The 57671-nt window shown below is 62.0% G+C and carries 49 protein-coding genes and 1 tRNA gene (2 of these 50 running past the window's edge); 22 read left to right on the top strand and 28 right to left on the bottom strand.

What is annotated here, in order from left to right; all coding sequences use genetic code 11:
* The 6 genes from NKI35_RS07045 to NKI35_RS07070 form a co-directional block, all read left to right on the top strand.
* Positions 1 to 453 carry the 3' portion of a GNAT family N-acetyltransferase gene (locus NKI35_RS07045; protein WP_023823375.1) on the top strand. The gene continues 84 nt to the left of window position 1, outside the view, so only the last 453 of its 537 coding nucleotides appear in the window; the start codon falls outside the window, past its left edge; the stop codon is at positions 451 to 453.
* A gap of 106 nt (positions 454 to 559) precedes the next feature.
* Entirely contained in the window at positions 560 to 1321 is a 762-nt protein-coding gene (locus NKI35_RS07050) for a 3-hydroxyacyl-CoA dehydrogenase (RefSeq protein ID WP_023734990.1), read from the top strand.
* Between the two features lie 6 nt (positions 1322 to 1327).
* Positions 1328 to 2494 carry a CaiB/BaiF CoA transferase family protein gene (locus NKI35_RS07055; protein WP_352739241.1) on the top strand — a complete coding sequence of 389 codons (1167 nt, stop codon included), beginning with the start codon at positions 1328 to 1330 and terminating at the stop codon, positions 2492 to 2494.
* Between the two features lie 35 nt (positions 2495 to 2529).
* On the top strand, positions 2530 to 3300 hold the full coding sequence (locus tag NKI35_RS07060; protein ID WP_023823373.1) for a HugZ family pyridoxamine 5'-phosphate oxidase: 771 nt from the start codon (positions 2530 to 2532) through the stop codon (positions 3298 to 3300).
* A 153-nt stretch (positions 3301 to 3453) separates the two neighbouring features.
* Complete coding sequence (locus NKI35_RS07065; protein WP_023669951.1) at positions 3454 to 3792, top strand: ArsR/SmtB family transcription factor; 339 nt, start codon at positions 3454 to 3456, stop codon at positions 3790 to 3792.
* 71 nt (positions 3793 to 3863) lie between these two features.
* Positions 3864 to 4658, top strand: coding sequence for a TrmH family RNA methyltransferase (locus NKI35_RS07070; protein ID WP_023683629.1), 795 nt, complete (start codon positions 3864 to 3866; stop codon positions 4656 to 4658).
* A 38-nt stretch (positions 4659 to 4696) separates the two neighbouring features.
* Here the strand turns inward: NKI35_RS07070 and NKI35_RS07075 are convergent, their stop codons facing one another.
* Together NKI35_RS07075 and NKI35_RS07080 are read right to left on the bottom strand one after the other, a co-directional pair.
* Complete coding sequence (locus NKI35_RS07075) at positions 4697 to 5857, bottom strand: coiled-coil domain-containing protein (protein ID WP_352510442.1); 1161 nt, start codon at positions 5855 to 5857, stop codon at positions 4697 to 4699.
* A 155-nt stretch (positions 5858 to 6012) separates the two neighbouring features.
* Positions 6013 to 6549 carry a DUF1134 domain-containing protein gene (locus NKI35_RS07080; protein WP_245259859.1) on the bottom strand — a complete coding sequence of 179 codons (537 nt, stop codon included), beginning with the start codon at positions 6547 to 6549 and terminating at the stop codon, positions 6013 to 6015.
* Positions 6550 to 6940: 391 nt separating this feature from the next.
* Between NKI35_RS07080 and chpT the strand changes: the two genes are divergently transcribed.
* Complete coding sequence (gene chpT, locus NKI35_RS07085) at positions 6941 to 7570, top strand: histidine phosphotransferase ChpT (RefSeq protein ID WP_023669947.1); 630 nt, start codon at positions 6941 to 6943, stop codon at positions 7568 to 7570.
* A gap of 244 nt (positions 7571 to 7814) precedes the next feature.
* Positions 7815 to 8183: a response regulator transcription factor gene (locus NKI35_RS07090; RefSeq protein ID WP_023669946.1), complete on the top strand. Its 369-nt coding sequence runs from the start codon at positions 7815 to 7817 to the stop codon at positions 8181 to 8183.
* 85 nt (positions 8184 to 8268) lie between these two features.
* On the opposite strand, the gene ctrA is transcribed toward NKI35_RS07090, so the two are convergent.
* Positions 8269 to 8964: a response regulator transcription factor CtrA gene (gene ctrA / locus NKI35_RS07095; protein WP_006203583.1), complete on the bottom strand. Its 696-nt coding sequence runs from the start codon at positions 8962 to 8964 to the stop codon at positions 8269 to 8271.
* 449 nt (positions 8965 to 9413) lie between these two features.
* Here ctrA and NKI35_RS07100 point away from each other — a divergent pair, with 449 nt between their 5' ends.
* Positions 9414 to 9791 (top strand): flagellar export protein FliJ, encoded by a 378-nt coding sequence (locus NKI35_RS07100; protein WP_023669945.1) that lies wholly within the window; start codon positions 9414 to 9416, stop codon positions 9789 to 9791.
* A 119-nt stretch (positions 9792 to 9910) separates the two neighbouring features.
* On the opposite strand, the gene NKI35_RS07105 is transcribed toward NKI35_RS07100, so the two are convergent.
* Complete coding sequence (locus NKI35_RS07105) at positions 9911 to 10300, bottom strand: winged helix-turn-helix transcriptional regulator (RefSeq protein WP_023683627.1); 390 nt, start codon at positions 10298 to 10300, stop codon at positions 9911 to 9913.
* A gap of 92 nt (positions 10301 to 10392) precedes the next feature.
* Between NKI35_RS07105 and NKI35_RS07110 the strand changes: the two genes are divergently transcribed.
* A complete protein-coding gene (locus NKI35_RS07110; RefSeq protein WP_352739245.1) occupies positions 10393 to 11322 on the top strand; it encodes an NADP-dependent oxidoreductase in 930 nt (309 codons plus the stop codon).
* Positions 11323 to 11386: 64 nt separating this feature from the next.
* On the opposite strand, the gene sciP is transcribed toward NKI35_RS07110, so the two are convergent.
* Positions 11387 to 11662: a CtrA inhibitor SciP gene (gene sciP / locus NKI35_RS07115; protein ID WP_013529904.1), complete on the bottom strand. Its 276-nt coding sequence runs from the start codon at positions 11660 to 11662 to the stop codon at positions 11387 to 11389.
* A gap of 255 nt (positions 11663 to 11917) precedes the next feature.
* On the opposite strand from sciP, the gene mnmA reads away from it, so the two are divergent.
* Positions 11918 to 13108, top strand: coding sequence for a tRNA 2-thiouridine(34) synthase MnmA (gene mnmA, locus NKI35_RS07120; RefSeq protein ID WP_023683624.1), 1191 nt, complete (start codon positions 11918 to 11920; stop codon positions 13106 to 13108).
* Between the two features lie 64 nt (positions 13109 to 13172).
* On the opposite strand, the gene NKI35_RS07125 is transcribed toward mnmA, so the two are convergent.
* A complete protein-coding gene (locus NKI35_RS07125) occupies positions 13173 to 14132 on the bottom strand; it encodes a Gfo/Idh/MocA family protein (RefSeq protein WP_023683623.1) in 960 nt (319 codons plus the stop codon).
* Between the two features lie 235 nt (positions 14133 to 14367).
* Here NKI35_RS07125 and NKI35_RS07130 point away from each other — a divergent pair.
* Positions 14368 to 14444 (top strand) — tRNA-Met (locus NKI35_RS07130).
* Positions 14445 to 14756: 312 nt separating this feature from the next.
* Here NKI35_RS07130 and NKI35_RS07135 read toward each other — a convergent pair.
* The 3 genes from NKI35_RS07135 to NKI35_RS07145 form a co-directional block, all read right to left on the bottom strand.
* Positions 14757 to 15911 (bottom strand): GNAT family N-acetyltransferase, encoded by a 1155-nt coding sequence (locus NKI35_RS07135; protein ID WP_352739247.1) that lies wholly within the window; start codon positions 15909 to 15911, stop codon positions 14757 to 14759.
* Entirely contained in the window at positions 15908 to 16900 is a 993-nt protein-coding gene (locus NKI35_RS07140; RefSeq protein WP_023691685.1) for a sterol desaturase family protein, read from the bottom strand. Before NKI35_RS07140 ends, NKI35_RS07135 begins: the two co-directional genes overlap by 4 nt.
* Positions 16901 to 17103: 203 nt before the next feature.
* Positions 17104 to 19107 carry a heparinase II/III family protein gene (locus tag NKI35_RS07145; RefSeq protein ID WP_352739249.1) on the bottom strand — a complete coding sequence of 668 codons (2004 nt, stop codon included), beginning with the start codon at positions 19105 to 19107 and terminating at the stop codon, positions 17104 to 17106.
* A gap of 61 nt (positions 19108 to 19168) precedes the next feature.
* Here NKI35_RS07145 and NKI35_RS07150 point away from each other — a divergent pair, with 61 nt between their 5' ends.
* Together NKI35_RS07150 and asnB (NKI35_RS07155) are read left to right on the top strand one after the other, a co-directional pair.
* Positions 19169 to 20365, top strand: coding sequence for a glycoside hydrolase family 5 protein (locus NKI35_RS07150; RefSeq protein WP_352739251.1), 1197 nt, complete (start codon positions 19169 to 19171; stop codon positions 20363 to 20365).
* 214 nt (positions 20366 to 20579) lie between these two features.
* The gene (gene asnB, locus NKI35_RS07155; protein ID WP_352739253.1) at positions 20580 to 22469 is read left to right on the top strand and encodes an asparagine synthase (glutamine-hydrolyzing); all 1890 of its coding nucleotides are present in this window, start codon (positions 20580 to 20582) and stop codon (positions 22467 to 22469) included.
* Between the two features lie 18 nt (positions 22470 to 22487).
* Here asnB (NKI35_RS07155) and NKI35_RS07160 read toward each other — a convergent pair whose 3' ends face one another.
* On the bottom strand, positions 22488 to 23606 hold the full coding sequence (locus NKI35_RS07160) for a glycosyltransferase family 4 protein (protein WP_352739255.1): 1119 nt from the start codon (positions 23604 to 23606) through the stop codon (positions 22488 to 22490).
* A gap of 168 nt (positions 23607 to 23774) precedes the next feature.
* On the opposite strand from NKI35_RS07160, the gene NKI35_RS07165 reads away from it, so the two are divergent.
* Positions 23775 to 25214 carry a lipopolysaccharide biosynthesis protein gene (locus NKI35_RS07165; RefSeq protein WP_352739258.1) on the top strand — a complete coding sequence of 480 codons (1440 nt, stop codon included), beginning with the start codon at positions 23775 to 23777 and terminating at the stop codon, positions 25212 to 25214.
* Between the two features lie 40 nt (positions 25215 to 25254).
* Here NKI35_RS07165 and NKI35_RS07170 read toward each other — a convergent pair whose 3' ends face one another.
* The 3 genes from NKI35_RS07170 to wecB are packed head-to-tail and all read right to left on the bottom strand — an operon-like array spanning position 25255 to position 28539.
* Complete coding sequence (locus NKI35_RS07170; RefSeq protein WP_023725122.1) at positions 25255 to 26058, bottom strand: WecB/TagA/CpsF family glycosyltransferase; 804 nt, start codon at positions 26056 to 26058, stop codon at positions 25255 to 25257.
* Positions 26055 to 27392, bottom strand: coding sequence for a UDP-N-acetyl-D-mannosamine dehydrogenase (gene wecC, locus NKI35_RS07175; protein ID WP_023686301.1), 1338 nt, complete (start codon positions 27390 to 27392; stop codon positions 26055 to 26057). Before wecC ends, NKI35_RS07170 begins: the two co-directional genes overlap by 4 nt.
* On the bottom strand, positions 27385 to 28539 hold the full coding sequence (gene wecB, locus NKI35_RS07180) for a non-hydrolyzing UDP-N-acetylglucosamine 2-epimerase (protein ID WP_352544954.1): 1155 nt from the start codon (positions 28537 to 28539) through the stop codon (positions 27385 to 27387). Before wecB ends, wecC begins: the two co-directional genes overlap by 8 nt.
* Positions 28540 to 29148: 609 nt before the next feature.
* Here wecB and NKI35_RS07185 point away from each other — a divergent pair.
* On the top strand, positions 29149 to 30189 hold the full coding sequence (locus NKI35_RS07185) for a glucosamine inositolphosphorylceramide transferase family protein (protein WP_352739260.1): 1041 nt from the start codon (positions 29149 to 29151) through the stop codon (positions 30187 to 30189).
* A 42-nt stretch (positions 30190 to 30231) separates the two neighbouring features.
* On the opposite strand, the gene NKI35_RS07190 is transcribed toward NKI35_RS07185, so the two are convergent.
* Positions 30232 to 31335 carry an acyltransferase family protein gene (locus tag NKI35_RS07190; protein WP_352739262.1) on the bottom strand — a complete coding sequence of 368 codons (1104 nt, stop codon included), beginning with the start codon at positions 31333 to 31335 and terminating at the stop codon, positions 30232 to 30234.
* 379 nt (positions 31336 to 31714) lie between these two features.
* Between NKI35_RS07190 and NKI35_RS07195 the strand changes: the two genes are divergently transcribed.
* From NKI35_RS07195 to NKI35_RS07215, 5 genes are all read left to right on the top strand, one after another.
* The gene (locus NKI35_RS07195; RefSeq protein WP_352739264.1) at positions 31715 to 32974 is read left to right on the top strand and encodes a VpsF family polysaccharide biosynthesis protein; all 1260 of its coding nucleotides are present in this window, start codon (positions 31715 to 31717) and stop codon (positions 32972 to 32974) included.
* A gap of 437 nt (positions 32975 to 33411) precedes the next feature.
* Positions 33412 to 34791, top strand: a complete 1380-nt coding sequence (locus NKI35_RS07200) for a GumC family protein (protein WP_352739266.1) — start codon at positions 33412 to 33414, stop codon at positions 34789 to 34791.
* A gap of 1 nt (position 34792) precedes the next feature.
* On the top strand, positions 34793 to 35899 hold the full coding sequence (locus NKI35_RS07205; RefSeq protein WP_352739424.1) for a glycosyltransferase: 1107 nt from the start codon (positions 34793 to 34795) through the stop codon (positions 35897 to 35899).
* Positions 35900 to 36069: 170 nt separating this feature from the next.
* A complete protein-coding gene (locus NKI35_RS07210) occupies positions 36070 to 36798 on the top strand; it encodes a N5-glutamine methyltransferase family protein (RefSeq protein ID WP_502897126.1) in 729 nt (242 codons plus the stop codon).
* Positions 36795 to 37910 carry a hypothetical protein gene (locus NKI35_RS07215; RefSeq protein ID WP_352739270.1) on the top strand — a complete coding sequence of 372 codons (1116 nt, stop codon included), beginning with the start codon at positions 36795 to 36797 and terminating at the stop codon, positions 37908 to 37910. Before NKI35_RS07210 ends, NKI35_RS07215 begins: the two co-directional genes overlap by 4 nt.
* Before the next feature lie 170 nt (positions 37911 to 38080).
* Here the strand turns inward: NKI35_RS07215 and nadE are convergent, their stop codons facing one another.
* From nadE to asnB (NKI35_RS07235), 4 genes are read right to left on the bottom strand one after another with little or no spacing between them, the layout of a single operon-like run.
* Positions 38081 to 39085 (bottom strand): NAD(+) synthase, encoded by a 1005-nt coding sequence (gene nadE / locus NKI35_RS07220; protein WP_352739272.1) that lies wholly within the window; start codon positions 39083 to 39085, stop codon positions 38081 to 38083.
* Positions 39082 to 40629 (bottom strand): class I adenylate-forming enzyme family protein, encoded by a 1548-nt coding sequence (locus NKI35_RS07225; protein ID WP_352739274.1) that lies wholly within the window; start codon positions 40627 to 40629, stop codon positions 39082 to 39084. Before NKI35_RS07225 ends, nadE begins: the two co-directional genes overlap by 4 nt.
* 23 nt (positions 40630 to 40652) lie before the next feature.
* Positions 40653 to 40916 (bottom strand): acyl carrier protein, encoded by a 264-nt coding sequence (locus tag NKI35_RS07230; protein WP_352739276.1) that lies wholly within the window; start codon positions 40914 to 40916, stop codon positions 40653 to 40655.
* 22 nt (positions 40917 to 40938) lie between these two features.
* Positions 40939 to 42876: an asparagine synthase (glutamine-hydrolyzing) gene (gene asnB, locus NKI35_RS07235; protein ID WP_352739278.1), complete on the bottom strand. Its 1938-nt coding sequence runs from the start codon at positions 42874 to 42876 to the stop codon at positions 40939 to 40941.
* Positions 42877 to 43174: 298 nt separating this feature from the next.
* Between asnB (NKI35_RS07235) and NKI35_RS07240 the strand changes: the two genes are divergently transcribed.
* Positions 43175 to 44044 (top strand): hypothetical protein, encoded by an 870-nt coding sequence (locus NKI35_RS07240; RefSeq protein WP_352739280.1) that lies wholly within the window; start codon positions 43175 to 43177, stop codon positions 44042 to 44044.
* A 207-nt stretch (positions 44045 to 44251) separates the two neighbouring features.
* Here NKI35_RS07240 and amaB read toward each other — a convergent pair whose 3' ends face one another.
* The 10 genes from amaB to NKI35_RS07290 all read right to left on the bottom strand — a co-directional run.
* Positions 44252 to 45766 (bottom strand): L-piperidine-6-carboxylate dehydrogenase, encoded by a 1515-nt coding sequence (gene amaB, locus NKI35_RS07245; RefSeq protein ID WP_352739282.1) that lies wholly within the window; start codon positions 45764 to 45766, stop codon positions 44252 to 44254.
* Positions 45767 to 45941: 175 nt separating this feature from the next.
* A complete protein-coding gene (locus tag NKI35_RS07250) occupies positions 45942 to 47216 on the bottom strand; it encodes an RNA polymerase sigma factor (protein WP_023707663.1) in 1275 nt (424 codons plus the stop codon).
* On the bottom strand, positions 47213 to 47587 hold the full coding sequence (locus NKI35_RS07255) for a YciI family protein (protein ID WP_023671781.1): 375 nt from the start codon (positions 47585 to 47587) through the stop codon (positions 47213 to 47215). Before NKI35_RS07255 ends, NKI35_RS07250 begins: the two co-directional genes overlap by 4 nt.
* Before the next feature lie 82 nt (positions 47588 to 47669).
* Entirely contained in the window at positions 47670 to 48770 is a 1101-nt protein-coding gene (locus NKI35_RS07260; RefSeq protein WP_023683452.1) for a DNA topoisomerase IB, read from the bottom strand.
* A gap of 63 nt (positions 48771 to 48833) precedes the next feature.
* A complete protein-coding gene (locus tag NKI35_RS07265; RefSeq protein WP_023686315.1) occupies positions 48834 to 49595 on the bottom strand; it encodes a hypothetical protein in 762 nt (253 codons plus the stop codon).
* Positions 49592 to 50470: a glycosyltransferase family 2 protein gene (locus NKI35_RS07270; protein WP_023833549.1), complete on the bottom strand. Its 879-nt coding sequence runs from the start codon at positions 50468 to 50470 to the stop codon at positions 49592 to 49594. The genes NKI35_RS07265 and NKI35_RS07270 overlap by 4 nt, the downstream gene beginning before the upstream one ends.
* Positions 50463 to 51398 (bottom strand): glycosyltransferase family 2 protein, encoded by a 936-nt coding sequence (locus tag NKI35_RS07275; protein WP_023686317.1) that lies wholly within the window; start codon positions 51396 to 51398, stop codon positions 50463 to 50465. Before NKI35_RS07275 ends, NKI35_RS07270 begins: the two co-directional genes overlap by 8 nt.
* Before the next feature lie 101 nt (positions 51399 to 51499).
* The gene (locus tag NKI35_RS07280; protein ID WP_352739285.1) at positions 51500 to 52384 is read right to left on the bottom strand and encodes a transglutaminase family protein; all 885 of its coding nucleotides are present in this window, start codon (positions 52382 to 52384) and stop codon (positions 51500 to 51502) included.
* Between the two features lies 1 nt (position 52385).
* Positions 52386 to 54797 carry a circularly permuted type 2 ATP-grasp protein gene (locus tag NKI35_RS07285; RefSeq protein ID WP_023696879.1) on the bottom strand — a complete coding sequence of 804 codons (2412 nt, stop codon included), beginning with the start codon at positions 54795 to 54797 and terminating at the stop codon, positions 52386 to 52388.
* A gap of 6 nt (positions 54798 to 54803) precedes the next feature.
* Positions 54804 to 57671, bottom strand: partial view of a transglutaminase family protein gene (locus NKI35_RS07290; RefSeq protein WP_352739287.1) — the 3' portion only. 492 nt of this gene lie beyond the right edge of the window; 2868 of the gene's 3360 nt are visible here — the last part of the coding sequence; the start codon falls outside the window, past its right edge — the gene reads right to left on this strand; it ends in the stop codon at positions 54804 to 54806.

The following is a 57671-nucleotide window of genomic DNA, read 5'->3' on the forward strand; positions in this document are numbered from 1 at the left end:
CCCGGCCGTTTCGTGCTGGCCGCCTACAAGATTCGCGAGACCGGCGGCCACGAGCGCTCGCTATCCTTTGTCGCCATGAATGGCGACATCGTCGTTGCTTCGGTGCGCATGACCCGCATCGCCGCCGGCGCCGGACGCGCGCTGATGCTCGGGCCGCTTGCCGTGCGGCCCGCCTTCAAAAATCTCGGCATCGGCCGCCGGCTCGTGGCGATATCGCTGGAGGCGGCCGCCAAGGCCGGCGCGCCGGCGGTGATCCTTGTCGGCGACGAACCTTATTACGGCCCGCTCGGCTTCAGAAAGATCCCCCGCGGCCAGATCTCCATGCCGCGCCCGGTCGACCTCGACCGGCTGCTGTCGCACGAGATCGTGCCCGGTGCCGTGGCGCGGCTCTCCGGCGAGGTCGGCCATGCCAACCTGGCCAGGATCGCCGAGCAGGCACCAGTGATGGCCTGAGCTCCAGGATCGGTCGCGGCAGCGGCCGCGATGGATCCCCATTGGTCAGGTTGCACCATGGCGGCGACCTCCGTAGCATGACCCGGAGCAGCACGGAGCACGCAGCATGAACCCGAACGGCCAGATTGCGATCGTAACCGGCGGCGGCTCTGGCCTCGGCGAGGCAACCGCCCGCGCGCTGGCCGACAAGGGCGCGCGCGTCGCCATTTTCGATATCGGCATCGACCGGGCATCGAAGGTGGCGGGCGACATTGGCGGCGCCGCCATCCAGTGCGATGTGAGCAGCGCCGACAGCGGTGCGGCCGCGCTCGCCGAGGTGGAAAAGAGACTTGGGCCAGCGCGCATCCTGGTCAATTGCGCGGGCATTGCCATCGGCGTGAAGACGATCGGCAAGGATGGTCCACATCCGCTCGACCAGTACCGCAAGGTGATCGAGATCAATTTGATCGGCACCTTCAACATGATCCGCCTCGTCGCCGACCGTGCCGCCAAACTCGAACCGCTGCAGGGCGGCGAGCGCGGCGTCATCGTCAACACCGCGTCGGTGGCCGCTTATGATGGCCAGATCGGCCAGGCCGCCTATGCCGCATCCAAGGGCGGCGTCGTCGGCATGACGCTGCCGGTTGCCCGCGACCTGGCGCGCTCCGGCATTCGCGTCTGCACCATCGCGCCCGGCATCTTCAAGACGCCAATGATGGCCGGCATGCCGCAGGAGGTGCAGGATTCGCTCGGCGCGGCCGTGCCCTTCCCGTCCCGCCTCGGCGAGCCGTCCGAATATGCCGCGCTCGCCCTGCATATCGTCGAAAACCAGATGCTGAACGGCGAAACCATCCGCCTCGATGGGGCAATCCGCATGGCGCCGAAATAGACGGCCATGGCGGCCGGCGCAGTGAAGACCGGTCCGCTGGCCGGCCTGAAAGTCATCGAGATGGCTGGGCTCGGCCCGGTGCCTCTGGCCGGGCTGATGTTGTCGGAGATGGGCGCCGAGGTGCTGCGCATCGAGCGCACCGGTTCGGACCAACCCCTGCTGCCGCTCTCCGATGCGTACAATCTCGACCGTCACGGCCGCTCCATCCTGCACGTCGACCTCAAGCAGGCCAAAGGAACGGAACTGCTGCTGCGCCTTGCCGAAAAGGCCGATCTGTTTGTCGAAGGCTTTCGCCCCGGTGTGATGGAGAGGCTTGGTCTCGGCCCGGATGCTGCATTGGCGCGCAATCCGGCGCTGATTTACGGCCGCATGACCGGCTTCGGCCAGGACGGGCCGCTCGCAGGTCGCGCCGGCCACGACATCACCTACCTCGCCTATTCCGGTGTGTTGCATGCCATCGGTCGGGAGGAAGGCCGGCCGGTGCCGCCGCTGAATCTGATCGCCGACAATGGCGGCGGCGCCATGATGCTGATCGCCGGGGTGCTTGCAGCGCTGTTCGAGCGCTCGCGCTCCGGCAAAGGCCAGGTGATCGACGCGGCGATGGTCGAGGGCGCTTCGATGCTGGCGGCCCCCATACACGCCTTCATGTCGGCAGGTCTGTGGAGCGACCGGCGCGGCGCCAACCTGCTCGATTCCGGTGCGCCCTTCTACGACACCTATGAGACGGCGGACGCACGCCACGTTGCGGTCGGCTGCCTTGAGCCGCGCTTCTTCGCCGCATTCGCAAGGCTGCTGCCGCTCGGCGAGGATTTTGTCCGCGGCCAATACGACAAGGCGTTGTGGCCGGACATGCGCGCGGCCATTGCCGACCGGTTCCGGCAGAAGACACGCGACGGCTGGGACGCGCTGTTTGCCGCAAGCGATGCCTGCGTGGCGCCGGTTCTGTCGCTGGCCGAAGCCAGGGATCATCCGCACAACCGGGCGCGTCACGCATTTGTGAAAGCCGGTGCGCTCGAGCGGCCCGCACCCGCGCCACGCTTCTCGACCTCGCAGCCGGCGCTTGCCGGCATGCCTGAAGATGACGATCAGCGACCTCAGACCGTGCTGGCGCGCTTCGGCTTTTCGACAGCCGAGATCAAAGCGCTTGTCAAAGCCGGCATGATTGGCCAGTAACTGGATTTAGAAAATCAACTTACCTGGTGGGCATTTTGGACCAGCCGAAGAAGGACGTCATTCGCGCGACGGACGCCGAGGCGATCAGGCTGGCCGCAACGCTGATCCGCAGCGCCCGTTTCGGCGCCCTCGCGGTGATCGAGCCTTCGACCGGCGCACCGCTGGCCTCCAGGGTCGGAGTCGCCACCGACATCGATGGCACGCCTCTGATCCTTGTCTCGGCGCTGTCAGCCCATACCGGCGCCATCCTTGCCGAGCCGCGCTGCTCGCTGCTTGTCGGCGAACCCGGCAAGGGCGATCCACTGGCGCATCCCAGGATAACGCTGGTCTGCCGGGCGCAGCCGCTGGAACGCGGGTCGAGCGCGCATGCCCGCGCCGAGCGGCGCTATCTCAACCGCAATCCCAAGGCAAAGCTCTATGCCGGGCTCGGCGATTTCTCGATCTTTCGCCTCGAGCCGGAGCGCGCCAGCCTGAATGGCGGCTTCGGTAAGGCCTACCTGCTCGACCGTGCCGATCTCATCACCGAGGGGTTGATCGTCGACGAGCTGGCCGCCAGCGAACAATCCGCTCTCGACCACATGAATGCCGACCATCTCGACGCCATCGCCGTCTATGCCCATCATTTCGCCAGGGTTGAAGGTGATGGTTGGACCATGACCGGCTTCGATGCCGATGGCATCGACCTGGCATCGGGCGACACCGTTTGCAGGGTCTATTTTCCACAGCCATTGAAGACCGCGCGCGACCTGCGGCCGGTTCTGGTCGACATGGCCAAAGCCGGTCGTGCGCCAGCTACGCAAGGATAATCGTCATGAATCAAAAGCACGTCTTGAGATTTGGGCGAAATGATCTACGATTCAGGCGACGCTGAATCAGCAGCGTGATCCATAGCTGAATTATAGCAGCCAACGCTATTTGCCCCCATAGCGTTTGGATGAGCAGGAAAACATGGGGCATCGATGGTCTCGACCAAACTAATCGCCAATGCCGAATCGGCGGCGACATTTCTGACCCTTATGGGCAACGAAAAGCGGCTCTTGATCATGAGCTATCTGGCCGACGGTGAAATGTCGGTCGGCGCCATCGCCGAAAAGGTGATGCTCAGCCAGTCCGCTTTGTCGCAACATCTGGCCAAGCTCAGGGCGCTCGATCTTGTCGAGACCCGCCGCGACCGGCAGATGATCTACTATTCCTGCAAGTCCGAAGCCGTGCGCGAACTGTTGCGCATGCTGGACGGCATTTTCGGGATAGGCGACTTGTCCCAGATGGCAACGCGTCTGCGCCGCGCCGGGACTTGACCTGCAGGGCTTGACTGGCGGCTCCGATCGCTTCTTACCTCGCTGACGATTTTTCGCCGGCCGAGGTATTGATGGATCCGATCCAGATCGACGACGCGCGCGATCCGCGGGTCGCCGCCTATCTCGACATCCGCGAGCGCGATCTCACCGGCCGCCATGGCCGGTTCGTTGCCGAAGGCAAGGTGGTGCTGGACGTCCTGCTGTCAGCCGGACGCTTTGCTGCGGAGTCGGTCCTGGTCCTCGAAAACCGGCTGGCCGGGCTCGACGACATCCTGCGCAAGGCCCCTGCCGACCTGCCGGTCTACGTTGCGGCAAGCGCCGTCATGGACAGGATCGCCGGCTTCCACATGCATCGCGGTATATTGGCGATCGGCAGCAAGGGCACGCCACAGCCCGCCGAGGCCTTGCTCGACACCTTGCCTGCCGAAGCGTTGATCGTCGTTCTCATCGGCATCGCCAACCATGACAATATCGGATCGATCTTCCGCAATGCCGCCGCCTTCGGCGCCGATGCCGTCTTCGTCGACGCCACCTGTTGCGACCCACTGTATCGCAAGGCGATCCGCGTCTCCGTCGGCGCCGCGTTGAAGGTGCCCTTTGCGTCCTTCGGCGACACTGAAGCTTTCATCGCGAAGCTCGGCGAGTTGGGCTTCGGCCAGGTCGCTTTGTCGCCGCGTGGTGAGGCTGACATTCGCGATGCCGCGCGACCGAAACGACTGGCGCTCTATCTCGGTACCGAAGGCGAGGGCCTCCCGGAGAGCCTGCTTGCCCGCCTGCGGACGGTGCGGATCGCGATGTCGGAAGGGTTCGACAGCCTGAATGTTGCTGCCGCGTCAGCCATTGCGCTGCACCATTTTTCGCCCTGATAGGAGTAGTCAGGCAATTCCAAGCCGGGGCTTGAAACTCAGCTCGGCAAATCTGCCTTCTGCAACGCCCGGACGCGATCGGCCAGGCTGGTGGTTCCTGACCGCGTTTCCTGCGGCGCCGCCAGCGCCTTGGCGATCGGTGAATCAGGTCCTTCGAGCTTGGCCGTCAAATGGACGACCTCAGCCGCCAGATTGTTCATCTGTTCGCGCAAGGCAGAACCGGCATCATTGCCATTGCCGGGGCCATTCCCGGGCTTCGCGGATCCAGAACCGCCAAGCTCCGCCTTCATCCGCTTGTTTTCGCGGGCCAGCGTCGTCAGCCTGGCTTCGAGCCGCTCTCGGTCGCCTTCGAGCTTGGCGAGCGTCTTGTCCATGTCCTCGTTCCTGGCGCGGGCACTGTCTTGCGCACCAACCAGGCCAGCAGCCGCGGCGCCTCCCGCAGCCTCGCCCTTCACCCGTTCGCGAAGCCGGGCCAGTTCCTTTTCGCGGCGATCGAGCTTGTCCTCGCGATCGGCAAGCGTGGCGAGCAGGCGCTCGAGCTTTCTGTCGAGGTCGGCGGTTCTTTTCTTTTCGGCCTTCAAGGCATCGCGCGTGGCCTTGGCCTCGGTGACGACTTCCTGATGGCGCCTGTCGGCCTCCTTGCGCTGGCCGCGCAGCACTGAAATGTCGTTGGCAAGTTTTTCCAGCTCGGATTCGCGAGCCACCAGTTCGATCTGACGATTGCTGGAGGAGAAGGACGCGTCGTCGTACATATGCTCGAGCTTTTCCAGCTCGAGCGCGCGCTTTTCCATCGTGCGCTCTGTTTGTGCAAGCCTGTCAGACAGCTGTTGTATCTGCTGCTCGCGATGCAGGAGCAATTCGTTTTTTTCCCCGAGCTCCGAAAGCGCCTGCTTCTTGTCCTTGCGCTCGACCGCCAGGCCCTTCAGCGCCTCGCGGCCGCGATTGATTTCGACGAGTTGCTCATTCGCCTGCTCACGCAGCGTCTTGATGCTGATTTCGAGCCGGCGCGTCGTCATGGCGAACTCGGCCCGCAAGCTGTCCTTATCGGCCTGGATCTCGGCCAGCGTTCGCGGCACCGACGCCTCGACACGCTTGCGTGTCAGCACAACCGCCCGCCGCCAGATGGCCGGCGCGACCAGCAGCGCCAGAAAGCCTGCGCACAGAAAGCCGAGGGCGAAGAACAGGATCGACTGAACCAAGGTGACTACCCGTTACGGGCGGGCCGCTATCCGGCAACCGCCAAGTCTGGACTTTGCCATGTTCGCATGACGCAAATCCAGCGCTGCGGCAAGGGTTTGCCGCAGCTGCACCGGGTCAGAATCTGTTGATCGGGTCGAAGTGTGGTCGGAATCGCTCAGAAAGGATTCCAGGTCGGCCTCTGCGTCAGCTTCAGATAGCCGAGATTGACGCCAAGCCGCGCGCCGACGCCGGTGCGGATCGGCACCAGCAGCACCCTGTTGTTCTGCAGCACGTTGAAGCCGACGCCGGCCACGACATAGGCCGAACCGGCAACGCCGCCGAACCGATTGTAGAGATTGCTGACGTCGTCGAGGTTATAGACGAGCATCATCACCCGCGATCCCTCGCCGCCGAAATCCCAGCCGAGCGAAGGCCCTTGCCAGAACACCTTATGGTCGCCGGCATTCTTGGTGTAGAGCGTGCCTTCGCCATAGGTCAGGCCGCCGATCAGCGCGCCGGAGCCCTCTTCGCCGAGCAGATAGCCATTGGGCAGGCCGTAGGAGGCAAAAATCTTCTCGACGACGGTTGCGAGACCGCCCGACGTCGCGCCGAAGAACTTGTGACCGGAATCGACGATCTCCTGAGCGGTGTATTCCTGTGCCCGCGACGCAGAGGTTGAGAAAGCGAGAGCGCCCATGAGGGCAATCGCCATGAAGAAGACGCGGACAAACGTCCGGTCGTAGAATCGGGAAACCATGCTTCCAATCTCCGTCAGGGAGCACCTTCGCCGACGCCTCGCACCCCGTCCGGCTCTTTAGGCGGCCGTTAAGGATGACTGTTACGGGCAAACTATGCCGTAATCCTTTTTCAACCATTAACCTCCCACATGAACATGGCGGTTCGAAGGCTGTTTCTGACTGTCTGCACGGGCTCCCATCCTGTGCAAAGATGCCGTTTTTCTCACAAGAATTGTGGATTGTTGCTGCACGCTCGGGCGCTGTGTATTCAGAATGCCTGGGGGGAGAGAGCGTGATTCGGGTGGTGAGCGTGGCTGTCGGCCGCGCGGCCACCAGGAAGTGAATTTTAGCAGGGATTTTTCGCCGATGGCTGAGCTTTTCTCTCTCTCCGCACCCGATCTCGCAGCCTTGTTGTGCAGCCGAGTCTGCCACGACATCATTTCGCCGGTCGGCGCCATCAACAACGGCCTCGAACTCCTGGACGAGGGCGGCGCCGACGAAGACGCCATGAAACTGATCCGGCAGAGCGCGAGAAACGCTTCGGCCCGCCTGCAATTCGCCCGCATCGCCTTCGGTGCCGCCGGTTCGGCGGGCATGATGATCGACACCGGCGATGCCGAGTCCGTCGCCATCGCCTTCCTGAAGAACGAGAAGCCGGAATTGATCTGGAACGGGGTTCGCGCCCTGCTGCCCAAGAACAAGGTCAAGCTGCTGCTCAATTTGCTGCTCGTCGCCAATGCCGCCATCCCGCGCGGTGGCAGATTGGTGGTCACGCTGGAAAACCTCGACACCGAGCCGCGCTTTGCGCTTGCCGCAAGCGGCCCGATGCTGCGCGTGCCGCCGAAATTCCTCGAACTCCATTCCGGCAACAAGCCCGAGGAGCCTATCGACGCCCATACCGTCCAGCCCTACTACACGCTGCTGCTGGCGCGTGAGGCCAACATGACGATCTCGATTCACGCGACCGCCGAAGAGATCGTGCTGTCCGCGGCCTGAGCGAAGCCGCTCGGCAGGACGTCCGAGCATCAAGAACAATCAAGTATCTTTTCCCGCTGATATTTGCGGCAATTCAGAACAGGCAAGTTTCATTGCCGGCAACGCCCCTGCCGAATGGGGCTGCAAACGACATGTTTGTAAAAACTTTACCTAACGGCTTTTCTGCTTCTTTACCAGATTGGCCTAGTGTGCATCCCGATACCCGGATGCCGCCGGTTCGCACCATGGCAAAGAGGACCCGGAAATGAAGCGCTGCATGTTTGTCGACGATTCGAGCGTCATCAGAAAGGTTGCAAAACGGATTCTTGGCGGCTCCGACATGGTGGTCATCGAAGCGGCAACTGGACTTGATGCTGTCGAGATGTGCGCTGCCGAGATGCCTGATGTGATTGTCGTCGACGGCGCCCTGCCGGACATGCAAGCGGTCGACGTCATTCGCCAGGTTCGCGCCATGGAGAGCACGATCAAACCGCAGATTCTGATCTCACTGGTCGAGGTCGATGTTGCCTCGATCATGAAGGCAAAGCGCGCCGGCGCCCAGGGTTATCTGTTGAAGCCGTTCAACCGGCCGCAACTGCTCGAACGATTTCGTACCTTGAAGGTTGCCGCCTGATTCGGCTCGTTTTCGGCCAAAAAGGACAGCAAAAAACCCGGCCTGAGCCGGGTTTTTTGCATTGGCTCAATCGGATGGTGTTCGCTCAGGCGCTGACGCGGATGTCTTCCGGCTCGCGCAGCACATAGCCGCGACCCCAGACCGTCTCGATGTAGTTCTGGCCACCGGATGCTGCGTCGAGCTTCTTGCGCAGCTTGCAAATGAAGACGTCGATGATCTTCAGTTCCGGTTCGTCCATGCCGCCATAAAGGTGGTTGAGGAACATTTCCTTGGTCAGCGTGGTGCCCTTGCGCAGCGAGAGCAACTCCAGCATCTGGTATTCCTTGCCGGTCAGATGCACGCGCTGGCCGCCGACTTCGACGGTCTTGGCGTCGAGATTGACCACCAGGTCGCCGGTGGTGATGACCGACTGGGCATGGCCCTTGGAACGGCGCACAATGGCATGAATGCGGGCGACCAGCTCGTCCTTGTGGAACGGCTTGGTCATATAGTCGTCGGCGCCGAAGCCCAGGCCGCGCACCTTGTCCTCTATACCGGCCATGCCGGACAGGATCAGGATCGGCGTCTTCACCTTGGACAGGCGAAGTGTCCGCAAGACTTCGTAGCCGGACATATCGGGAAGGTTGAGGTCGAGAAGAATGATATCGTAATCATAAAGTTTACCGAGATCGACACCTTCTTCGCCGAGGTCGGTCGTGTAAACATTAAAACTTTCAGATTTGAGCATCAGCTCGATGCTCTGAGCGGTTGCACTGTCGTCTTCTATCAGCAGAACGCGCATTTCATTCCCCTTTTCTGCCGCCGGACCATGTCACGACCCATCCGGGACCGGAGCAGTGATTGCCTGAACAGAGGCTGCCATCGAATGGTTAACAAAACCTAATTCCGCACCAAGGACGGTACCAGATTTTTTAACCCCTTTCTACACCCTCTTGAATCTAATGATGAATCACAGAACCAAATCGCTAATGCAACACATTAATAAGTCGGACTAAGTGACTCAAGGGACTCGCTGGCCGGCTTCCGTATCGGGAGCCGGAATTTTTACCCGGCCTTAAGTCCTCGCCCTTATGATTAACAATGCGCGTAAACGAATGGTTACCGCCGGCAAAAAACTTTAGGGATTTGTTTCCCATAGTTCGGGGAATGCCGGTGGATACGGGCGGCGCCAGGCCCTGGCGGGCGGATTGGACGATATGTGCAGGTGTGCGTTTCCGGGAGTACCGAATCATGAAGTCACGTGAAAACCTCGTTCGGCTGAAGCAATTTCAGGTGAATGAGAAGCGGCGGCAGCTGCTGCAGCTCGACATGATGATCGCCGAGTTCGAGCGCATGGCCGTTGAACTGGAGCTTCAGATCACCGCCGAGGAGAAGAAGGCCGGCATCACCGACATCAATCATTTTGCCTATCCGACCTTCGCCAAGGCGGCGCGTCTGCGCCGTGATAACCTCAGAAACTCTCAAAGCGACCTCGCCCAGCAGCGAAGCGCTGCCGAATCATTACTCGGCGAAGCTGAAGCGGAGCTTTCCAAGGCCGAGATGCTGGAATCGCGCGACACCAAGATCCGCGACGCGGAACTCGGCGGTCGCAGCGCCATGATCGGCTGACGGCAGGGTTTTAACCCGACCGGCGCCGCCTGACGCCGCGCTTTGCTTTGCGTGTAGCGCGCCAAAAGGCTCCGGCGCTGCTGACCTGGCCGCAAGGCGGCCGCAGCTTCAGGCCCGTGTCAAATCCCGTCCTGGTTCGCCGCCGCCCTCGCCCGCGCTTGCTTGATGTCAGGCACATGCTCTTCCGACCAGGAGCGTATCTGGGTGAGCAGCCCCGCCAGGTTCTGGCCAAGTTCGGTCAATTCATATTCGACCCGCGGCGGGATCACCGGAAAGATTTCGCGCCGCACAAGCCCGTCGCGCTCAAGGACGCGCAGCGTCTGCGTCAGCATTTTGGGCGTGATTCCTTCGAGCTTGCGCGCCAGTTCGCCGTTGCGCATCCGGCCACGGCGCAGCGCACAAACCGTCAGATAGACCCATTTGCTGGCCAGCATCTCGAGCACGGCGTGCGAAGGACACGTCCGCTGGAAGGCGTCATAGCCGGAGCCGCAATCATTATCACTATCCATCAGGTGCCTATATATGGAGAAGGTACATACTGGACAAGGGAATATTACTATCGAAATGATAGTGGCACAGAAAACCCCAGCAGGAGCCTCCAATGCGTGCCGTTATCCAGAATTCCGTCGGCGGGCCCGACGTCCTCGTCATCGCCGATCGCCCCGCGCCCTCGCCCAAGTCAGGCGAAGTGCTCGTGCGCGTGCATGCCGCCGGCATCAATCCGGTCGATGGCTCGGTGCGCGCCGGTTACTATCCTTTGCTGGGCGAACCACCCTTCACTTTGGGCTGGGATATTTCAGGCAGGGTCGAGGCGGTAGGCCCAGGCGTCGATGGCGGCCTCAAGGTCGGTGACGCCGTGTTCGGCATGCCGCATTTTCCCAAGCAGGCCGCGGCCTATGCGGAACTCGCTGTCACCCCGGCCGATGAAATCGCACCGAAGCCGCAAGGCATTGACCACAATCATGCCGGCGCGCTGCCGCTGGCCGGTCTGACCGCCTGGCAAGGCCTTGTCCGCCATGGCGGCCTGAAGCGCGGCCAGCGCGTGTTGATCCATGCTGCGGCCGGCGGCGTCGGGCATCTGGCGGTGCAGATCGCCAAGGCGCACGGCGCCTATGTCATCGCCACCGCCAGCCCGAAGAAACTCGATTTCGTCCGCTCGCTCGGCGCCGATGAAGTGGTCGACTACACCAAGCGAGATTTCACCGCCGAGGTCAGCGACGTCGACCTGGTGCTGGAGCCGATGGGCGGCGACCATGCCGACCAATCGCTGACAGTCCTGAAGGACGGTGGCGCCCTGGTGTCGCTGCTCAATGTCCACGACACCACCCGAGCCAAGGCTGCTGCGCGTGGGATCCGCGTCGAGCGCATGTCCGTCGTGCCCGACCGTGAAGGCCTCGTCGAACTTGGCAAACTGGTCGATGCGGGAAAGCTTGCGGTCCATGTGGCAAAGGCGTTTCCGCTCGAACAGGCGGGCGCCGCGCACACTTTTCTCGCCACTAGGCCGATCGGCAAGGTGGTGCTGACGGTCTGAAGCAGGCATTACCGACAGGCAAAAGGGCGCGGTTACCGCGCCCTTTTCTGTTGTGGTCCTGGCTCTAGTGCCGGTATTGCTGGATGCGCGTCGTGCGCAGCCCGGCAAGGCCGTATTCGTCGATCGACGCTTGCCAGGATAGGAATTCCTCGGTGGTCAGCTTGTAGCGCTGGCATGCCTCGTCGAGGCTCAAAAGCCCGCCGCGCACCGCAGCAACCACTTCCGCCTTGCGCCGGATAACCCAGCGACGTGTATTCGTCGGCGGAAGATCGGCAATCGTAAGAGGGCTGCCGTCAGGCCCAATAACATATTTGACTCGCGGTCTAACAAGATCGGTCATCGTACTCTCTACTAAAAACTCAAAGACCCAATCCCCACCACATTACCGCCACAGCTTTAAAAATTGCCTAAGCGAACCCTAATGAGTAGGTAAGGATCATGAACGCCGCGTTAGTCTTTTTATCGGCATTTGAGGCAACTGAGGGCAGACGCGCAATTCCCGCAAAATGGCCACCGCCGCAAAGCTGGCGCCACTGGTGTGGTTGACCTATATTCGCGCCACTGCCATTGAAGCGCCGCGCAGAACGAAAGAACCATGAACAGCCTCGACCTTCCCGCCAGCCCGCAAAACACCCGCATCGTCGTCGCCATGTCGGGCGGTGTGGATTCGTCTGTCGTTGCCGGCCTTTTGAAGCGCGAAGGCTATGATGTCGTCGGCGTCACGCTGCAGCTCTACGACCATGGCGCCGCAACGCACCGGGCCGGGTCGTGCTGCGCTGGCCAGGACATTGACGATGCCCGCCGCGTTTCCGAGACACTGGGCATTCCGCATTACGTGCTCGACTATGAGGAGCGCTTCCGCAAGGCGGTCATCGACCCGTTCGCCGAGAGCTATGTCGCCGGCGAAACGCCCATTCCGTGCGTCTCTTGCAATCAGACGGTGAAGTTCGCCGACCTTTTGGCCACCGCCAAGGACCTTGGCGCCGATGCGCTCGCCACCGGCCATTATATCCGCTCCGGCGCCAATGGCGCCCACCGCGCGCTATTCCGGCCCGTCGATGCCGACCGCGACCAGAGCTATTTCCTGTTTGCCACCACGCAGGCGCAGATCGACTATCTGCGCTTTCCGCTGGGTGGGCTGTCCAAGCCTGCGGTGCGGGCCATCGCCGAAGAAATGGGGCTGACCGTTGCCGCCAAGCAGGACAGTCAGGACATCTGCTTCGTGCCGCAGGGCAAATATTCCGACATCATCGCCAAGCTGAAGCCAGCTGCCGCCAACCCAGGCGACATCGTCCATATCGACGGCCGCGTGCTCGGTCGCCATGACGGCATCCTGCGCTATACGATCGGCCAGCGCCGCGGCATCGGCATCGCCTCGGGCGAGCCGCTTTACGTCGTCCATCTCGACGCCGACCGGGCCCGTGTCATCGTCGGCCCGCGCGAGGCGCTGGAGACCCACAAGATCTATCTGCGCAACATGAACTGGCTGGGCGATCGCGCGCTGTCCGACATTCCGGCCGCCGGCATGGAGCTGTTCGCCAAGGTCCGCTCGACGCGGCCGCCGCGCCCGGCCGTGCTGCATCACCGCGCTGGCAGCACCTTTGTCGAACTGGTCGACGGCGAGTCCGGCATCGCGCCCGGACAGGCCTGCGTGCTCTATTCCGACGACGGCAACGAAGCCCGCGTCTTCGGCGGCGGCTTCATCGAGCGCTCCGAGCGCGGCGCCGAGGCCGAAGCCATGCTCAGCCGGCTCGCAGCCAGGCCGGCGCAGATTCCCGCAGAGTAAACACTACCCTCTCGGAGACAGTTTTAGTTTCGATCTGCCTTAAAAGCAGAGTTTCGAAACGGTCTCAGGACTTTGTGTGCGTGACTGTACCCGCCGTCAGGATGCGCAGCACCCTGATGGCTTCCTCGCCGCTGGTGCGCGGCTCGGCCCGCGTCTCGATACACTGGATAAAGTGCTCGAGCTCGCGCGTCAGCGGCATCCCCTGGCCGACCGCGACATAGGACGGCTCGTTGGTGGTGAAGGCCCACTGGCCGCTGTCCTGCCACACCGCGTGGCGGTAGACGGCCAGCTTGCGCTCCCAGGGCTCGACATCGTCGAACACCGCCATTGCCTTGGTGCCGACCACGGTCAGCCGCCGCTCGCGGTAGGGATTGAGCCGCGAGGTGAAGAGATGGCTGCGCAGCCCGTTGGGAAAACGCATGTGCAGATGCGCGAAATCGCTGAGATTGTCGAGGAGTGCCGCCCCCTCGCCCCTGACCTCGATCGGCTCGGTGCCGGTGATGGCCAGGATCATCGACAAATCGTGCGGCGCCAGATCCCACAGTGCGTCGTTCTCGGTGTGGAATTTGCCGAGGCCGAGCCGGTGCGAGTGGATGTAGCGGACCTCGCCGAGCTCGCCATTGTCGATCAGCGCCTTCAGCGTCTCGAAGGCGGGATGGAAGCGCAAGACATGGCCGACCATGAACACGCGGCCATTGTCCTTGGCCGCCTGCACGGCGCGCTCGGCGTCGGGCACGGTCAACGCAATCGGCTTTTCCACCAGCACGTCCTTGCCGGCCTCAGCGGCGCGCACGGCAAGATCGGCATGGAATTGCGGCGGCAGCGCCATGACGATGGCGTCGATATCGTCACGCACGAACAGCTGGTCGGGCTCGATCGCCAGGCAGTCCTGCTCGCTGGCAAAGCCTTCGGCCCGCGCCCGATTGGCATCGGAAACCGCATGCAGCGCGCCGAGCGCCTTGAGGGTGCGGATGTGGTTGCTGCCCCAGTATCCGCAACCGAGGACTGCAATGCGCGGCTTCATCAGCTTCAAACTCTAATTTCTTGGCCGAGACATAGCGGCGTGCCCCGTCGAACTCAACCCCGGTGGCTTACCGGAGATGCCAGCCCGGCAAAGCTTTTGCCGGCGACAATATGCCGGCGCCCCTCGCGCATCGATGCTTGACAGGCTCGCCCTCCCAACCTTATATCCGCGCGACCTTGGCGAACGCCTCGAAATGCCTTTCGATTTAAGGCGGATTTAGGCCTTTCGCCGCCCTGGCGGGGTAGCTCAGTTGGTTAGAGCACGGGAATCATAATCCTGGGGTCGGGGGTTCAAGTCCCTCTCCCGCTACCAGCCTACCTTTAAGCTATTGAATCACAGTAAAAAACGCCGAGCTATGGTAGCGCCCTGTCCGAAAAAATCTTCAATGATTTCAGGACCTAGCCTGCTACCGTTGTGACGCCAACGAACGTGTTGCGACGCTTCGCAGACGACAAACTGCGCCTCGAGAGACCTGATTTGCGAGAAATTGGCTGAAGTCTCCACCTCGGACCCCATTCGGTCCCGATTCCGAGGCGCAATCGACGCGGATTTTCGAATGGCGCGCCCATGTCGCACGCCAAGCCCTCAACGCTCGGCGGCTTATGCCCGAGTTATCCAGCTAAATTAAGCAGTCTCATCGGGCGGGCGCTCTGGATTCGCCGACGCCAATCCGCGTGAGCGTACGCGGATCGTCTGACAGATACGATCAACGAGAGAAGCGAGCGCGCCCTGCACAGTGCGTGCCCCAAGAACGGATTGGAGGGTAACGGCCTGTGTTGCAAACCTATGTTTGAAGGCCTCTCCGCCACAGAGGAAATCGACCAGTCCCAAGCCGTGATCAAACGACCACTGTATATACTCCGTAATCAGGACCGCACCCGGCGACGCTCGGCTAAAATCAGGGTCGTAGGTGGTAACGAATGCCATCATGACGTTGTGCTGGACGATGTTGATGGAAACCGCGACCATCGCACCATTGCATTCAAGTACGAAAATGCGCAGCATACCGGCGCGTGACAGCGCGTCCACCAGGGCGGCAAGAACCGGCTCGCCCTCTTCGAAAAGGTCGGATTCACGCGTGTGCTTTTCCAGCCATCTGCGCTTCAGCGCCGACAGTCGCTCCAGCAATGGCTGCAGCGGCTCGTCAGCCGACAGGAGGCGGAATTTCACTTCGCCTGTTTCTTCCAGTATCTTGATGCCGCGCCGATAGTTCTGGCGCATCTTTTTCGGCTGGTCCGCCAGCCACGCTGCTCCGCTGGCCCACTGTCCAGCGACGCGATAACTGACTTCCTCCCGGTGATTGGCGCGAAGCTTGACGCCGCTGGAAGAGCCCGGTGTAAAAATCCTGCGGGCTCCCGCATCCGGCGACAGACGATTGATAAAAGCAAGATCGAAGCCACCCGCCGAACAGATCCGGTTCCAGAGGTCCTGGAGGGCCGATAGGGAGCATTCCGGCGCGACAAGAATATCACCATAGTCCGTATAGCTATTGGCGGCCCATTCGAGGAGCCGAAGTCCTTTTCGTCTGCCGATCGCCAGGGGAATGACAGCGACCAGCCTGTCATCGCTCCATACCAGGCCGATCCGCAGCGAGCGCCGGGCGCGGTCACGCACGGTGCTCCACCATGCCGAAACCCAGGCATGGCTCTGAAAGATCAGTGCATCGGTACGATGCCATAGGTCTACCCATTCGGCTTCGATGGCGGCCAGGCGATCCGTCGAACTGACGATTTCCAGTCGCTCCGCACCAACAGCGTCAATCGAAGCCATTTTGTTCATGGTTGGAGACGGTCCTGCGGCCGCGCGACATCGATGCGCTTTTGAAACAGTCGCACGATATGGTTTGCCATTTTCTTGAGCGGCAGCACGTAAAGTCCAAAAAGCGACTGATAGTCGCGTACGTCGCGATCTATCAGTCCAAACTTGAGGTCTTCGTCCGGATCCGGGATGAACTGCGTTCCGAATATGCGATCCCAGAATGAAAAAAGCAGCCCGAAATTCTTGTCGTAGTGGCGAGGGTCGACACTGTGATGCACCTGGTGCCAGTGCGGACACAAGATGACGCCGTTCAACCGGCCGAAGGAAATCTTCAGATGCGTGTGGCGAACAAAGTCCATCATGAGAATGTTGCGAATGACATAGACGTTGATGCCAAATATGGCGATCTCGACCGGATTAAGCGCAATCAGGCTCCACAAGCCGAAACTGATCCCCGGTATGACGCCGTCCCAGATCCGGTTCATCAGATCGTCCAGGGGGTGAACCCGGTCCTTGGTGATCCCAACCATCACTTCGGCCGAATGATGCACCTTGTGCAATTCCCACAGGAACGGAAAACGGTGCTGGGCAACATGATATAGGTAGTAGGAGATATCGTAAGCAACGAGCATGGTTGCGGTGAAGAGGATGATCGTCACTGGGCCGGCGGGGCCGGGTATCAGCGGTTGCGAGATGCTGAAGAGCCAGCCGACTGCCTGGTTTGTTGCATATCCCGTGGCGGCAACGAAGGTGACACCGGCGGGAATGAGCAGGAAGGGCATCACCAGCCTTTTCGTGATCCAGAACAATGCGTCCGCTCGTGCCGATGGGTGCATGATGACTTCCGCGGGAAAGGCGAAGTCGAAAAAGTCCCGGAAGGATTTCTGTTCGACCGTTCGCCAGTAGGCGACCACCGCGCTCCCCAGCGCCGTGAGCAACAGGAGACCGAGTGTCAGCAGATTGATGTGTGAGAGTTTTTCCACGATCACTCTGGCGAATTCCGAAAACATCGATGCAGTGGCTCCTAGGTGGTGAAATGGCGATCCGGCTCGTCGCGAAGCACATATTGCCAGGCCCATCATATGCTGCCCGCAACTGTGTATCGGGATGCGACTGGCAAAACAATCATGGCCAAATTAGCAGATCAACGGTGTCAAAACCGCTAAATATCTGAACGTAATTAATGTCGAACGCTGCGCCTGCAACCTGCCCGTTATCGGGTCTGCGGCGGACTTGGCGCGAGCCGGATGACTACTCCCTTTTCGCCTACTTGGCCACGCCATGCGAGGCGTTCGGCTGGCTGCCTTGCACCAAAACGCGGCGAAACCCAGCCGCCCTGGCCCGGTGTGTCGCCGCCGGAACGGATGTGGATCGCTGCGTCTGGAAAGTGGATAGTCATCAAAGGTTCAGCGCCGCGCAATACCGTGACAATGTTTCCATCCCTGTTGGCGTGGAGGTCGGCGGCGAGTTGGAAGACGATCTCAGCGACGCGGCTGCCGCCGAGCAGTTGGTCGGTCACGAGGATGCCGTCGCCATCGCGTGTCACGGCGCGTTGATGCACAACGCCGAAGCGGCCTTTGTACCCGTCATGTCGGGCACACAGCCTCCAGTGCGGCCCCGGCTCGCTCTCCACCAATGTCGCAACCGCCTTGTGCGACCAGTTGAACGCCCCGGAGATGATGCTTTGGCTTTTACCCTCTAGGTTCAGCGTGTTGTGCGCCGGCGTCGAGCGGAACCAGTCGCGCCAGCCTCCCCCCGAACCATAGAGCCATGTGCCGGGGTCGACCAGCACCGGATCGCCGTCAATGCACAGGATGAGCGACAGCGCGTCGGCATGACCGTGCGCCGCTATCGAAAGGTAGCCCAGCGGGCCGTGGTCGTATGTCAGATGGACGTTGCGACCATTCATCTCTCCGCGCCAGACGGAGAGCCCGCCTTGCGTGAATGTATGCAATCCATTCGGCACCGGCGCCGGCCGCGGTGGCGCGCCGAAGAAAAGCGCACGAAAATCGCCAGGCTCCGGTGCGCTGCCCGGCATCCGTAGAAAACCACGGATGGCGGCCGCGACCGATCCGACATAATCGGTTTCGCCCCCCAGCGTGATCACGCGGCCTTCATCATTGTCGCCGAAGCCGCTGGTTTTCGGCGGGAGCCAGCCTGCGAAATTGGCGAAAGCGGCCAAACGCGCTTCGACGGGCTGGGGAAAAGGCAGTCCGGCCTGGCGCGCCGCCGCAGCGCACAGCAGGAAAAGTTCGGCACTGAAGGCGGCGTAGGTCGGGGTCTGCTCGGCCCCGGCGCCATCGGCCAGGATCTGTTTGAGCACCTCAGCCAGGAGCGACTCGCGAGCCACCTCGGCCCCGAAAGCCAGACCGATCAAATATTCGCCAGCCAATTCCGCGACGAGATGGTTGTTGGCGGACGAAAAACGGGAGGGAAACCGCGGCAGCCAATAGGCGCTTGCCGCCAGTATTTCACCGATTTTTTTTCGCGTCGCCGCGCCAAGCCGGTCGCCGACGAGGTCGAGCGTGACAATCAGGCTGATGGCTCGTAGCGCGACCTCGATGCCCGAGGCCCAGCCAACGCCCCGAAACGGTGGGTTGGCGAAATGCCAGCTCTCGATCGCCGCCTCGATGGCCGCACGGGATTGATCGTCGCCGGTGAGAAGCAGATGGGCAGCCAGTGGCGGCAGTTGCTGCAGCCGGTTCATTTCCCAAACATATTTTACATCGCCACGGCCGGTGGCATGGCGAAAATCGATATCGAAAGTATGGGTCTTGGGGCCTGGCCAAAGCCGGCCGGTCACCGGATCAAGGCGCCAGAGCTCGGGTGGAAAGAGAGTATAGGGGTCTCGCTGTGGCCAGGTCTGCCCAAGTGCTGAAAACTGGCCCCGAAGAGTGTTTTGCGCAGCCGCCTCGATAGCTTGCCGCTGGGCTGGTGTCGCAGCCGGCACAGCATTCCGCAATCCGTGCAGCACCGGGTGCAACTGCGGCGACGCATAGCGCTGCCAGCCGTTGTCGCGGCGTCGCGAAACGGTCCTCCGGCGCTGCTCGTCCAACCGATGCAATATCTCGGCCAACTCCATGCTGCGCAATCGGTTGAAATACCACCCGACCCTCATCCGCGCTCCGCCAAGATTTTGATCCTCATACACCATCCCGTCGAAAAAGCGTGTGGCGGCATCCTCTTTTCCGTTCCCGCGGTTAATATCTTCGGCCATGACGCGGAGTTTTGCGATGAGAAAAGTTGTCTACGTCATAGCGTGCGCGCTTGGCATGGCTATGTCAGCCGAGGCGGCGCCGATCCCGCTTGAGCGCGGCGTCGGCGTCCATGAATGGCTCAACTGGTCGCCGGTGGAGAAAGATGGTTCCTACAAATGGCCGCCCTATCGCAGCGAGAAGGAATGGCTTGCGGGCGGCAGGCCGCTCACCGATTGGCCGGACGGCGACCAGTTTGATCGCATTCGATCCATGGGCTTCGACTTTGTCCGGCTGAGTGTCGACCCTGGCCCTCTGCTTGCCAGCGAGGGCGCCAAACGACAACAGGCGCTGGACATGCTTGCCGCTGCGGTGCAGCGGGTCGTTTCAAGCGGGCTCAAGGTGGTTTTCGATCTGCATGGCGTCAGCCAGGTTCCAGCCTACAGCATGGAAATGATCTATGGCGGGGCCGACAGCGAGGGTGTTGCCCGCTATCGCAAAATGGTAGTGGCGGTGGCTGCCATGCTGATCAAAATTGGCGCCGACAAGGTCGCCCTCGAGCCCTATAACGAGCCCGCCTACTACCCTTGCGATTCAAGCGGCAGCGATGACTGGCAGCGGATCATGGCAGGCACGGTTCGCGATATTCGCGCCGTCAGCAGCGAACTCACCATCGTCGCGACCGGCGCCTGCGGCGGCAGCATCGCCGGACTGGTCAACCTGGACCCCAACTTCGACGACCCCAACGTCTATTACAGCTTCCACATGTATGATCCGCACAGCTTCACGCACCAGCGGGCCGATGAGAAGAACGCTTTCTCCTCCGGCCTTCCCTGGCCTGCCGACGCCAGCACGCCCGAAGTGGTCGCCGAAACCCTCAAGGCGCAGATGGACGCCGCCGGCTTGAGCCAGATCGAAGAGGTGATGAACATGGCCTCGGCGCGTGAAACAATCGCCCGATACTTTGAGCAGAATTGGGGGCAGAGCCAGCTCGAAGCGCGTTTCCGTCAGGCGGTCGACTGGGCTGAAGCCCATGGCATAGCGAGCCGACGCCTGTTCGTGGGCGAATTCGGCGTTATCTTGATGTCTGCGGATGGCCGCATGGGAGCCTTCGATGCTGATCGCCTGCGCTATCTCATGGCGGTGCGCAGAGAGGCGGAACGCTTCTCAATGCCATGGTCGGCCTGGGAATTCTCCAATCCTTACGGAATGAGTGTTATCCAACCCAAGGGGCCTGCGATCCCGGACCGGGAGATGTTGCGGGCACTGGGCCTGCCATAACTCGTCACCGGGTCAGGATCGGTTAGCGGTCTGCCTGGTTGCTGGCGATCAATCGCGTGAACCCAAGGAGTCTCCAGTTGCAGCCGAGAGGGCCTGATCGAACCAAATCAGGCTCAGTTTTAAAATCACTCCACCGAGCAGCTATTTAATATATTCGCTGTAGATTGGCGTCCTCGATCAGACGCAACCAAGGGAAAGAGGGCCAAGGGAAAGAATGTGCGGAATTGCCGGCTGGATTGGGCGCAGGGTCGAGAAGCCACAAGATCGGGCCGCCGGGATGTCGAATGCCTTGCAGCATCGTGGTCCCGATGCCGAAGGCATCGAACTCCTGGACCTGAACACAGGCGAGGACCAGTTGGCATTGGTGCATCGCCGCCTGGCGATCATCGACTTAAACGCCGATTCAAATCAGCCGATGCAGACCGAGGACGGACGGCTCCGGATTATTTTCAACGGCGAAATATACAACTACATCGAGCTGCGTGAGGAGTTGATCGGTCTTGGCCACCGTTTTCGCACACGCTCCGACACGGAAGTGCTGCTCAGGGCTTATGACCAGTGGCGCCTGGCCATGTTCGACCGATTGAGCGGGATGTTCGCTTTTGCGCTGTGGGACGCTCAACGGCGCGAATTGATCCTCGCTCGCGACCCCTTTGGAAAAAAACCCCTTTACCTCATGCAAGGCAGAAATTTGCTGTCGTTTGCCTCGGAGATCAGCGCGTTGTTGTCTGCGCAGCCAGATGGCCAGCAGCTCGATCTGGATGGAGTGCGCGAGTATCTGACCTGGCGTTACGTGCCTGGACCGCGGACGCTTTTCAAACAGATCCGCAAGCTCAACCCGGGAAGCTACGCTGTGTGGTCGCAAGGGGAAGTAACGGAAACGCGCTATTATGCGCCCCCGGATCAGACCGATCTGACAGCGGATATCGATCCAGGAACCGCCAAGCGACGATTTCTGGAATTGCTCGACCGTTCTGTCGAGATCAGGATGCGCAGTGATGCGCCGTTTGGCGCCTTTCTGTCCGGGGGGCTCGACTCGTCGGCAATCGTTGCCCTGATGACCAGGCACAGCGACAACCCCATTCGTACGTTTTCGGTCGGTTTCAGCGAACAGGCTTACAGCGAGCTTCCATTCGCCCGGCGCGTCGCCGATCATTTCAAGACCGATCATTGCGAAATCGTCATCCAGGCGGATGACCTGATGAATCATCTGCCCAAGATGGTCCGCCATCGGGGGGCACCTGTTTCACAAAGTACGGACATTCCAATTTACCTGATGTCGGTTCGAGCCTCGCGGGACGTCAAGATGGTGCTTACGGGCGAAGGGGCGGACGAGATTCTCGGCGGCTACCCCAAACATCGCGCAGAGTCTCTGGCGGGTGTCTACCGGTCACTTGTTCCAGCGTCGCTTCACAACAATCTCCTCGCCCCTTTGATGCGCGCATTGCCCGGCGCATCGGCCAAGTTCGACATATTTGCCCGAAGCGCGGGTGAACGGGACTTTGCCACCCGGATGATCTCCTGGTTTGGAGCCATGACGGCGCGGGAACGCGATTCGCTCCTCGGTGGATTGGCCACTTGCGGCCATGACCGCAATGATTTCCCGTTCTCTTCGAGTGTGACGGAATCTCATCTGCGCCGTGTGTTGTTTTTTGATCAGACATCGTGGTTGCCCGACAACCTCTTGGAACGGGGCGACCGAGTGATGATGGCCGGTTCAATCGAGGGGCGAATGCCATTCCTTGATCGCGATCTGGTTTCCTTCGTCAGCCAACTGCCCGATCGTTACAGGCTGGGCCTCCTGCACAGCAAACAGATCCTGCGCGACTGCATGGCCGGCATGGTTCCCGACGAGGTCCTCAACCGCCCAAAGATCGGCTTCAAGGTGCCCGTCGCCGAATGGTTCCGCGGGCCGATGAGCGATTATGTACGGGACCATCTGTGTTCGTCCCATTCGGTCATCCGTAGCTATTTGAGCGCCAAGAAGCTGGACCAGATTGTCAGGGAGCACGCCGAGCGCGCCGCGGACCACGAAAAACTGATATGGGCGCTTTTGAACCTGGAGATATTCCACCGCGAATTCGCGCTTGGCCCGCCGCAGTGACGACAATGAAGGACAGCGTCAGCGCTTGACCGATCGCGCCTCGGACGCGACCGATCTCCAGACATCGCAGATCGCGTCGACAAACGGTGCAAGCTCAAGCCTTGCCCGGTGCACCGCCATGGCGGCGGCGCCAAGCCGCGCGCGCAGCGCCGTATCCTCGACCAGCCGAGTTAACGCCTCGGTCAACGCCGCCACATCGCCGGGCGGCACCAACAGACCGGATTGATCGTGGGTGATGATGTCCTCGACCGCGCCAACCGGGGTGGCCACGACAGCCAGGCCGGCCGCCATGCCTTCGATCACCGACATTGGCAGATTTTCGGCGAACGAGGGGAGCACCAGAATATCGGCCGAAGCGATCAGTGATGCGACCTCGTCAGGTCCCACCCAGCCCGGAAAAGCAATACGGTCGGCAATCCCTAGAGCGACCGACCTCGCTCGTGCCGGCTCGACCTCACCATCGCCGGCGATCGTGGCACGCCAACCCCTGAGATGTTTCATCCGCTCCAGCGCCTCGCCCAACTGCGGCACGCCCTTTCGCTCGCCGATGCGGCCGAGGAACAGGATGTGCACGTGATCGCCTCCGCCGACGTGCGCCAGGGAAGGAACTGCCGTGGCGTTGGGAACGATGACAATATTGCCGCCGTTCGCCGGTGCCCGGCTGGCGACGAAATCGCGCCAAAGCCCCCCCAGGACAATCACCCGGCCGGCATGCTCGAACAGAGCCCTGATACGGCGGCTCATGAAACTATGATCATCTTTCCAGAATGTCTGATACTGCGCCCCATGCAGATGAAGGACATATGGTATCGACAACAGCCTGGCGCAGGCGGCGATCATCATCTTGCGATAGGTGCTGCCGGAGACCGATATATTGATGTGAATGACGTCGGCGCGTCTGTCGAGGCGGGCCGCAAGCATCCGCGCGCAAAAACCAAGCATGTAGAAGATCGAAAGCCCGACATGTCCCGGGCCACGGCTGGAAAGAAAGCGCAGATCGATGTCGGCGATCTCTTGCCGTTCGAACTCCTGCTTCAGCGCCCCCATGATCCGGTCGATGCCGCCTTGTCCCGAAACGCCCGAGGGCGTTGCGACCAGGACATGTATTTTTCTATTGTGGGCGAGACGCTGCAACATGACACCATTTGGATTGCGGATGCCGGGTGACCGTAAAGCAAAGGTTCCAAAAAAGGTTTACGACAAATCTTTTGGTTCAAACTGTATCCGTTCACCCTTTGCCGTCATCATGCTGGAATTCCCGTCGGTCAACGATTAATCGACGGCAAATTTTCCGGGAACAACCCTTTGCTGCTCCGTTCCACACTCATCTATGGCCCAGCTATTCTGCTGACGCGGGTTTCCGCTCTGCTCCTGCTGGTCGTCATGACGCGGCTGATCGACCAGACCGAGTATGGCCTGCTGACCCTGGTGGTCACCGTGGGCGAAATGACGGATGTTGCCGTTACCAACTGGCTGCGCATTGCCTTGCTGCGGCTTGGCGGAAAAGGCGACGTCAGCCGTGGCAGCCTGATGCTTGCCGGACAGGTATTGCTTGTCACCACGGTGCTGGCCCTGATCATATCCGTGATCGCCTCGGCGGTGATCGTGCCGGAGCGCTGGATCGAATTTGCAATCGCCGTCTGCAGCTATCTGATTGCCGGCTCCATCAGCCGGTTCGCGTTGACGGTGCTGCAAATGCAGCAGCGTCATTCGCTCTATTCGATGCTTGAATATCTGCGCGGCCTGCTGCAACTCGCCTTGCCGATCGCCGCCATCCTTATCTTCCAACGCTCGTTTCTGACGGTATCGCTCGGCTCGAGCCTCGCCGTGCTGATTGCCGGCATCGTGGCGTGCGTGGTGGCATCCGGGCGCGTTATTGGCGGCCCGCCGCGCTTCACCCACAAGGAGTTTTTTGCCCTCGGCGTGCCCCTCGTCATCATGGCGCTGGTCGGTTTCGGTCTCAACAGCGCTGAACGCGTCTTCCTCAAGCTCTACTACGATGCCGGCGCGGTGGCTGTCTTCGCAGCCGCCTACGCATTGGCTCGGCAGCCGATCGATATGGTCGCCAACGCAATCAACATGGGCGCATTTCCAGAAGTGGTCAGCCGCTTCGACGAAGAGGGATCCGAGGCGTCCGGGCGGTTGTTGTCGCAACTCATGGCCTTGATGATACGCCTTTGCCTGCCGGTCGCAGCAATGCTTATCGCGCTCAGCGGCGACATCACGCGACTCCTGCTGCCCGCGGAATATCATGGTCGCTTCGGTCTGCTGTTTCCGATCATCGCCTTCAGCGTTCTTTGTGCCAATCTCACAAGCTTCGTTTATGGCGTCGTGGTGCACGCACATAAGCGGCCGTGGTTGCTGATCATCGCCAATTCCTTCGGCTCGGTGGCAACGATTTCACTGTCTTTTCTGTTGATCCCCACCATGGCGGAGGTTGGCGCGGCGTTGGCGTTGGCGGGCGGATCGCTGGCAGGTCTTGCAGCCTGCATCGTCATCGCCGAGAGGCTCACGCCGGTGCCGGTTCCCTGGCGCGACATCGCTGTCTCGGCCATCATTTCTATCTGCACCGGACTGGCCGCCAGCCTTGCCAGCACTGCGCTGGGCAATATGCCGGCGATCTTTCCGCTCGCGGCGGGCGGCGTCGCCGGCGCTGCGGCTTTCCTGGGACTGACCTGGTTGTTTCACCCCGCGGCCGTGACGCAGTTCATCGGCAAGCTAAGGGCACGGCTCCGGATCGCATAAATCCCGCGCTATGAGGCATGCTTGTCTGACAGTCGCGAGCCTACGGATTGACGTTTCGGCGTCCCCGGCGAGACCAGAACTCACGCCACAGCAGCAGTGCATAGGCGGTGTTGGTATCGTAGTAGCGGCGCCACAAGCGTCGCGGCTCCTGTGCCACACGGAACAGCCACTCCAGGCCCGCCGCCTGAACCAGTTTCGGTGCCCGGGCGACCTTTCCACCATAGACGTCGAAGCTGCCGCCCACGCCCATGACGAAACTCGGAGCGAGTACGTCGCGATAGCGCTTGAGAAAGCGCTCCTTGCTCGGCGTCGGCATCGCCACAAACAGGCAGTCGGCACCTGAAGCGTTGATGGCCTCGACGATCGCGGCCTCTTCCTCCGCCTTGAAATACCCATTGCGCCGGCCGGCAATGGCCAGGCTCGGATGATCTCTGGCAAGTCGGCTTTCAACTGCGTCGAGAATGTGCTGTTCAGCGCCCAAAAGGTAGGGGCGATAGCCACGCTTGGCGCACAGCGCAAGCAGGTTGATCATGACGTCGACGCCGGTCACACGCTCCGGCAACTCGACGCCGCAGAGCCGCGCGCCCCAAAGCACGCCTTTGCCGTCGACATTGACCATATCCGCCCCGACGACATCCTCGCGCAGTTCGGCATTCTTGCGCATGTTCACAAGCTTGGCGACGTTCACGACAACATGATGAAGCGGTCGCCGCGTCGCCATCGCCTCGTCTGCGATGGCCAGCGTCTCGGCCATGGTCAGCGCATGGATGGTCGCACCGAGAAACTCGCGGCGGCGTGATGCCAATAGAGAGTGTTGCGCCCATGCCGGGTCATGCGAGTTCATGCCGCTTCTCCGGTGCGAGCGAGAGACTGCGAGCGTTCCATTTCGGATTTCTTGCCTTCGATGCGGGCGTCGGGCTTGCGCGCCTTGCGCCAGGTCCACAGGCCCCGTGTGTCGACGAGCTTCTTGTCCTTGAGCGCTTCGGGATCGATCAGATTGAATTGTCGATGGTCGACCAGCAGGACGACGATATCGGATTGGTCAATAGCGGAAAGTGCATCGGTGAACATGACGCCGCTGCCCTCGAGCTCGTGTGGCAACTGACGCGCATTGGGCTCGGCAGCGACGATCTTGATATTGGGAATCTTGGACAGAAGCTTAACAACCTCGACAGCCGGGCTCTCGCGCATATCGTCGATATTGGGTTTGAAGCTGAGGCCAAGACAGGCGATCGTCTGCTTGCGGGTCGGGTCGAGCAATGCCTCGATGTCCCTGACCACCGACAAGGGTCGCTCGGAATTGATGCGCCGTGCCGAACTGATCAGCCGCGTATTGTTCGGTGCGGCGTCGATGATAAAATACGGATCGATCGCAATGCAGTGGCCGCCCACGCCCGGGCTCGGCTGCAGGATGTTCACGCGAGGATGCCGGTTGGCGAGATCGATTACCTCCCAGACGTTGAGCGACAGATCCTGGCACACCGCCGCAAGCTCATTGGCGAAGGCGATATTGACATCGCGGAACGCATTTTCAGTCAGCTTAACCAGTTCCGCGCTTTCGGCCTGGGTTATGAACAGGTCGCCGGCGACGAAGCTTGAATAGAGTGCCGCTGTCCGCTCCGAAGACTTTCGGGACAGTCCGCCGATCGAGCGATCATTGTTGATCAGCTCGGTCAGCACCTTTCCCGGCAGCACGCGCTCGGGAGAGTAGGCGACCAGGACGTCAGCTTCCTCGCCATGCGCAACGGGAAATTTGAGATCGGGTCGCAGTTCCGCGAGCAGCGCTGTCATGACACGCGTCGTACCGACCGGCGATGTTGATTCCAGCACCACCAGGTCGTCCCGTTTTAGCACCGGAGCGATGCTTCGCGCTGCCGCAAGCACGTAGCTGACATCCGGCTTGCGGTCCGGGGTGATCGGAGTTGGAACGGCGATAATATAGGCATCGGCCGGCTGAGGCGTGCTGAATGCCTTGAGCTTGCCATTGGCGACAACTTTCTGGATCAAACCATCCAGGTCCGGTTCGATGATGTGGATTTCGCCGCGGTTGACCTTCGCGACCACCGCCTCGTTGATATCGACACCGATGACATCGAGTCCGCGGCTGGCAAAAATGGCACAGGTCGGCAGGCCGATATAGCCCATGCCGATAACGGAAACGGTTTTGATTTCAGCCATGATTCAGCAATTCCTCAACGATCCGGCTCGCAGCTTGGCCATTGCCGTATGGATTGTGCCTCTCCGCCATGCCGCGATAGACGCTCTCATCATCGAGCAGGCTATTGGCATTGGCCAGAATTTTTTCGATATCGGTGCCGACCAGCCGGGCAGTACCAGCGGCGATCCCTTCGGGTCGCTCCGTGTTTTCCCGCATCACCAGCACCGGCTTGCCGAGTGAAGGCGCCTCTTCCTGCACGCCGCCGCTGTCGGTCAACACCAGGTAGCTCTGTTTCTGCAGGTACAGGAACGGCAAATAGTCCTGCGGGTCGATCAGGTGGATGTTCGGCACCGTCCCGATTTCGGCCTCGACCACGGAGCGCACATTCGGGTTGGGATGGACCGGGTAGATGATCTGCACATCCCTGCGCGCCGACAATGCCTTCAGCGCGGTGCAGATTCTCTGGATGCCGCCATCGAAATTCTCACGGCGATGACCGGTGACGAGTATCATTTTCTTGGTCGGATCGATGAAGGGGAAACGAGCGGCGAGCTTGGCGTTCATCAACTTGTCGGCATCGATCTCGCTGGAGAAATGCAGCAGCGTGTCGATCACGGTATTGCCGGTTACGAAGATGGTGTTCGCAGCCTTTCCTTCGGCGATGAGATTGTCGCGCGCCTCGGTGGTCGGCGCAAAATGCCAGGTGGCGATGTTGCCGGCAATCTTGCGGTTCAGTTCCTCCGGAAAGGGAGAGTTGATGTTGTGGCTGCGCAATCCCGCCTCGATATGGGCAACCGGAATGTGCTTGTAGAAGGCAGCTAGAGCCGCGGTCATCGCGGTGGTTGTGTCGCCCTGGACGACGACGATGTCCGGCTTCGCCTTCTCCAGCACCCCCGCCATTCCGAGGAGCACGCGCGAGGTCACGTCGAACAACGTCTGACCTGGCTGCATGATGTTGAGATCGTAGTGCACCGGCAGGCCCGTCAATTCAATGACCTGATCGACCATCTCGCGATGCTGGCCCGTCACACATATTTCCGTGGTAAAGCCTGGATGGGCGAGCGCGGCGCGCGCCACCGGAAAACATTTGAGCGCCTCCGGCCTCGTGCCGAACACGATCAGCAGTTTTCGCCTTGAGGGCAATCTCGGATGTGAAACGGCGTTCATGGTTGACCCTGGTCACCGAAAGCGTGGGCGCCCGGCTGACATGTGCTTTCAGCCTAACAATAGCGCCCTGAACCGCCTTCGTATTCAAAAAAATTAACGTATGATTAACGCTAGAGTCCGCAGCCCCCCTTGGGCAACCCTTGCCAGGAACAGTGGGGAAAGATACCAAAGCAAAGCCATTTTTTGCTTTAACGAGAATAACTTGGGTTGACTAATATTTTAATCATCGGCCACGCCGTCGCATCCCGGCGCTGGGAAAATGAGCTTTTTAAGCGGTTGGATGCGGCAGGTTACGTGGTCTCGAGTTGCAACGCGCCGGCGGCGGCGCCAACCGCTCGGGGGCTGGACACTGTCTTGGCGATCGAGAGCCGGCGTTTCGGTCCCTCGCTGGCGGGCCGGTCCGAGCCGTTGCCGCCCATCGATCGCGGCCCTCCGGACCTCGTCATAGATCTCACTGCCAGCGCAACGGGGCAAGACGCGCCAGTCTTGAGGCTCGAATTTTGCGGTCGCAACAGCTTTCCAGCCGGCGTTGCCGCAATGTTGGCGAGCGGACAATTGCCTGAACTTCGCGCTCGCCTCGATGGCGTTGTCGTAGCCCAGGCTAGACCGATGCTGGCAGACAAGCTGTGGCTATCTCGAAGCTGCAACGACCTGCTCGCCGGTGCCATGTCGCTGATCATGCAAACCGTCGCCCGCTTCTTTGCGGGCAAGCTTGTGCCGGTAAGCGACAACCCGGTGCCGATCCTGAAGAACGACAGTTTTGTTCGACACTATGTGCCCTTTTTCGGCAGGGCCTTGATCGATCGCGCCGTGCAAAAAATCAGGCGGGGACGACGCCCCTTCTATTGGCAGGTTGCCTATCGGGTGATCGACGGACCAGGCATCGCCGAAACTAGGCAACTCGACGGCAAACCGTTCACAGTCCTGCCGGACGATGGCCAACGCTTCTATGCCGACCCGTTCGTCTTCGAGGTCGACCGCCGCCATCATCTGTTTGTCGAGGAATTTCCCTACGCGACGAGTCGCGGCGTGATTTCCGTCGCCGAGCTCGGTGACGATGGCACTTTCGGTGTTCCAAGGGTTGTATTGGAGGAAGCGCACCACCTGTCGTATCCGCAGGTGTTCGCACACGATGGCGAGATTTTCATGATCCCCGAAAGTGGTTCGGCTCGCGAACTTGTGCTCTATCGCGCCGCGCAGTTCCCCGACCGCTGGGTCCGCGACACGGTGCTGATGACGGACAGGGATTTCAACGACGCGACTCTGCTCGAATCCGACGGTCGCTTCTGGCTGGTTGGAACGGAGCGGTTCGGCTGCGGCAACGCGTCGGACACGATGGCGGTCTATTGCGCACCCTCGCTGCGCGGGCCATGGGTCGTCCATCCGCTCAATCCCATTGCCGTCGATCATTCGGCCACCCGGCCGGGCGGCGCCTTTATCCGCCAGGACGATGCCCTGGTGCTGCCGGTGCAGAACGGATCGAGGGCCTATGGCGGTGGTCTGGGGCTGATGCGGCTTGAGCGACTCGACGCGTCCGATGTCCGTTTTGCCTCGCCCCGGCCGATCGGCGCGGGTCCGGCATGGGCACGCATGGGCATTCATACGCTTAACCGCGCCGGCAATGTCGAGGTCGTGGACAGCGCGGGCTGACTGAAGCGCTGAAAGCCGTGACCGTCCCGTTGCGAGGCCTGCTTATTTGTTCTCCGTGGCAATGTGAGGAAGCGGTGTGTTTCTCGTCTTCCTTTTGCCGTTCAGGGTCTGAAGAATCGGCTTTTCGATCATCTGGTAAATCACCAGACTGACGAGGCAGGCTGCCACGATGCTGACCACCGACACCAACAATACCGTTGTCGGATGCTCGTATCCGACGGTGCGTCTGGCTAGGTACGCCACAGCGCCGATCACGAAGATATGCGACAGGTAAAGCGCGTAGGAAGCGTCGCCCAACTGCTCAAGAAGGCTCCAGTGCTTGAGTTTCGGCTCCAGAATGAGGCTGAGATGAAGCAGGCCCGCCGCCCACATTGCTTGTCCCGCGAAGCTGATCTGACCCAAGAGCGGCGTTCCGTCATCGACGAATGAAAGCACCACGCCTGCAGCGGTCATTACGCCGAATACCCAGGCATGGCGTATGTCGGAAGTGAAATCACCGTCCAAATAGCGCCGCCCTATCCACATGCCGATGACGAATGCCACCGGAGAAGGGTTGAGATAGAACTGGATAACAGGGTTGGTGGGAGCCAGCCACAGCCCGGCTATCCACATCGCAATGAAAAAGACCGTCAGCACAAATACGCGCGAGGTCACGGACAGGAATGCGAACACCGCAAAAGCGATGTAGAAAAATACCTCGTAATTAAGCGTCCAGCCGAGTGAGAGAATTGGACTGGCGCTATCCCGTCCAGGCGCTTCGTGAACAATGAAGAGGAGCGACTGAAGATAGTGGGGCCATGTAAAGACGGTCTTCTGGAAGAGACTTGGCGCGAGCGCCGCCAGAACCGCGGCGAGGCTGGTGAAAAGCCAGTAAAGGGGGATGATCCGTATTGCTCGGCGTTTCAGGAAGGTGGCAGCGGAAAACGGACCATCTCCCGTAATATGGACCATTATGAAACCGCTGATGACAAAGAACAGAACGACGCCCAGGCGGCCCGCCGTCACAATAATCAGATTGTCCACGCCAATCTGATAGGAAAAAGCGTGTGCGAACAGAACCAGCAAGGCGGCGCAGGCGCGAAGATACTGAATCGAATAGAATTTCTTCACCTTGATCTCCTGCGCTTCGCCGGCGCCTGATGCCATTGTGCGGTCCACAGGCATCGCGTCGGGCGCCGTGCAAAGCATCGCCATCAATACGACTGGCCAATTAAGTGTGGGTTACCGACTTCACGAGATAGCGTAAATCCGGCTGCCGATGCATGTCGCGCAAGTGCATTGCGTGCATTCGTTCCCACGCGGCGCACTTTGGTGAGATTTCAATGAGCGGTGTCCGGCTATTCGGCAAAGCTGACATGTGGCGGCCCATGCCGGGCATCGCCACTGTTAAGATCGGGTTATCCATATTCCTTTACGTTCGTGCAGGAAAATGTACCCGGGGGTGCGTTCGTCCCCTGCCATCTCAATCGCAAGCCGCAACGCTGGTCAGATAATCGTGAGTGTCACCCCCACAGAGCAACAGTTCGTGACCGCCCAGGCCAGCCGCCAAGACGCCCTCTCACTCCTGTTCTTTCTCCTCGCGGCCTTCGCTTTCCTGCTCCGCTCGACCATCTCTCCGCAGTTGATGAATATGGTGATGTCCTATTCGACGGAGGGGGGGTCGTTTCCCGAAAAGCTGCATATCGGGACCTATGCGATCTTTCTGCTGCTTGTCGTCATCGCCACGACCCGGCCAATTCGGCTCGAAGGCGATGAAGTCAGGCTGTTCAAGGCGACATTGTTATATTCGCTGCTGCTGTTGTGGCTGGTGCCTTATCTCTTCGTGATAGGCCGTGCCGGCTCGGCCGGCTTCATAATCGATTCCTATCTGGTCTCTTGTGCCGCGGCGATGATCATGCTTGCCCTGGGTGACCATGTGCGCAGGGCGCTTGGCAACGTCATCGTCGGCATGATTGTCCTCAGCGCCATCATCGGAACGATCGAGGCCGTCACCCAGCATCGATTCCTGCCCTATCCCCTCGTTGAGCTGGACTTTCGGCCGATCGGACTGTCGGCCCATCCGCTGGCGCTGGGCGCGCTTTGCACCACCGCCATAGGTTTCGTTGCATTGACGCGGTGGCGTATCTGGGTGTGCGCGCTTTGCATCTTCATTCTCTTCATCGGCACGGCCGCTTCGGGCGCGCGCACCGCCCTGCTGCTCGCTTGCGGCGAGATCCTGTTCCTGCTCGTGTTCCTGCCTTGGCCGGACCTGTCACCCAGACATCAACGCCAGGCCAAACTCCTGGTGGTGATGCTGACGCTGGCCGGTGGCGCCATACTGATTGCGATACTCTTTTCGGCGGGGCTGCTGAACCGCTTCAGCAACACGCTCTTTGATCAAAATTACGACGCGCGCGTCAAGATCTACGATGTATTCAAGTTCGTTGAATGGAGGGACATCCTGCTTGGCATGAATCCCAACGAGTTGTTGAAGATCGTCAACGAAAAGCTCAACCTCCCCTTCATCGAAAGCACGCCGGTCGTTCTTACGCTTCTATTCGGCCTGCCGATCGCCTTGCTCTTCGCGTTTGCTTTCTTCCGGTTCCTTTTCAAGCTCCTGCGCAATACGCCTCGGGCCGCCCATATCGCAGCGGCCGCGTCAATTCTCGCGGCATTGTCAAACAATGCCCTCTCTTCGAAGGCGCCGGATATCATGCTGCTCGTCATCTTGTTGCTCGCTTATCGAAAGCCGGATAGGCGCCAAACCGGCACGCTTCAAGGCCAACCAGCATCAACAGCGACATGACGCCAAGCCCGCTCCTTGTGGGTGCCCGCGCAACGACCTCTTGCACCTTTGATTTGAAACGTCTGCACGCTTTGCCAGGCTACGACGGGCGTGGCAGAACACCAACCAAGGGTGGATAGATCGCTGTTCCGGAACGCGCCTGACACGCCTGAAAATGAAATATTAACGATGTTTCCGTAAAGCAGCCTGTGCGTATTGAATATTAAAGGGTTAGCATGATGTCCGCCGCTTCCGGTCCTCCTCCAGCCGCGGCCGCCGCCGGCACTAGCCCCTATGAACGGATCGAAAATGCGCGGCGCGCCAGCAGGCCAAAGCCGCAACAAACCGCGCCGATCATGGCACATGCGGCGGCACCAGCTGTAACGTCGGCCCCTGTAGCGTCGGCCCCTGTGTCGCCTGCACCCGTGGCGCCGCCTGTAGCCGAGCCCGTCACGACGGTGACGCTCAACAAGATCGGAACCTTTCTCGAACTCGATTTCGGGCGTCTGTTTGTCTGGCTGCGCGCCGGCCTCGCTCTGGTATGCCTGCTGGCAATCGTCGGCGGGATCATCGGCGGTGCCTACGCTCTGCTGAGCAAGCAGCGCTACACCGTGACCACGGACATCCTCATCAATCCCGCCAATCTTCAGGTTGTTCCGAATGATCTTTACCCGCAATCGGCCCAGGTCGATGGACAGCTGCTCAGCGCGCGCAGCAAAGAGCGCATCTTGACCTCGGGCAGCGTGCTTTCACGTGTTGTAGACGATCTTGACCTGGCCAGTGACCCGGAGTTCTTCGACGCGGACCGTAGCCGCACAGGGACGGACGGCGCCAAACCCGATCCAAAGCTTACCGCCCTGAAGAACCTGGCGGAACGGGTTAGCAGCATCGCGGATGAAAAGTCGTTTGTCACGACCTTGATGGTATCGGCGGAAACCCCCGCTAAGGCGATCCTGATTTCGCAGGATATCGTCAAGACTTTCCAGGAAGAGCTGGCCAGCGCCGAGGCTTCCGGCGCCAGCCGTGCCGCGGCCGCGCTGGACGGGCGGCTGGGCCAGCTCAAGAGCGATGTGCAGGCGGCCGAAGAGAAGGTCGAGGCCTATAGGCGCAGCCACAATCTGGCCACCAGCAATGGGCAGCTTGTTTCCTCGCAAACCATGACCCAGCTCAACGGCCAGATCGTGGAGACGCAATCGCGCGTCATCGCCGCCCAGGCAAGTTACGACGCCCTGCTTGCCGCCGGCGCAAACGGCAACAATTCCGGTCCCGCCACGTCGGAGGCGCTTGTGGCGCTGCGCGCAACGGCCAACGGCCTGCGCCAGCAGATCGATTCGCAGTCGATGACCTTTGGCCCCCGTCATCCGTCGATCGTCAGGCTGAAGACGGAGTACAACACGGTCAGCGCGCAACTCAGCGCCGAATACGCGCGCACCCTGCGCCTGGCGAAGGTCAATCTCGATGCCGCCAAAACCTCGTCGGCCTCCCTCAATGCCAAGATGAATGACTTGAAGGGCAACGTGTTCTCGGATAGCGATTCCGAGGTCGCCTTGCGTGAGCTTGAACGTGACGCCGCCTCGAAGACGGCTATCTATGAGAGCTTCCTGTCGCGCGCACGCCAGATAACCGAGCGCGAACAGATCGACAGCACCAATGTGCAGGTAATTTCAACCGCAGTGCCGCCAAAGGGCCGTTCATGGCCCCCGCGCACCGTCGTGATGATCGGCCTAGGGGCCATTGGCGGCATCATCCTTGGCATGTTGCTCGCCATTACCCTGGGTATCGTGCGCGACATGCGTCTTCCGCCGAACCGCCCGGACGTCATTGCCAGCCGCGCCTGAAATGGCGAAGCGGATTGTCTTTCACATTGCCAGCCTCAGGGGCGGCGGCGCCGAGCGCGTGTTCGTCCTGATGGCGAACGAACTGGCATCGCGCGGCCACAACGTCACGCTTTTTACCTGGAACGCGCAGGGGCCCAATGCCGCCCTGCTTTCGCCTGCCGTACATCTGGTCGATTTCGGCCTCCCCATTCGCGGCGAGGGTTATGGCAAGTGGGCGACATTGAAAGGCATCGTGCGAAGCGCGGGCCTGCTTGGCCGCGTTTCTCCCGACGCGATCTACAGCGCCCCGGAATTCGCCAATCTGGTCGTGGCGCTGGCGCTTTGCCTCGCGCGAAGCAAGGCGCGGTTCTTCCCGAGTTTCCACGCCGCCGCCTCACTGCCTTCCGGCAGCCTTGGCGCGAAAATGGCAGTCTGGCTTTCGGCCCTGGTTGCGGCCCGTGCCGACAGGGCCATCGCGGTTTCTGAGGGCGTCGGCGGCGATCTTGTGGCCCGAGGCTTCCCGAAATCCAAGGTCGTGGTCATCAACAACCCGCTGCCGCCGGCTGCGGCATCCCAGCAACGCTCCTACGCCTGGCAGGCAGAGCTCGCGGCGATGGGCGACGGCCCCGTCATCATCACCGCCGGACGCCTAGTGCCCGTTAAGGATCATTGGACGTTGCTGCGGGCCTTCGCTGTGCTGCGCGCCGGCCGCCGGGCTCGGCTTGTCATCTTCGGCGAGGGTCCGCTGGGCGACGAGTTGCGCGCCTATGCCGAAGAATCCGGTATCGGCGCAGACGTTCTGTTTGCGGGCTATGTCAATGATCCGGCGGCCTGCTACGCCGTAGCTGACTTGTTCGTCCTATCATCGACCAGCGAGGGCTTCGGCAATGTTCTCGTCGAGGCCATGGCAGCGGGGATTCCGGTGGTCTCCACGGACGCGCCGCACGGCCCGCGCGAAATACTTGATGACGGCCGCTTCGGCGCCCTGGTGCCGGTCGGCGATGCCGCGGCCCTGGCAGTGGCGATGGCCAGAATGCTCGACCAGCCGACAACCGCCGCGATCCTGAAAAGCAGGGCGGCGGATTTCGAAATTGAAAAGATCGGAGACCGGTACGAGGCGTTGCTCTGAATTAGCGCATGGATCGGCTTGCGGCGGCACAGGAATTCGCCATTGATGGACAGGACGCCGCCAACATAGGCCGGTTACTCCCAATCCAATCATGATATTTAATATCAGTTTACCCAGAGTTGGTAACAACAGGGAACCCGCGTTTCATCCCCTCAGCATAGGGAATTTCGTTGCCGCAGCATCACAGCCCTCCTGCCGGCCGTGCAAACGATCGCAATTGGCCGCGATTGCACCGCTTCATGCGGGTTGAGCTGGAACTCGCGCCTGACGTTCTGGTGCCGCGAGCCGAAACGGAACTGCTTGGCCGGACGGCCGCGGCCATTCTTGGCGAACAGGCGCACGAAACCATCCTGATCGACATGTGCTGCGGCAGCGGCAATCTTGCCGTGGGCATCGTCAGCGAATGTCCTCGGGCTCGGGCATGGGCGGCGAACCTGACCGACAGCACGGTTTCGCTTGCCCGCCGCAATGTTGTGCGCCTCGCCCTGCAGGACAGGATCAAGGTCCGGCAAGGCGACCTATTTGCCGCGATCGAGGGTGACGGCCTCCACGGCGCTGCCGACATGGTCGTGTGCAACCCGCCCTATATTTCGTCGTCCCGTCTCGATAGCGAGAGCGCGCATCTGTTGGAGAACGAACCTCGGGAAGCTTTCGACGGCGGCCCTTACGGTATTTCGATCCTCCAAAGGCTGGTCCGGGATGCCGCAGCTTTCCTCATGCCAGGCGGATGGCTGCTGTTTGAGTTCGGCGAAGGTCAAGATCGGCAGATAGCAACCCTTTTATCGAGAACGAAATCCTACGAAACCCCAACCTTTGCCGTGAAGGCCGACGGCCAGCCCCGTGTCGCCATGGCGCGCAAACATGGTGGCCGGGTTCCCGGAACCGGGAGCCCGGCGTGAGCGTCGTCCGCGCCCTCGATCAGGCCGACCTTGCGGCCGTCGCGGGCATGTTTCAACGCATGCTGCGCAAGAAGCGGGGGCCAGCGCCGGCCTCCCTCGTCGATTACATGAGGCGGTTTTATCTGGACGCACCCGACTGGGGCAGCGGGCTCCGTTCGCTTGTCCATGTCAATGACGCCGGCCAGGTTTCCGGGTTCGTCGGCGTTCATGCGCTGCCGATGAAATTCAACGGCCGGCAGCTCTACGCTGCCATCTGCAGCTCGCTGATGGTCGAGGATCACGAGACCGATCCGATGGCCGGTGCCCGCCTGTTGAAGGCCTTCCTCGATGGTCCGCAGGACATCTCCTTCAGCGAAACCGCCAATGATACGTCCGTGAAACTGTGGACGCGGCTTCGCGGCGTAGTGCTGCCGCAATACAGCCTTGACTGGGTTCGCGTGATGCGGCCGGCGACCTTCATGCTCAGCCTTTTTGCCAATCACATGAAGCTTGCCTGGATGTTCAACCCGCTCGCCCGGATGGTCGACCGGCTCTACCTTCGCAAAATGGAGGGCGGTCAACGACGCTGGACCGGCGTCGTCGCCAACGCATCGAGCCGGGGGGCATTTCGGACCTCCGAGATCAACAGCGGCAGCTTTGCGGGGCTGCTGGAGCCGCTTTGCGCCCAATTTCCGCTACGTCCGCAGTGGGCGGAAGGTCAGCTCGACCATATTCTGGGCGATGCGGCGCAAAAGCCGGATTTCGGAGAGCTTGTCTACGTGTCGGTGGCATCGCCGAACGGCGCCAATGTCGGCGCTTTCGCCTACTACGCTCGACCCGACGGGATCGGCCGCGTGCTGCAGGTCCTCGCTCTTCCCGGCCAGGCCGGGCCGGTGATCGATTGCCTGGTCGAGCATGCCGCCCGGCGCGGTGTCTCCGGCTTGCGCGGCCGCGTCCAGCCCACACTTCTGGAGGCCATGCTTGTAAGACGCATAGCCTTCATACCGGTCGCCTCGACCGTCGTGCATTCACGCGATCCCGAGCTTCTGGATGCCATGAAGAACGCGCAGGTCTTTCTGAACGGGCTTGCGGGCGAGCAGTGGAGCCAGTTGATCGGCGGCCGCTTCACCTGAAGCGTTCCGCCTAGAGCAATTCCAAGGGTGCGCGGTTTCCATCCGGAATCGCATAAAAACAAGAGCTTAGAGCGCCTCGCATGAAATCGGGTTCATGCGATGCGCTCTAAGTTTTTCTTGATGCATGTCGTATCGCAAAACCGGATCACTTTTGCTCGATATGCATCAGGTCAGGAGCCGACTTCGTCCACGCCGTCAACGAGCTGCGGGCGCAGGTGCAGATAGCGCGTTGCCTTTCGCTTGGCGGCGATGTCGGCCCAGACGCGTTCGATCTGTGAGGCGGTCAATCCCGCCGCTTGCCCTACCACCTCGGCGGACACGCCGTTGTTGAGGCCGTAGAGACACAGATCCATCCGATCGTAAGGCAGGGAGAAGTAGAATTCTTCCTGCGTCTGCGCGAGCGAGTAGGTGTCGGTGGTCGGCGGCCGGTTGCGGACCTCTTCCGGAATGCCGAGATAGGCGGCTAGCGCATAGACCTGCGTCTTGTAGAGATGCGCGATCGGCTTGACGTCGGCGGCGCCGTCGCCGTTCTTGACGAAGAACCCCTGGTCGTATTCCAGCCGGTTCGGTGTGCCGAGCACGGCGAAGTTCAGCCGGTCGGCATGATAATATTCGATCTGCTTGCGGGTGCGCTGCTTCATGTTGGTGGCGGCAACGATGCCGAGATAGACCGCCACCGGCATCCGCAGTTTCGTCTGCTTGCCTTGCGGGTCCTGCACCACCAGCGACGAGATGTTGTAGCCCTCGCCTTCGAGCACGTTCGCGATCACGATCTTCGAGGCCCAGCCCTTGCCATAGTCCGGGACCATTTCGCGGATGAAGGCGTCGCGGCGTTCATAGCAGCCCATTGCCCGCAGGGTCGGCCCGATATCCTCCACAACGGCCTCGACGCCGAAAGTGTCGGCGACCAGATGACCGAGCCGCAGGCTTTCGGGGTCGGAATCGCTTTCCGGCATGAGGACGCACAGCACATTATGGTGGCCGACGGCCCGCGCGGCCAATGCAGCCGAAACGCTGGAATCTATACCGCCCGAAAGACCGAGCACGAGGCCGCGCTTGCGAATGCCGCGCAACTGCTCGCGCAGCGCCGCCACGATCCTGTCCGTTTCGGCGGCGGGATCGATGGCCAGGGCTTGCGTGAAGGCCGGCGCATCCTGGGTTGAGCCGATGTTCATTGCTCGGCCTCCATCATCTCAGCCGCGAGCCGGCGGCTGACCTTGCCCGACTCCGTCTTCGGCAATTCGCTGCGGAACTCTATGATTTTGGGGACCATGAAATCCTCCAGGTGGCGCGCGCAGTGACGAATGATGTCCTTTCCGCCAAGCGCCGGGTCGGACCGCACGACGAGCGCGCCGATCGCATGCCCCAGCACCGGATCCGGCACGCCGACGACCACCGCTTCCGCGATACCTGGATGGGCGTGGAGCACGGCCTCCACTTCCTTGGGGGCGACCTTCTCGCCACGCGTCTTGATGATGTCGTCCTTACGCCCGACAAAATAGAGAAAGCCGTCCTCGTCGGTCTGGAACAGGTCGCCCGTATAGAGCACCTTTTCCCAAGGGTTAGGCCCCGGCCGGAGCGCTCGTTCCGTCGCGGCCTGGTTGCGCCAATAGCCCTGCATGACGTGCGGACCGCGGATAACGAGCTCACCTGCCGCGCCCGCCGGCACGCGTTGTCCAAGGTCGTCGACGACAAAGGCTTCCGTGTTGGGGATGGCTATGCCGACCGACCCTGGCCGGCGGTCAAGTTCCTCGGGTGGCAAATAGGTGCAGCGCTTGCATTCGGTCAGCCCATACATCGAATAGATCCGGACGCCGGGCAGCAGCGAGCGCAGGCGTTCTATGTGGGCTGGTGGTAAGGCGGCCGCGGTGTTGGAAACATAGCGGAGGCTGGGCAGGAAACCCGGCGCCAGATCACGCATCTGCAGGATCATCGCCGCCATGGTAGGCACCAGCGGAAGGCCGGTGACGCCCTCTTTGCGGATGCGTTCGAAGATCTCGTGCGGGAAGGCGAAGGACTTCTCGAGCACCAGCGTGGCCCCGAGCCTGACTGCAATCAGCAACTGGTAGAGGCCATAGTCGAAGGCAAGCGGGAGGACGTTCAGGATGATGTCGTCCGGCGCGTTGCGCAGATAGGTGGCGATCGACCCCGCGGCAGCGTCGCAATTGCGATGCGTCATCATCACACCCTTGGGCCGGCCGGTCGAACCTGACGTGTAGATCAGCATCGCAAGGTCGACGTCGATGCCGCGATGGTCTACCTCCGCGCCATCGAACGTCAGGCAGTCAGTCAGGGACGCGGCCCCTGCCGGGCATTGCCCATCGGCCCCAGGAGTGGAAGCCACGAAGATGCCGGTCTTGCCTTGCGATGCGCAGGCTTCGGTGACCACGGGCATCAGCTTCGCCTGCGTCAGGACCGCCCTGGCGTCGCAATCGGCGATGATGTAACCGAGCTTGTCGGCCTTTGTGGAGGGGTTGATCGGACTGAAGGTCGCACCTGCCTTGAGTGCGGCAAAGATCGATACGGCGGCCTCCCAGCAATTGTCCATGAAGATCAGGACGCGGTCGTCGCGCCTGATCCCATTCATGAAGAGAGCGGTGGCCAGCCGGCTCGAAAGGTCGTCGAGTTCTTCGTAGCTCAGCTTTTTGCCCCTAGTGACCAATGCCGTCTTGGCCGGGTGGGCAGCAGCCTTCGCCACCAGAAAATGCTCGATCCGCACTGGACGTTCCTCGCCGTTGGCGCTTACGCTGCCAGTGTTTGTGCTCTCGCCTCGATGAAGGACGAGATGCGGTCAAGCGAGTCCAGGTTGGCCGGAACGATGTCGGCATCCACCATCGCGATGCCGAAATTGTCCTCGATGAAGGCCACCAGCTCAAGCACCGCAGTCGAGTCGATAATGTCGTTCTCAATCAGCGAGGCTGAATCCGACAGTTTGTAGGAGATGTCGCCGAACAGGAAGTTGTCGACGATAAAGCTTCTGACCCTGTCCTTGATTGCCGTCATCATGTCTTTCCTTTTCCTCGCCGTCTCAGGCCGCTCTTACCGCGCCGACCGCTTGGCCGGCGAAATTCTTCTGCCACAGCTGCGTCGACAGAATGCCGACGAAGGCGGCGTTGTCGCGAAATCCGGTCGCGGTCTCAATGCGGCATTTCTCGTGGAGCTTGGCCACCGCCTTGGCGTTGAACAGGCCGCCGGCGGTAATGCTCGCCTCGCCAAGGCAGTCACGAACATAGTCTAGTTCCTCCGCCCCGACGAAGGAGCGGGCCTCCGGGGCGCGGTAAGGTTGCTTGGTGCGTTTACCGATCGCCGCCGGAAGGTAGTGCCTGGCCACCTTGCGCAATATGTGCTTCTCCATCAAGCCTTTCAGTTTCATCTCCGGCGGAAGTCTTGCCGCGAACTCTACCACGCGATGATCCAGGAAAGGAAACCGCCCTTCGATGCCGTGCGCCATGGCTATCCGATCGCCTTGGCTGGAGAGGATGTAGCCGGGCAGGAGGAAGCGGGTTTCGAGATATTGCGCCTGATGCAGCGGATGCCATAGGGAAAACGCCTCGGGTAGGCGGCTGGTCAGCTCTTCAGCTGCGTCATAACCCTTCAACGTCGCGCGCAGGTCGCCGGAAAAGAAGATTTTCGCCGCCGCCGTGGTCTTGAAGCGTGGCCGATGCGAGAACAGCGGATCGTCGAGGGCAGCGTTGCTGGTACCGAAGAAGGCAGCCAGATACTCCACCGATTGCTGTTGCAGGCCCGGCAGATACGGGTAAAGCCGGCGGAACAGCTGCGGCCTTATGCGCGATGTGGGCTGCCGCCCGCAGAACCGGCGGACACGCGCCTCCTTGAAGACGTCGTAGCCGGCGAAGACCTCGTCGGCGCCTTCACCCGTCAGCACCACCTTCAGGCCGGCTTGGCGAACCAGCGCGGACAATTTGTAGAGTGGCGCTGGCGCCGTGCGGATGATCGGCCGCTCGGCAAAGCGGATGACCTCAGGAAAGACGCTGGCGATATCGCGGGCGCCGCATTCTATGGCGTGGTGGCGCGTGCCGAGCGCCGAGGCCATTTCGGTCTGAAAGGCGCTTTCGTCATGCTCGGCGCTGTCGAAGGTTACGGAAAATGTCTCCAGTCTCCGAGGAGTCATGCCGGCGGCAAGCGCCGAAACGAGCGACGAATCGAGCCCTCCGGAAAGATAGGAACCGACCGGCACGTCGGCCCGCATGCGAAGCCTCACCGCATCGGTCAGAAGGGCTTGCAATTCCTCTGCCGCGTGGTCCTCGTTCGTGATCTTCGACGGCTCATCACGATGCGGATAGTCCAGGTGCCAGTACCGTTTGACCGTGACCTGCCCCTGCGTCGCGATCATCACACTTGCCGGTTCCAACTCGTGGATATTGCGGAACGCCGTGCGCGGAGCGATCGGCGCCCACAGCGTAAAGATCTGATCCAGCGCAATCGGATCAATTTCAGCGGAGACGCCCGGGACCTTCAGCAGGGCTTTGATCTCCGAGGCAAAGTAAAGCACCCCGTCCTTACTTGTGTAGAACAGCGGCCGGACACCCATCCGGTCTCGTGCAAGCACCATTCGTCGCTGCCGATTGTCCCATATCGCCAAGGCGAAATCACCGTTCAGGAGAGACAAGCAGTCTTCGCCCATCTCCTCATAGAGCTGAAGGATGACCTCTGTGTCGCTCGACGTCCGAAAGTGCCGGCCCTTGGCGATCAGCCCTTCGCGCAGTTCTATGTAGTTGAAAATCTCGCCGTTGAACGCAATCGTCAAATTGCCGGCCTCGTCGGACATCGGTTGCTGGCCATCGCCGATGCCGATCACCGACAGCCGCGCATGCCCGAGCCCGGCATCGGGTGCTACGAATTTCCCTTGCTCATCCGGCCCACGATGGGCAATTGCGGCTACCATGTGCGTGAGCAAAGCTTCCGCATCCCGGATTGACCCGAAATAACCCCCGAATCCACACATCCCTTGAACTCATATTGAACGCTAAGGTACGGAACTTAACCTCGATAGTGTCATCTTAGGTTAATCCGATATTTTCACCGAGCATGTGGTTAACAAGAAGTTTGCCACGATGTGGTGTTCGTGGCTAGGACGCGATGGCTCTCCATCACCTCGCGGTTGCGGCCGTAATAGCCGGAACGATAGCCCAGGCTCGCTCTAGGCCTTTTGTCCGGGTTGGCATGGCTGGACGCGGGCGGCTAAGGCTGGAAATGTGATTGCACGTCTTCGCTGCCGGGGGGCTGGCCGGAGGACGAGGAGGATGGCGCTGAATTTCGAATATATTGCCGGCCATCCGGCGCTGCACCGTCATGTCGAGGCGCAGTCGAAGGCGCTGCTGCATATCTATGAAACGAGCCCACGCCTGGCCGCCGTATTCGCCACGCAACAGCGCTGGCTGCTGGCTCACACCGGCCTAGCCCTGCATTTCGCCCGCGACCCGCGCGATCCCCGCACGGAACTGACACTGGCCCGCTTCATCGATGCAGTGCTTCACTATTCCGTCGCCAGCCGCAACACGGCTGAAGCCTTCATCAAGGAGATGCTGCACTATCACATCATCGAATACCTGCCGCACACCGGTGATGGACGAGCCCATCCCTTTCAGGTGACGGCAGCGACGCTGAAGGAATTCGATGGCTGGGTGGTTGCGCATCTGCGCACGCTCGACGGTCTCGACAGCGGCAACCGCCTCGCCGCGTTTCTCGAGCAGCACGGCATGATTGCCAGGCTGCAGCCGATGGTGGCGGAAGGCCTGCTCTCCTCCAACCCTGTGCGTGAGCCCAAGCAGACGTTTTCGCTGTTCATCTGGCTCAACAATGGCGGCATCGTCATGGATTGGCTGATGTCCGGCATCGATCCCGACAATGCCGCCCTCGACCGGATCCCGACCAGCGTGGTTTCGATCGGCGAATTCGCCAGTTGGCTAAAACTCTCGCGCACCCATCTTGCGCGCAAATTGCGGGACGCCGAAAAGCTCGGCAGCGTCGGCTGGCTAGGCCAGCGCGGGCATTCGGTGATGTGGGTGTCGAACAGCTTCTACCAGGAATACATGACCGTCCAGGCCGCCAAGCTTGCCGTTATCGATGCCGCGTTCGAAGCCTGCCGACCGGCGTCGCCGCACGCTGGCTGAACGTTCGGCGCAGACGCTGTTGCGCAGCCGATCGTGCCGACCGCGAGGACCCGTCCGGGCGCATGGCCGAGGTGGCCTTTCCGCCGTCGGGATACGGACATCTGGACAGCGGGGGCGAAGCCTGAAAGAGGAACGCTCCGCGCGAGCGGCAGCGATCCGCCCGACGGGTTCGGGTAGATCAACTGGTCAAAAGCCGGGCGCAGCATCTCAATCGATGTCGAATGACACGCCCTGCGCCAGCGGCAGCGCCTTGGAATAGTTCACCGTGTTGGTGGCGCGGCGCATATAGGCCTTCCAGGCATCGGAGCCGCTCTCGCGGCCGCCGCCGGTTTCCTTCTCGCCGCCGAAGGCGCCGCCGATCTCGGCGCCCGACGTGCCGATGTTGACGTTGGCGATGCCGCAATCCGAACCATCGACGCCGAGGAAGCGCTCGGATTCCTGCAGGTCGCGGGTGAAGATCGACGACGACAGTCCGGCGCCGACCGCATTGTGCTCGTCAAGCACTGCATCGAAATCGGAATATTTCATCACGTAGAGGATCGGCGCGAAGGTTTCTTCGGTGACGGGAGCCACCTGCTTCGGCATTTCGACCAGCGCCGGATGCACGTAATAGGCATCGGGATGGCCATTCTCGACCCGCGAACCGCCGGTCAGCTTGCCGCCGTGAGCGGTGGCTTCCTTGAGCGCCTTCTGCATGGCGTCGAAGGCCGCCTTGTCGATCAGCGGCCCGACGAGCGAAGACGTCTCCAGCGGATTGCCGACCGAGACGCTCTCATAGGCCTTCTTCAGCCGCGGCAGCAGCGTGTCATAGACGCTGTCATGCACGAACAGGCGCCGCAGCGTCGTGCAGCGCTGGCCCGCGGTGCCCATGGCGCCAAAGGCGATGGCGCGCAGCGCCATGTCGAGATCGGCGGTCGGGCAGACGATGCCGGCATTGTTGCCGCCGAGCTCGAGCACGGCGCGGGCAAAGCGCTTGGCCAGCCGGGGGCCGACATCCCGGCCCATGCGGGTCGAGCCGGTGGCAGAAACCAGCGCCACCTTCGGGTGGTCGACCAGGATCTCGCCGACGGAGCGGTCGCCAATCAGCACCGGTGCCAGGCCCTGCGGCGCATCCGCGCCGAAGCGCTTGACCGCGCCGGCAAAAATCGCCTCGCAGGCGAGCGCCGTCAGCGGCGTCTTTTCCGAGGGCTTCCACACCACGGCGTCGCCGCAGACCAGCGCCAGCGCCGCGTTCCACGACCACACCGCGACCGGGAAGTTGAAGGCCGAAATGACGCCGACGACGCCGAGCGGATGCCAGGTCTCCATCATGCGATGTCCCGGACGCTCGGTGGCGATGGTCAGACCGTAGAGCTGGCGGGAAAGGCCGACGGCGAAATCGCAGATGTCGATCATTTCCTGGACTTCGCCGAGGCCTTCCGACGGGATCTTGCCGACCTCGATCGAAACCAGCCGGCCGAGCTCGGTTTTGTGCGCGCGCAACTCCTCGCCGAGCAGCCGCACCAGTTCGCCGCGCCGGGGACCCGGCACCATCCGCCAAACCTGGAACGCCGTGTGCGCGGCATCGATGGTCTTGGCCGCATCGGCCGGCGAAATCGTCTTCAGCGCCGCGATCTGTTCACCCGTCACCGGACTGCGCACGACGAGGTCGCCGCCGGTCAGCGCGTCCTTGGCCACACCCAGTTTCGCCAGAAGTTCTGCCGTTTCCTTCGCTATCGTCATTTTTGTCCCTTTCAGATCCGCTCGCCATCATAGGGCGGCGGTCGAGCCTTGGCGCCGTTGTCGCCCGCATGCCGCGGGCGCTGTCATGGCGTGCCATTACTCGTTTCAGGGGAAAATCGCCACCCCGGCATGGTCCAAGCCGGGATTGCACGATTGAGCCAGAGGAGGAACAGGCTTAATGCGCTGTCTTCGCCGGCGCCTTCACGGCTCCGTCCCGCATCAGCCGGTCGATATGCATGCGGATATGGGCGGCTTCCGCTGCCGTGTTGGCCAACGCAATGGCGCGATCGAAGGCGACACGCGCCTCTTCGCCACGGCCGAGCTGCATCAACAGACCGCCCTTGAGGCCGAAGAAGTGGAAATAGCCGGACAGCCTCTCGCCAAGCGGCTCGATCATGGCAAGGGCAGCTTCCGGCCCGCGCACCTTGGCGACCGCAACGGCACGGTTCAGCGTCACCACCGGCGAAGGTTGCATCGCCTCCAGCAGGCTGTAGAGCAGGTCGATCTCTGTCCAGTCGGTCTCCTCGGGGGTTGCCGCCCGCGCATGAAGGGCGGCGATCGCCGCCTGCACCTGGTAGGGTCCGGGCTTCTGGTGGCGCAGGGCCTTGTCGACCAGCGCCAGGCCTTCGTCGATCATCTTGCGGCTCCACAGCGAGCGGTCCTGGTCGTCGAGCAGCACGATCTCGCCATTCTCGTCGAAGCGGGCCGGCGCGCGCGCATGCTGCAGCAAAAGCAATGCCGTCAGGCCCATGATCTCCGGTTCGGTCTGGAACAGCCGCAGCAACAGGCGCGCCAGCCGGATCGCCTCCTCGCAAAGCGGCGCACGCGCCGGCGCCTCGCCGCTGTTGGTGGAATAACCTTCGTTGAAGATCAGATAGACCATGGCGGCAACGGCGGCGAGCCGCTCCGAGCGCTCGACCGCGCCGGGCGTCTCGAACGGCACGCCGGCATCGGCAATGCGCGCCTTGGCGCGCGTGATGCGCTGTTCCATGGCGCTTTCGCCGACCAGGAACGCACGCGCGATCTGCTTGACGGTGAGACCGGAGACGATGCGCAGCGCCACCGCGATCTGCTGCGTAGGCGGCAGATCCGGATGGCAGCAGATGAACAAGAGCCGCAATATGTCATCGCGGTAGTGCGCGCCGTCCAGCCGTTCGGCGATATCGCTCTCGGCATCTTCCAAGTCCGAGATCTGGTCCTCTTCCGGCATCGGCGCCTGCTTGGCGCGCTTGCGCACCGCGTCGATGCCGGTGTTGCGGCCGACAAAGATCAGCCAGGCCGCAGGATCGCGCGGCGGCCCGTTCTGCGGCCAGTTCTTGAGTGCCCTCAGGCACGCGTCCTGGAAAGCTTCCTCCGCCGTATCGAGATTGCGGAAATAGCGCAGCAGCGCACCCATAGCCTGCGGGCGGGCAGCGCTGATCGCCGAGCTTATCCAGGCGAGGTCTGTCATGTGGCTACTCTGGTTGGGTTGAAGACGGAAACCGGTCGGATCTCATAGGATCCGCCGCTGGGATTGACCTCGGAAAGCTCGCGCGCGAAGTCGACGGCCTCGTCGAGATCGGCGCATTCCAGCGTGTAGAAGCCGAGGAACTGTTCCTTGGTCTCGGCAAACGGGCCGTCGATGACGACCGATTCGCCCTTGACCTTGCGCAGCGTCGTCGCGGCGGTGGTGGGCAAAAGCCGCGCCACCGGCCCAAGCCGGCCGGCTTGAGCGTATTTTTCCTGCACATGCATGAGCTTTGCCATGACCTCGTCATCCTGTGCCTTGCTCCAGGAGGAGACGACATCTTCGGAGGCATAGCAGAGGATAGCGTAGAGCATGGGACGTCCTTTTCTGTCTCAAAGGACGAAACAGTAGGGCCTATGCCGACATGGCGTCGACAAAAAAGTTACGCCATTTTTGTCAGCCTTCGCTTGCCTTCAACCATCTCAGCACAAGAGCCTCTTCATCATCGAGACCGTCTATCGATCGCTTGCGCTTGTTGGCCTCGGTCATTTCGCTAAGCAGCCGCCCTTCCACCCAGGCTTCGAAAACCTGTGGATGGATGTAGCATTTGCGGCAGACGGCGCGTGTGTTGCCGAGCCGCTCGGCCACCTTGTCGATGACGGCGTTCATTACACGCTTGGTCTGCGCCTGGCTTTCGGGAAGCTCCGTCCGCGCAAACAGCGACGCGGCATGGATGGTGCCGCCCCAGGTGCGGAAATGCTTGGAGCTGAAATTGGCGCCGATCGCGTCGCGGATATAGCGGTTGACATCGTCGGAGCGCACTCCATGCCTCTCGCCATCCTCGTCGAGATATTGGAACAGTTGCTGCCCCGGAATATCCTGCGCGCCGCGCACGACCCGGGCGATGCGGCGGTCGACCAGCTTCAATTTCCATTCCTTGCCGGACTTGCCCTTGAAGGCAAAGCGCAGGCTCGATCCCTTGATGTCGACGTGGCGGTCGCGTAGCGTCGTCAGCCCAAAGCTCTTGTTGTCGCGGGCATAGGCGGCATTGCCGACCCGGATCATCGTGTTGTCGAGCAGCCAGACAATTGCCGCCACGACGCGCTCGGCCGGCAGGCCACGGCGGCGCAGATCGGCATCGATCCGGCGGCGCAGCTCCGGCAGGCTTTCGGCAAAGGCGACAAGGCTGGAGTATTTGGCGCCGTCGCGCTCGGCGGCCCACAGCGGATGGTAGCGGTACTGTTTGCGCCCGCGCTGGTCGCGGCCGGTCGCCTGGATGTGGCCGGCGGGATCGGGCGAGATCCACACATCCGTCCATGCCGGCGGAATGGCCAGCGCCTTGATGCGGGCAATGGCTGCCGCGCCGACGGCCTGTCCTTTCGCGCCCTTGTAGGAAAAGCCTTCGCCCGCCTTCAGGCGCCGGATCCCCGGCTCGCTGTCGCTGATATAGGTGAGCGAGGCCTGTTCGGCAGCGGTCTGCGCGCCGTTCTTCGGCGCTCCATCGTCCCCCCGTCCGGCAGCCGACCGGCCGGATGGCGTCCCAGATTTGTCAAGCATGCCCGCTCCATGAAATTTTTCTCGTAGATAAGCGCCAGGCCGACTGCTGGTTCCACCCCGTTGCTATGGAATGTGGTCGGGTCCACCAATGGTGGCACCAGCCGGCACGGCCATCCAGAGGCCGCCATCGTCGACGTGAGGCGGATGGTAGTCGCGCCCGGGCGGAATCTGTTCGAACACGGCCCCTGCCTCATCGGCAAGGTAGTCATAGCCCACATCCTGCAGGAGCCCCTTTGGATCCAGGTGGTGGTAGAGATTGCGGCGGGCGATCCGCCGCTTCGGCTCCATCATCTTTAAATGATAGAGGTTGAGCCCGCTGTTGCGGGCCTTGAAACCAAGATCGGGAGGATACCAGAGCCCGTGCAGGTCCTCTGGTCGGTACTTCGCCGGATCGTAGGCTCTGAACAGACGATACTGGAACTTTTCGGCCCACAGCCCGTCGACCCGGTACTCGGTCGGCGAATACAATTCGCGGAGCCGGAACCCCCAGGCCATGCGCCTGTAATCCCCCGTCAGCTGTCCGATCCGCTCCGCGGTACCGCGTTCCAGCCGCTCATCGGGATCAATAGCCAGGATCCAGTCGGCGGCAGCTTCATGCGCTGCGTCGAGCAAGATCCGCCGCCGCTGCGGCTCGCTGCTGAACACGCCGGTCGCCCCGCGATCGTCATAGGCAATCCAGCCGTCAACTACCGGATCGATATTGGTGATCAGATCGGCAACCAGATGCGCGTCATAACGATAGCTGAAAACTGCGACCGTTCTCTGCCGCGTCCAGAACAGTCGGCTCCGTCGCCAGCGTCGAGGCTTGATTTGGCTCGTTATCATTTTCTTGTTGCCGCTTTCACGCGATTTCGCACGCCAATATAGACACCCACGGATTTGACCAGCAGGGCAAGCCAGACAATTGGCATCGACATCATCGCGAAAGTTCGATCCCGATCGGAAAGCCCGATCTTCGCCAGCTTGCGGGCATTCCGCCGATCGCGAAACGTGTCGCGAAAACACCGAAACGGAGTGTTCAGGGCGGACGCTGCGAGGTAATCGCCGCGGCGACAGCCGCGCCTGTACTGATCGGCAAGCAATCTGGACAGCCGGGTTTCGTTGCGATGAACGGTTTGCACCTTAGACTCCCACACCGGCTGCAGTTCCTGCGGCAGCCGCCCCAGGAATTCGGTGTCTTCGGCAGCAGGCATGGTTTCATCGAACAAGCCAAATTCATCGAACAGCCGCCGATCGAACGACACGCCGTAACGCAGCGCACGATCCGACGGCAGACCGGGAAGCCGTCGCATGAACATGATCAGATGAGCCGCACAGGCGATCAGATTGCGCGGATGGCTATTCACCATCGCGCTCGCCACGGCGCGGTCGCCAGCCAGATGCCGCTGCATCCGTGCCTCGGCCCAGCCCGAACAGGCGAGGCAATCATCGGCAAGAAAGGCAACGAAAGGCGCTTTGGTGGCCGCAATGCCGAGGTTGCGGGCTGCGCCTACAAACAGCCTTCGACCGACCTCGATCACTGGCACCTTGACCCCGGCGCCGGTCAGCAGCGCCAGGACCTCGCCTCCGCCCGAGTTGACCACCATGATCTCGAGCGGCTCATCCTGATCCAGCAGGGATGTCACCGCCTCGACGATTTGAGCCGGCGCGCGATAGCCGATGACAATGACGGCAAGCTGCGGCGGGGCTGATTCAGGCACGTTGCAACTGGACGCGCGGAGAGGAAAACCAGCGCCGCAGCGCCAGCTTCAGCTGGTAGCGCCTGCAACGCCAGGTGTTCGACCGCACCTTCGGCGCCGCCGCCGCGATCCTCAGGAACCGCGCCGCCGTCTCCAGATCGCCGCGCGCATAGTGAACCCGGGCGATCTTGAGGGCGACCAGCCCCTCCCTGGTCTTTAGCGACGACAGTGGGATGCCACAGTCAGTCAGCTCGCGCAGCGCCAGCCGCCAGTCGAGAAAGCGGCGCACCGGCCTGGTGATGAAGCGATCATCGGAACGCACTGCCGAAACGTGGTAGATCATGACGGGATGCACGATCAGGGCAAGCGACGCCCTGCCCATCAGCCTGGACCAGAACAGCGTGTCCTCGTCATAGGCAAGCCCGGTCGGGAAGCGCGTGTCGCCGACGACGCGCCGGGAAACCAGCGCACTGCCCACGGCGATCGAGCGAATGTGACCTTCCAGATAGGCCGAGGCATTGGCTATACCGTCTTCTATGTAGCCGGCTGGAAGCTTGAGGTTCCGGTTCTCGCCATCGGTGCGCCGACGGTAGGCGCCGATCACCATGTCGGCGGCCGGTTGCTCCCCCGCCCGGACCAGCATCGACCGCAGCCCGCCCTCCAGATGCAAGTCGTCGGCGTCGATCAGGTAGATCCAGGAGCATTGCGCCTGCGCCAGCGCCACATTGCGGGAGCCGCCCGCGTCCCGGCAGCTGCTCTTGAGCACGCGCAACGGCAACGAGAATTGCGTGGCGGCATTCAGCGCGGCTTCTGCCGTCCCGTCCGAGGAGGAATCGTCGACCAGCAGCACCTCGCCGATAACCTCGGCTTCGGAACGAAGCGAGGCCAGCGTGGCCGCAATGGTTGCCGCCGCATTGTGCGCCGGGATGATGACACTGATTGCCGTCAATACCGAACTCCGCATCAGCATGCCTGCCGACCGATCCTCCCCGAAGTTTCGACCGAGCATAACGGGCATGGCCGTTGTTGAGAAGCTGTGCTTCGAGGCTGTCAGGCCTTCTCGAGCGCGACCGGGATGACGTCGACGGCCTGGTCGCCGACCTGGCCGCCGGTGGTTTTCAGCACGCCGACGATCGGAGCCACGTCGGAATAGTCGCGGCCATAGCCAACGGTGATGTGGTCGTTGCTGGCCCGCATGCCATTGGTCGGGTCGAATTCCTGCCAGCCGGCATCGCGCCCACACCACACCTTGACCCAGGCATGCATGGCATCGGCGCCTTCGAGCCGCGGCTTCCCTTTCGGGGGAATGGTGCGCAGGAAGCCGCTGACATAACCCGCAGGAATACCTAGCCCGCGCAGGCCGGCGATCATGATGTGGGAGAAGTCCTGGCACACGCCCCGCTTCAAACGGAAGGCATCGCTGGCCCCGGTACGCACCGTGGTCGCTTCCCCGTCATAGGTGAAGTCGCGGTGGATGCGGTTGCACAGATCGATGGCCATGCCGACCGTCGAGCCGCCGGCGCTGTCGCGGGCATAGGCGGTGATCGCCGCATCGATGCCGGCATGATCGCTGGCGGCGAGAAAGTGATGCGGTGCATCCGGCGCCAGTGACCGTACGGCGCCGAGTTCTTCCCGCAGGCGCTGCAGATCGGGCGACACGTCGAGCCCAGGCTCCGGCCGTGACACCGACACGCGCGCGCTCATTCTGATGTCGAGCCCGTCATGGACGTCGCGAAAGGCGATCACGGTGACATTGTTGCCGAAGAAATCGGCAAAATCCGTGCGCTCCGATGGGGTCGGCACAAACGAAAGCGAGGCCGCGATCACGCGCTGCACGCCGGCAATGGTCGGCGGCAATACACGCACCTGATGCCGGCTGCCACCGGCCGCGGCGTCATAATCGTAGCTGAGATGAAGCCTGATATCGTACAGCATGTTAACCGAAATACGCTTTAGCCAGGCTGCTATAGAGGTTGCCGATCTCAGTTGCGAGATCGTCCAGCACCTCCGCCGACATCTCCGATGGCTCCATGACGGCAATTGCCGTGTTGAGCTGCAGGATTTCCTTGGCCGCGACCGACATATGCCCCTCCGGCCCAACCGATGGCAACAGGCCGATCTCCGCCTTCAGCCGTTCGAGCTGGAACAGGATCGAGCGCGGGTTGAGTGGGTCGAGCGCCAAGAGGTCGATCACCGTGCGCCGTCCGGCCCGCACCGGATATTGCCGGCGGTGGGTCATGACGCTGTCGCCGATCTCCAGCATCATGTCGAGCGAGCCGTCCGGCGCACCGGACCTTGTCAGTCGGGCTAGCGTACGGGCGATCTGGATGCCGCGCTCGATCCGCCGGCCGATCTCGAGGAAACGCCAGCCGGTGAAACGGTACATATTCTCGTGCAACAGGCCAGAGAAACCGGCGAGCTTGCGCAGCATGACCGTCATCGCCCGTGTCGCGTCGTCACCCGGCGCCACCGTGGTGGCGAACTGATGAATGGTCTTCGACAGGTCCTTCAGCGCCAGCCAGCCATCGGGCGAAAAGCGGTCGCGGATCTGTCCGGCGCTGTAGACGGCGCTGTCCAGCGTGCCGATCAATCCGGGCGGAATGGCCGCTTCGAGATCGATGCCGAAGGGTTCGAGATAGTCCCTGATATCGGCGAGCAGCAGCATGTCAGGATCGGACGTCTCGGCCAGCCGCACATGATAGGCGCGCAGGATACGCACCGTATCTTCCGAACGCTCGATATAGCGGCCGAGCCAGGTCAGGTTTTCCGCCGCGCGGCTGGGCAGGCTGCCCGGCATGGTGCGGACGAAGCTGTCATGCTCCTGCGGCAGCAGCGTCTCGCGCTCGACCGACCGGTCGCTGACCACCCAGACGTCGGCCGCCTGGCCGCCGCGCTGCATGGCGATGGCCGTCGGGTCGAGCGAAAGGCCGACACGGGCGAAACCGCCGGGCATTACCGTCCAGCCATCGGGCGTGCGCGCGAGATAAACGCGCAGGCTTGCCGGCCGTGGCTCCAGCCAGCCGCCGACATAGACCGGCGTCGTCGACAGCGTCACCGCTTCCTGGCCGACGAAACCGCTGCCATCGCTCTCGATGCGCGCGATCAGCGCGATGCGTTCCTCCGGCGTCAGTGCCGAACCGAGCCTGGTCTGGCCGTCATCCTCAAAGGCCAGCCGCGTCGACAGCGCCGGACCGATCACCATGCGATCGATATTGGCAAGCACATGGGCCCGTTCGGTTGCTTGCCCGCACCACCAGGTCGCCACGCTTGGCAACAGAAGTTCTTCGCCGCGCAATGCGCGCGAAATCTTCGGCAGGAAAGCGAGCAGCGCCCGGGTTTCCATCAAGCCCGAACCCAGCGCATTGACCGTCGAAACCGTGCCGCGGCGGATCGCCTCGACCAGCCCCGGGGTGCCGATATGCGAGTCTGGCCGCAGTTCCAGCGGATCGGCGAAGGCGGCATCGAGCCGCCGCCACAGCACGCTGATCGGCATCAGCCCCGAAACCGTGCGCACCATCAGCTTGCCGCCGGCGACGGTCAGATCCTCGCCCTCGAGCAGCATGATGCCGAGATAGCGGGCGATATAGGCGTGCTCATAATAGGTCTCGTTGAGCGGCCCCGGCGTCAGAATGGCGACGCGGCCGTCATTCTCCTTCGCCATGCCGATCAGAGCATCGCGAAAGCGACGGAAGAAACCGGCCAGGCGATGCACATGCATCTCGCCATAGATGTCGGACAAAGCCCGCGTCGTGGCGACGCGGTTTTCCAGCGCAAAGCCGGCGCCCGACGGTGCCTGCGTGCGGTCGCCCAGCACCCACCAGCTTCCATCCGGTCCACGGCCGAGCTCGAAGGCGCAAAAATGCAGGAAATGACCGCTGGCCGGCATGGTGCCGACGACGGGGCGCAAATATTCGGGGCTCGCCGCAATCAGGCCTGCCGGCAGGATTCCCTTCTCGATCAGCCGGTTCGGCCCGTAAATATCAGCGACTATCTCCTCGAAAAGCTCGGCGCGCTGGACGAGACCGGCGCTGATCCCGGCCCATTCCTTGTCTTCGATCAGCAGCGGGATATGCGCCAGTGGCCATTCGCGCTCGTTGGCGCCGGCCTTGTCGTAGACGCGATAATAAACGCCGGCGTCGCGCAGATACTGGTCGGCGCGGGCAAAGCGCTGGCCCAGCTTTTCGGGACCCAGCTCCTCCAGCGCCTCGATGAAGGGCGCCCAGGCCGGACGCGGATGGCCCGAAGCATCGACCATCTCGTCGACGACGCCGTCAATCGGCTGGTAGTGCTCCAGCAGACTGTGCCTCAGCGGCTTGCCGCGGACCTTTTTCTGATTCCCCTTTGCCATCGCTGATCAGAGTCTTGCTGGCCGCCTGAGGTCAAGGGTCATGGGGAAGTCTTCAGAGGCTTCTTCATTGCGCAGCACATAGGCCGACGGCGTATGGCCGCGCGGCTCGAAGCGGGCGAGACGCCTCGCCTCGGCCTCATTGCCGTTGACCGGGAACGTGTCGTAGCTGCGCCCACCTGGATGCGCGACATGGTAGACGCAGCCGCCCACCGCCCGCCCCGTCCAACGGTCGTAAATGTCGAAGACCAAAGGCGTGTTGACCGGCAGCGCCGGATGCAGGCCCGACGAAGGCTGCCAGGCCTTGAAGCGCACACCGGCCACCGCGACCTCGCGATTGTCGGTGACCTTCATCGGCACGATTCGGCCATTGCAGACAATGGCATGACGTTCCGGGTTGAGGCCTTCGGTCCTGACCTGCAGCCGTTCGACCGAGGAATCGACGAAGCGCACGGTGCCGCCGATGGCCCCTTGCTCACCCATCACATGCCACGGCTCCAGCGCCTGCCGCAGTTCCAGCTTGATGCCGGCATGCTGGACTTCGCCGCAGAACGGAAAGCGGAACTCCAGCTGGGCATCGAACCATTCCGGCCGGAATTCGAAACCGTTGAGCTTGAGGTCGTCGAGCACGTCGAGGAAATCCGCCCAGACATAATGCGGCAGCATGAAACGGTCATGGAGCGAGGTGCCCCAGCGCACGAAGCGGCCATCAAGCGGGTTCTTCCACGCACGGGCGATGATGGCGCGCACCAGCAATTGCTGCGCCAGCGACATGCGCGCATTGGGCGGCATCTCGAAACCGCGGAACTCGACAAGCCCAAGCCGGCCGGTCGGGCCATCGGGCGAAAACAGCTTGTCGATGCAGATTTCCGAGCGGTGCGTATTGCCGGTGACGTCAGTCAACAGATTTCGGAACAGTCGGTCCACCAGCCAAGGCAGCGGTGCGTTGCCCTGGTCGGGATGCGGCACCTGCGCCATCGCGATCTCGAGTTCGTAAAGCGAGTCATGCCGCGCCTCGTCGAAGCGCGGCGCCTGGCTGGTCGGGCCGATGAACAGGCCGGAGAATAGATAAGACAGCGACGGGCGCCGCTGCCATTGTAGCACCAGGCTCTTCAACAAATCGGGCCGGCGCAGGAACGGGCTGTCATTGGGCGTTGCGCCGCCGACCACAACATGGTTGCCGCCGCCGGTACCGGTGTGGCGGCCATCGATCATGAACTTGTCGGCGCCAAGCCGTGTCTGCCGTGCTTCCTCGTAAATCGCCGTCGTCGTCGCCACGCAGTCCTGCCAGTTGGCAGCCGGATGGATGTTGACCTCGATGACGCCGGGATCGGGTGCCACCCTGATGACGTTGAGGCGCGGATCGTGCGGCGGTCCATAGCCTTCGATATGCACGGGAAGGCGGATCGCCTTGGCCGCGTTTTCTGCGGCTGCGACCAGTTCGAGATAATCTTCCAGCGCCTCGACCGGCGGCATGAACACGCAAAGCCGCCCGTCGCGCGGCTCGACCGAAAGTGCTGTACGCACCGCGCCGCCGATCTCGGTGATCTCCTGCTCCACCCGGTCTTGCTGGCCGGTCGTCGCAGTGAACGATACCGCCTGCTGGCGCCGCGCCATCTCGTCGGCGCCTTCCAGTTCGGCCGGAGCCGGTTCTGGCAGTATGGCTTCCCGCGCCGGCAGCGGTCCACGCGGCAGCGACGGATCGACCGGCACGATATAGGGGAACTGCGCCGGCGGCACATAGGGCAGCGTGCCCAGCGGCAGGCGGTAACCGACAGGGGAATCGCCCGGCACCAGGAACAGCCGCCCGCGCCGCGTCTTCCACTTCTCCGAGCGCCAGCGCGGGTCCGAAGCCTGGCTGTTCCAGCGCTGCACCGGCAGCACGTAGCCGGACGGCTTGGTCAGCCCGCGCTCGAACACTTTCGCCATGCGGCTGCGCTCTTCCGGGTCTTCCAGCTTGGAGTTGGACGGATCGACATTGTCGGGCAGCTTGCCTTCCTTCAGCAGCCATTCGGCCGGGTCCTCATAGGCCTCGCTGACCATCGCCTTGTCGATGCCGAGTTCGCCGGCGATTGCCGTCAGCAAGCTTTCGGCTTGCTGCGGCCCGACCTTCGCATCGCTCTTTTCGTGTGCGATTAGCGACGGATCGCTCCATACCGGCTGGCCATCGGTGCGCCAATACAGCGAGAAGGTCCAACGCGGCAGGCTCTCGCCCGGATACCATTTGCCCTGGCCGTAATGGAGGAAACCGCCCGGCGCGAAGCGCTCGCGCAGTTTCCGGATCAACGCATCGGCCTTTTCGCGCTTGGTCGGGCCGACGGCGGCGGTGTTCCACTCGGCGGACTCGAAATCGTCGATCGACACAAAGGTCGGCTCGCCGCCCATGGTCAGCCTGACATCACCCGCTTGAAGTGCGGCGTCGACCTTGTTGCCCAGCGCATCCAGCGCCTGCCAGCTTTCGTCCGAAAACGGCTTGGTGATGCGCGGATGTTCGGCAATGCGGTCGACACGCATGTCGAAGCCGAACTCGACATTGGCAAAGCTCGCCATGCCGGAAATGGGCGCGGCGTTGCGGAAATGCGGCGTGGCCGCCAGCGGCACATGGCTTTCGCCGGTGAGCAGGCCGGACGTCGGATCGAAGCCGATCCAGCCGGCGCCCGGCAGATAGACCTCGCACCAGGCGTGCAGGTCGGTGAAGTCGACGGCGGTTCCGGCTGGGCCATCGAGCGCGACCAGATCGGGCTTCAGCTGGATCAGATAGCCTGAGACGAAACGCGCGGCGAGGCCGAGATTCCTGAGGATTTGCACCAGCAGCCAGCTCGAATCCCGGCACGATCCCTTTTTCGCGGCCAGCGTTTCCTCCGGCGAGAACACGCC

This window comes from Mesorhizobium sp. M0676 (assembly GCF_040320535.1).
GTDB lineage: Bacteria > Pseudomonadota > Alphaproteobacteria > Rhizobiales > Rhizobiaceae > Mesorhizobium.

Bases quoted from the DNA above. Each gene is read 5' to 3' on its own strand.
- NKI35_RS07050 (WP_023734990.1), top strand. From the start codon at position 560: ATGAACCCGAACGGCCAGATTGCGATCGTAACCGGCGGCGGCTCTGGC.
- NKI35_RS07055 (WP_352739241.1), top strand. From the start codon at position 1,328: ATGGCGGCCGGCGCAGTGAAGACCGGTCCGCTGGCCGGCCTGAAAGTC.
- NKI35_RS07065 (WP_023669951.1), top strand. From the start codon at position 3,454: ATGGTCTCGACCAAACTAATCGCCAATGCCGAATCGGCGGCGACATTT.
- NKI35_RS07070 (WP_023683629.1), top strand. From the start codon at position 3,864: ATGGATCCGATCCAGATCGACGACGCGCGCGATCCGCGGGTCGCCGCC.
- NKI35_RS07080 (WP_245259859.1), bottom strand. From the start codon at position 6,549: ATGGCGATTGCCCTCATGGGCGCTCTCGCTTTCTCAACCTCTGCGTCG.
- chpT (WP_023669947.1), top strand. From the start codon at position 6,941: ATGGCTGAGCTTTTCTCTCTCTCCGCACCCGATCTCGCAGCCTTGTTG.
- NKI35_RS07090 (WP_023669946.1), top strand. From the start codon at position 7,815: ATGAAGCGCTGCATGTTTGTCGACGATTCGAGCGTCATCAGAAAGGTT.
- ctrA (WP_006203583.1), bottom strand. From the start codon at position 8,964: ATGCGCGTTCTGCTGATAGAAGACGACAGTGCAACCGCTCAGAGCATC.
- NKI35_RS07100 (WP_023669945.1), top strand. From the start codon at position 9,414: ATGAAGTCACGTGAAAACCTCGTTCGGCTGAAGCAATTTCAGGTGAAT.
- NKI35_RS07105 (WP_023683627.1), bottom strand. From the start codon at position 10,300: ATGGATAGTGATAATGATTGCGGCTCCGGCTATGACGCCTTCCAGCGG.
- NKI35_RS07110 (WP_352739245.1), top strand. From the start codon at position 10,393: ATGCGTGCCGTTATCCAGAATTCCGTCGGCGGGCCCGACGTCCTCGTC.
- sciP (WP_013529904.1), bottom strand. From the start codon at position 11,662: ATGACCGATCTTGTTAGACCGCGAGTCAAATATGTTATTGGGCCTGAC.
- mnmA (WP_023683624.1), top strand. From the start codon at position 11,918: ATGAACAGCCTCGACCTTCCCGCCAGCCCGCAAAACACCCGCATCGTC.
- NKI35_RS07125 (WP_023683623.1), bottom strand. From the start codon at position 14,132: ATGAAGCCGCGCATTGCAGTCCTCGGTTGCGGATACTGGGGCAGCAAC.
- NKI35_RS07135 (WP_352739247.1), bottom strand. From the start codon at position 15,911: ATGAACAAAATGGCTTCGATTGACGCTGTTGGTGCGGAGCGACTGGAA.
- NKI35_RS07140 (WP_023691685.1), bottom strand. From the start codon at position 16,900: ATGTTTTCGGAATTCGCCAGAGTGATCGTGGAAAAACTCTCACACATC.
- NKI35_RS07145 (WP_352739249.1), bottom strand. From the start codon at position 19,107: ATGGCCGAAGATATTAACCGCGGGAACGGAAAAGAGGATGCCGCCACA.
- NKI35_RS07150 (WP_352739251.1), top strand. From the start codon at position 19,169: ATGTCAGCCGAGGCGGCGCCGATCCCGCTTGAGCGCGGCGTCGGCGTC.
- asnB (WP_352739253.1), top strand. From the start codon at position 20,580: ATGTGCGGAATTGCCGGCTGGATTGGGCGCAGGGTCGAGAAGCCACAA.
- NKI35_RS07160 (WP_352739255.1), bottom strand. From the start codon at position 23,606: ATGTTGCAGCGTCTCGCCCACAATAGAAAAATACATGTCCTGGTCGCA.
- NKI35_RS07170 (WP_023725122.1), bottom strand. From the start codon at position 26,058: ATGAACTCGCATGACCCGGCATGGGCGCAACACTCTCTATTGGCATCA.
- wecC (WP_023686301.1), bottom strand. From the start codon at position 27,392: ATGGCTGAAATCAAAACCGTTTCCGTTATCGGCATGGGCTATATCGGC.
- wecB (WP_352544954.1), bottom strand. From the start codon at position 28,539: ATGAACGCCGTTTCACATCCGAGATTGCCCTCAAGGCGAAAACTGCTG.
- NKI35_RS07185 (WP_352739260.1), top strand. From the start codon at position 29,149: ATGCTGGCAGACAAGCTGTGGCTATCTCGAAGCTGCAACGACCTGCTC.
- NKI35_RS07190 (WP_352739262.1), bottom strand. From the start codon at position 31,335: ATGGCATCAGGCGCCGGCGAAGCGCAGGAGATCAAGGTGAAGAAATTC.
- NKI35_RS07205 (WP_352739424.1), top strand. From the start codon at position 34,793: ATGGCGAAGCGGATTGTCTTTCACATTGCCAGCCTCAGGGGCGGCGGC.
- nadE (WP_352739272.1), bottom strand. From the start codon at position 39,085: ATGAACATCGGCTCAACCCAGGATGCGCCGGCCTTCACGCAAGCCCTG.
- NKI35_RS07230 (WP_352739276.1), bottom strand. From the start codon at position 40,916: ATGATGACGGCAATCAAGGACAGGGTCAGAAGCTTTATCGTCGACAAC.
- asnB (WP_352739278.1), bottom strand. From the start codon at position 42,876: ATGTGTGGATTCGGGGGTTATTTCGGGTCAATCCGGGATGCGGAAGCT.
- NKI35_RS07240 (WP_352739280.1), top strand. From the start codon at position 43,175: ATGGCGCTGAATTTCGAATATATTGCCGGCCATCCGGCGCTGCACCGT.
- amaB (WP_352739282.1), bottom strand. From the start codon at position 45,766: ATGACGATAGCGAAGGAAACGGCAGAACTTCTGGCGAAACTGGGTGTG.
- NKI35_RS07250 (WP_023707663.1), bottom strand. From the start codon at position 47,216: ATGACAGACCTCGCCTGGATAAGCTCGGCGATCAGCGCTGCCCGCCCG.
- NKI35_RS07255 (WP_023671781.1), bottom strand. From the start codon at position 47,587: ATGCTCTACGCTATCCTCTGCTATGCCTCCGAAGATGTCGTCTCCTCC.
- NKI35_RS07260 (WP_023683452.1), bottom strand. From the start codon at position 48,770: ATGCTTGACAAATCTGGGACGCCATCCGGCCGGTCGGCTGCCGGACGG.
- NKI35_RS07265 (WP_023686315.1), bottom strand. From the start codon at position 49,595: ATGATAACGAGCCAAATCAAGCCTCGACGCTGGCGACGGAGCCGACTG.
- NKI35_RS07280 (WP_352739285.1), bottom strand. From the start codon at position 52,384: ATGCTGTACGATATCAGGCTTCATCTCAGCTACGATTATGACGCCGCG.
- NKI35_RS07285 (WP_023696879.1), bottom strand. From the start codon at position 54,797: ATGGCAAAGGGGAATCAGAAAAAGGTCCGCGGCAAGCCGCTGAGGCAC.